Below are 40,410 nucleotides of genomic sequence, written 5' to 3' on the forward strand. Positions count from 1 at the left end.
AATAAAAGGGATTTCTTGATGCAATTCTATAATTGATAAAATCTGTCACTCTAAAAAACTCCTGTTGCGCATATGAAATATTACCTTCCAATAAATAAGATTGTGCTTTCATAATATAGAGCATACCGACCCAATAAGGTTTATCGGTTTCCTTCATAGCTTCAATCAATACCATATGTGCTTCTTCAAATTGTTTTTTAGTCATATAAATACGAGCCTTTAACAAGTACATTGGTATAAATAATCCTGGATCTTGAAAACGTAAACCATATTGTAAACCGATTTCTAACTCTTTACTTGCCCTATCTAAATCATTTATCTCATACAATATTTCAGCTAGTAATCCATAGGTAACTCCTGTAATATTTCGCTCCTTTATTTCACTTTCATTCAACACGTGAATCAGTTCTTCCATTTTTCCCACTGGTAAGAATTTTCCTCGCGCTCCCACAAAGGTACGTAAAATTCTAGGCTCAAATTGATTATATTTTAAAGATATATGATATAAAGATGACTTATTTTTTCTTACATTTACGCGTGTTTGTAAACCTACTTTTGCTTTTTCAAGATCTCCATCTTCCATATAACCTATATAAGCATTCATAATTTCGAAGATTTTTGATACAGCAATAAATTGAAAACCATCCATCCATTTCAATTTATTTTGTTTAAAAAGTAGTTCCTCTATAATTTTCTTCGCCTGATCCATTTCATGGGTTGAAAACAGTGTAGTAATATATAAGACAAGCAAATTAATATCTACTGGAAACTGAGCATTCCTTAATTTTTGTATCCACTGCCCAAATAATAGAGTATGTCCCTCGGCAAATATTTCAACTAAATATTTTTGTATCCATTCATGTGCAAGCTCATATAATTCGCCATTTAGGGCAAGCTCAATTGCTGCAACATAGTCTTCTCTTTGGCATAAATTAGTGGCTACCTCGTAATATATAGAGGCAATCATTTCATAGGATTGTTGCCTGTGAAATTCTACCTGTAGGGCATGCCTAAATAAAGTATGGTAACGATAAACAGGCGGATGTGCTTGTACTTGTTCAATAAACAAACAATTTTTCTCCAGCTCTGAGAATATAGTTAAACTATTTAATTCGTTTGTTACAGATGTACAAACACTCGGCTCTAGGTAGTTTAAAATGGAAGTTCGTAGTAGAAAATCCTGCAATTCTTGAGGTAATATTAAGAGAATTTCTTGCATGAAGTACTCATGAATATATGAACTAGCTTTGGCTAAAATTTCTTCACTACTTAGATTATCTATCATTCCACCTGTTGATAGCTTTATCAGTTGGATACCTGCTATCCAGCCCTCTGTTGTCTTTAGTAAAGGCTTCAGCACATCCTTCTGTTCATCATTTGTAACAGATGTGAAGAAAGATTGTAGCTCTTCTAAATCAAAAGATAATTGACCCACCCCCACTTCTAGTATCCAACCTTTAACACGCCATTTTGCTAGTGGAAGTTCTAAATTAGTTCGGGTTATTATATATATCCGTACATTGGCTGGTAAATATTCAATAAGTCGGTTTAAAATTTGATAAATTTGAGGGGTGTGGATTTCTTGAAAATTATCAAAAACAATATGAATATTTCCTTTATATGTATCCAAATCGTTTAACAGTGTATCTACAATTGTTTCAAAAGAGGTTATTTCATCTAGTATATTGTTTAACTTTTGCTCTTCATTCAATATGCTAAAAGATAATGTATGTATTAAGTACCTTAAAAACCGCACAGGATCATTGTCATTTTGATCGATTGTAAACCATGCTACCGATTCATCAATATGCTTCAACCATAGGCTTAAGAGTGTCGTTTTGCCATATCCTGCTGGTGCCTTTATTATGGTTAGTTTCTTCATTCTATTGTTAGATAAAATAGAAAATAATTTCTTCCTCTCTAATGCATCTGGCACTGTACGTGGAATTGTTACTTTTGATTTTACCCATACCATGTCCATCATCTTGTCTCCTTTCTCCATTCATTAGTTCTATATATTTTTAATTTTTCCTGCAATTTGATTTTTCTACTCATTCACATCATCCAAAAGAGCATACTTATTTTAGAAAGATAAAGCAAACCACTTCACTTTTTTTATTCCTAGCGTTAGAATACTAATATCTTATTTTCCTATAGGAAACTTTATTTCATTAATGATACTTTTTGAAACGAGGGAACAATATGGTTTACAAACGAGTCACAAAATCGTCTGCAGAGGCGGTTTTAGATGGAGATATAAAAGGTTGGCGAAGATTTTTGCCATTTTTAGGACCTGCTTTCATTGCAGCAGTCGCCTACATCGATCCTGGCAATTTTGCTACAAATATTACAGCAGGATCTCAATACGGCTACCTGCTACTTTGGGTTATAGCCTTTTCTAATTTAATGGCCGTGTTAATTCAATCCCTATCTGCCAAGCTTGGGATTGCAACAGGAAAAAATTTACCTGAAGTCGCTCGCGAGCATTTTTCTAAAAAAACATCTATCTTTTTATGGATACAGGCAGAATTGGTCATCATTGCCACTGACCTGGCGGAATTTATCGGAGCAGCATTAGGGCTTTATTTACTATTCAATATCCCAATGCTTCCCGCCGCATTAATTACAGCAGTGGGCTCGTTCGCTATTTTAGAGTTACAAAGAAGAGGATTTAGAGCCTTTGAAGCCGGTATTTCTGGTATGGTTTTAATTGTTGTATTGGCATTTGCCTTCCAAACATTTTTAGCACAGCCCACATGGGGCGATGTAGCGATTGGCATGTTCACGCCACACTTTGAAGGGGTAGAATCACTATTATTAGCAACAGGTATTTTAGGAGCAACCGTTATGCCTCATGCTATTTACTTACATTCTTCTTTAACACAAAGTCGTATTATTGGTCGTAATGAGGCTGAAAAAAAACGTATTTTCCGTTTTGAATTTATCGATATAATCATTGCTATGATTATTGCTGGTGCCATCAATATGAGCATGCTTATAATTGCCGCAGCAGTATTCCATACCCAAGGCTTGGTAGTAGAAGATTTAGATGTAGCCTATAATGGCTTAAAAGAGGCACTTGGCCCAATGGCGGCTATTTCCTTTGGCTTAGGTTTACTCATTGCAGGGCTAGCTAGCTCCTCTGTGGGAACTTTAGCAGGTGATGTAGTCATGCAAGGATTTATTCAAAGAAAAATACCACTATATTTACGTAGGGCGATTACTATGGTGCCTCCACTAGTCATTATTGCATCAGGGGTAAACGCAACCTATGCTCTCGTTCTAAGTCAGGTTGTGTTATCTTTTGGTATTGCATTTGCCCTTGTTCCACTTGTCATGTTTACAAGCAAACGGGACATCATGGGCAGTTTAGTCAATCATCGGATTACAACGGTTTTAGGTTGGTTTGTAGTCGTCATCGTTGTGGCATTGAATATCTACTTACTGTGGGAAACAATATTTTCCTAATAATAAAGCCAGGTACTCTTAAGCATGAGTACCTGGTATTTTTTAAACATCTACCTTCTCAATATTCCGTATAGCTAAATAAGCAATACCCAGACCCACGATGGCTAAAGTAATTGGAATAATAATAATATCGTTTAAAGTAAAGTTACCTGAATTGGACGAAGTTACAGACACAATTATAATAGATGAAATGATAGTTGTCGGTATAGAGTATTTTCTCATCCCAAAATACAATGGGATTAAAGCTATGCCTGAGGCAGCTATCGCGTTCATCAATACAGAGGGTATATGCTGGATAATTAAAGAACTTGATAGTACATCTGGAATTAGTTCATATTGATCGCTTATGACACAAAAAATGGTTGTAATAAGAGCATTGGAGATAATGATCATACTGAAAGTAAATAGCATGACAATGGCTAACTTTGCGACCATTAATTTCTTTCTACTTATGGGATACATAAAGGCTAATGTAATGGTTTTAAATTTATATTCTCCGATGATTAACTTAGCTATTAACGTAGAAGCAAAAATAATAAAAACTGCTCTTACAAATGAATCAATGACACTTAAAGCAACCTCGTAATTTTCTAGCCCTGGATCCCCTTCTACTTTAGAAATAAATAAAATCATAAACAGAAACCCGAGAATGACTAAATTAGCAATGATAGCTCCTCTAACATATGATCCTAAATGAAACTTTTTCATTTCTAAACGCATTAAATTAAGCATGAACAACGCCTCCATTAATTAGCTTTAAGAAATAATCCTCTAATGAACTTGTTTTTTTGCTAATTTCCTCAATCTCAACGTCATGTTCAATTAATGCTCTCGATAGATTTTGCTGAGATACGGTTGAGTCGTATATACGTATAGAGTTATCATCCATTAGCTTAAAATTGGTAATTTTTAATTCACTTTCAATTATAAATGCTGCCTTTTTTCCGTCACTTACGATTACTTCTGTATAATTGACCTGATCACGGTTTATAGTGTCCATCGCTACCTCTGTGATGAGTCTTCCATTCTTAATAACTCCTATTGTATCGACTAATTGTTCTATTTCAGCCAGAATATGACTTGAAATAATAATTGTTATGCCATACTCCTTACAAAGCATCTTGAAAAGCTCTCTTAACTCCTTTATCCCAACTGGGTCCAATCCATTAATTGGTTCATCTAATATAAGTAACTCTGGCTTTGTAATGATGGCTCTTGCGATGCCTAATCTCTGTTTCATCCCAAGAGAAAAATCTTTAACCTGCTTATTCTCTGTATTCGTTAACTTTACTAAATTAAGAACATGTGCAATTTCTTTCTTATCATAATAACCCATGTATTCACAATGTAATTCCAGGGTCTCACTAGCCGTTAATTTTTCATAGAAAATAGGATATTCAATAATTGTTCCCATTCTTTTTAGTAATTCATAGGATTTGTCTGTCAATTTCTCCCCTAAAATTTCTACATCCCCACTAGTAGGCTTCGTTAGATTAGTTAGCATCTTCATAACAGTGGTTTTACCTGCACCATTGGGTCCTAAAAATCCATAAATCTCCCCCTTCTTAACGTTCATATTGACAGCTGAAACAACTTCTTTTCCATCGTAAACTTTCGTAAGCTGATTTGTTTTTACAATGTATGTCATGTAATTCTCTCCCTCAATTGTGACTAGATTCATTATAAAAAATGAAACTCTCTATTTTATTACTGCATTCTTACAAATTTCTTAAGTAAAAAAGCCTGCAAAGCATTAAAGCTCTACAAGCACAATGGATTCAATACATCATTCGTTTTAGCGAAATGGTAAAAGTAGTTTTTTCATTAGGAATACTCGATAACCGGATGGAGCCATTCATTATTTCTACTAGTCGCTTTGTAATCGTTAGTCCCAAACCACTGCCTTGAAAAGATTTATTGCGAGAATCCTCAAGTGTATACATCCTTTCAAATACGCTATCGATATGATATTCATCAATACCCTTGCCACAATCCCACACATCAATATCAATATTGGCTTCTTCATTTCTTACGGTAATTCCAATTACATTGCCGTCTGCTCCATATGCAATAGCATTAGACAGTAGATTGTTTAGCACCCTATTTAATGCTTCTTCATTACCAAGTGCATACATGGGGCTTGCAGGAATATCAATATTAATAGCTAATCCCATTGAAGTAACCAGATCGTAAAAAGACAAAATATTTTTACGGCATATTTCACTGACATTGATTTTAGTGATTGGGTAATCTGTATCTCCAGCCTCTAATTTCGCCAAGTCAAAAAATGTATGGATAATTTTTAACACTTCTAATGTTTTAGCATGTACACCTGTAAGTAATCGTTGGCGTTCCTCGTCACTCATCGCATTTTGAAGTTGAAGCATTTCAATATAGCCAAGTACAACTGTTAAAGGTGTTTTAAGATCATGCGAAATATTGGCCAACATCTTTTTCATGGAATTTTCCATTTTACGATGAGTAGCCTGGATTTTTTGATGCTGATCTAGCAAAGCATTCATTGTAACAAGTAACTGTTGAATTTCTGAATTTGTAGTTGTAACTAGAATCTTTTCATACGTCTGTTCATTTACAATTACGTGTAGTTTACTATGAATGTATTGGATAGCGCGATCTTGTTCCTTCTTGACTTTCCATTGAAAAGTGAGAATCCCGATTAGCAATACAATTATTAATAATAGAAATATCATCATATTTTTAACCCTCAAACTTATAGCCAATTCCCCATAGAGTTTTAATATATTGAGGATTTGATGGATCATCTTCTATTTTTTCACGTAGTCTTCTGATATGTACATTTATAATATTTTCATCTCCATAATAGGCATCTTTCCATATCATCTGATAAATTTGCTCTTTGGTAAAAACCCTGTGACGATTTGTCACAAACAATTTTAAAATGGAAAATTCCTTTGATGTTAGCTTTATCTCTTGTCCACTCTTTGCTATTGAGAAATTAACGATATCTATCTTTAAATTATCGATTTCTAGGACCTCTTGCTTTTGTTCAGCTTGACTGGAGTATTTCGTAGCTCTTCTGATAACAGCCTTAACACGGGCTGAAAATTCTAGCATAGAAAAAGGTTTAGCAATATAATCATCTGCCCCTAATCCTAAGCCTAGTGCTTTATCAACATCACTGTCTTTGGCAGACATAATAATGATAGGAAGTGCTGCCTGCTCTCGAATAATCTTTAATACTTCCAATCCATTTAGTTTAGGAATCATAATATCTAAGATGACCAAATCAAAGGTATTTTGCAAACAATTTTGTAATGCCTCTTCACCATTGATCGCGGTTGTGACATTGAAACCTTCCATAGTTAAATAATTTTCAACCATTTCACGAATGGCTTCATCGTCTTCTACCAGTAAAATATGCTTTTGCATTATCATGCACCTCTCCTACTAAAACCCAATTTCCATATGTATATTACATTACCATATTTATGATGTTTAATTGGAGAGATTTTGTTCATGAGTGTTAAAAAAAAGCTGCCCTATAAACCATCACTTTTTGGTTTACAGAACAGCTCTATTAATTAATCTTCAACTTTTAAATCACAATCTTTAAGTGGAAGCATTTTTGTTTTGTGCTTTATTTTATAGCCCAACCATAATGCTAAAAATAGTGGAATCCCAATATACGAAACAAGGATACCGTACCAATCTATTTTTTCACCTGTAAAGGCTGTGTAATTTTGTCCAATGACTACGATCATACAAACAGTAAAAGCAAATAATGGTCCAAATGGATATAATTTAGCTTTATAAGGTAATAACTTTGGATCTAAGCCCTGTGCATCAAACGCTCGGCGGAAACGATAATGACTAAATGCAATACCTAGCCATGCAATAAAGCCAGACATTCCAGAAGCATTTAATAGCCAGATATAAACCACTCCATCACCAAAGAAGGATGCCAAAAATGCTAAACAGCCTACAGCTAATGTTGCCATAAGTGCATAAATCGGAATACCTCGACGACTTAGCTTTGAGAAAAATTTAGGTGCATGTCCATCCACTGCTAATTGCCATAGCATACGAGAAGATGCGTATAGTCCTGAATTTCCTGCTGACAGCATAGCCGTTAAAATAATGGCATTCATTAATGAAGCAGCAAAGGCAATACCTAGGCGGTCAAACACTAGTGTAAACGGTGAGACTGCGATATCTTCTGATAATAAACGTTCATCTGTGAATGGAATCAACATCCCAATTGCACCAATCGCTAAAATATAAAACAAAATAATACGCCAAAATACAGATTTAACAGCCTTCGGAATATTTTTACCAGGATCATCTGTTTCACCTGCTGTAATTCCAAGTAATTCTGTTCCTTGGAATGAAAATCCAGCTGCTAGGAAAATACCAAATGTGGCAAGGAAGCCACCATGGAATGGCCCATCACTAATAAAGAAATTAGTGAAACCTACAGGAGCCTGCCCACCTAAAATACCAAAAATCATTAGTAAGCTAATGATAATAAAAACAATGACCGTTGCTACTTTAATCATGGCAAACCAATATTCACTTTCACCATAACTTTTTACGGATAGTAAATTAAACGTCAGTACAACAGCAATAAATAATACTGTCCAAAGTGCTGATGAGCTATCTGGAAACCAATATTTCATAATTAATGATACAGCAGCAATTTCTGCAGCAATGGTGATTGCCCAGTTATACCAGTAGTTCCAGCCTAATGCAAAGCCCAAAGCGGGATCTACAAATTTGGTTGCATACGTACTAAATGAACCTGATGATGGCATATAAGCAGCCATTTCCCCTAAGCTTGTCATTAAAAAATACACCATAATACCGATTAAAGCATAGGCAAGCAATGCTCCTCCAGGTCCTGCCTGAGCAATAGCACCACCACTGGCTAAAAATAGCCCCGTACCAATTGTACCGCCTAAAGAAATCATTGTGATATGACGACTTTTTAATTCTTTTTTCAGCTTCGGTGCTTTATGTCCGAACTGATTTACTTTTATTTCACTCACGATATAGCTTCCTTCCTATTTATGAGGCAAAAAAATGCCATCACATATACACTGTGATGGCTACGTTAATCCTCAGTTTTTCTTACATGATAGCTCAACACGTTGTGCAAACGTGACAGTTCTGTTCCTTTCGGAGACAGCCCCAGCATGAGGTTTTCAAGTCCCCTCACACTTCGGCAATATTTCCTTTCAGCTAATTTCATCAATGCTTGTCATTTCAATTAGCATACTTATAAATATCGCGACCTCTACCTCAATACAAACATGAGGCATATAATTATTAAATTTATGATGTTTATTATACTAACATAAGACCATAGACATTTCAATACAACGGGAAATGTTCTGTATTTTATGAATCTTCTACTATTTTTAATAGTGTGATAAAGTGTTATAGTAGTTCAATTAGAATGGTTATTATTAGGGGGGATTTTATTTTGACTACAAATGATCATTCCACTAGTTTTCCAAGTAAAAAAATTAGCTGGAAAGGAACAACCTTACTTTTAGTCTTTGGCGTTATCTTTATAGCCTCTACATTACGAATGCCACTAACTGTTGTTGGCCCAATTATATCCTTTATCCGTGAAGATCTAGGGATATCTAATGTATTGGCAGGCTTTCTAACAACTATTCCATTGCTGGCTTTTGCTATTATATCTCCATTTGCGCCAGTTGTAGCACGCAAATTAGGGCTCGAGCTAACATTATTTTTATCCACTTTTCTCTTGGCCTTAGGGATTGTCCTACGCTCACTTGGTACAACAGAATTACTTCTATTGGGTACTGTGTTAATTGGCGTAGCCATTTCTTTTGGAAATGTATTAATTCCTGGATTATTAAAATTGAAATTTCCATATCATGTTGGTTTATTGATGGCCTTTTTCACCATGTCCATGAATTTTACTGCTGGCCTTGGTGCTGGTATTAGCTATCCTATAGCTAATTCATCGTTAGGCTGGCAAGGGGCGCTATCCATTGCACTCATACTTGTTCTAGTTACAATCTTAATTTGGATACCTCAACTAAAGTCAAATAAACCGGAACCAGTTACTACATCTAAAAAGACCAGTACACCTCTGTGGAAATCACCTGTTACTTGGGCTGTCACAGGGGCAATGGGTTTACAGTCTTTATTATTCTACACAACAGCAGCTTGGATACCTGAAATCTATATTGCTCAAGGTTTAGCACCTGATAAAGCTGGCTGGATGTTTTCAATCATGCAATTCTCACAAGTACCAATGGCCTTGGCAGTGCCTATTATTGCAGGCAAAATGACTTCTCAACGCCCACTTGTATTGATGTTTACTTCCTTCTATTTAGTAGGCTTTGTTGGGGTTGTCATGGAATGGACAAGTCTTGGAGTACTATGGATGGTTCTTCTAGGGTTAGCAGGTGGTTCTTCATTCGCTCTAGCAATGATGTTCTTCACTCTCCGCACTCGTACTGCATTTGAAGCAGCAGATTTATCAGGCTTTGCCCAATCTTTGGGTTATTTATTTGCCGCAATCGGTCCTATTCTTTTTGGCTTCTTGCATGATTTATTTGGTGGCTGGAATATTGCGGGATGGCTCTTTGTCGTTGTGGCAATGTTACTCTTCTTTTGCTCAATGAGAGCCTCTAAGGATGAATATGTGCATTAAAATTAAATAAAGCAGGTGGATCGACTTCCTCCATCTGCTCTATTTCTATATAGTGTTTCCACATTACTTAATTGTCGAGTTGCTGGAGTAATGTTAGCAATTCAGCAAGGTAATCTGATTCTTCATTATTACGAGCTGTTATAGCAGAAAAAATAGGAACAGCTTCTTGTAAGAGCTTATAACTATAATAGTAATAGCCTATAAAAGCTTGCTGCTCATAGCCCTTTGGCGTTTCTTCCTCCCACTCCTGCTCATCATTGTCCTCATGTTCTCTCCATAAATAGTTGACTTTTAATAGCTCCTGCATATTTTCAACAGTATTGGTTGGGTCTAGATAATCCTTCGTAATAGCATGTGCCACAGCTAAATATAACTGTAATTCTTGTAAGGAGACATCCTCTATTTTTTTACTTTTAAGCTTTTTTAAAAGAATAAGCAAAACCCATGGTGTCACCTGCCACAGTGTACCTTGATGTTCAATTAACTCAGTTAGCTGTGTGTATTGCTCCTGTTCAATCAGCTGAGGAATAGCTGTACCTCTACCATAAGGTGTTGTCAATTGTCTCCATGGGATATTGGGAATTTGCTGATCTAACATAGTAAGCCCTCTCTCATCGAAAGTATAACGAATGGATAATTAACTATTGAAAGTAAACAGTTCCTTTACTCTAATAGCATGGTTTTTGATAAAAATAATTTGGTGTATGATATATATTTACATAGGGTTTATGAAATATATGAGTCGTTGCAGGCGAAAGTGGCGGGATTAACCATGTCCAGTTGCCTGTAACTTCTCTACCTGCTGTTTTTTCTGCTTCCTCAAACAATTTAAACTGCTGAGCCGCTGTATGATGATCAACAATGCTCACACCATCTTCTTTAAATGAATGAAGAACAGCAATATTAAGTTCGACTAATGCACGATCACGCCAAAGTGATGCTTGTTTAGTTGTATCTAGATTAAAAATTTCTGCAATAGCAGGTAGCATGTTATAGCGCTCATGATCTGCTAAATTGCGTGCACCGATTTCTGTTCCCATATACCATCCGTTAAATGGGGCTGCTTGAAAGTCAATTCCTGCCATTTGAAAACGCATACTCGAAATAATGGGTACAGCATACCACTTCATTCCTAATTTCTCCACATCGATTGACTCTGGATGGCGGATTGGAACCTCTACTATATTTTCTTCAGGAATTACAAACACTTGGGGAGTCCGGCTATCTACCTGTATAACGAGTGGTAGCACATCAAAAGCTGTTCCTTTGCCTTTCCACCCTAGAGATTCACATACTTTTGTAAACTCAATGGACTGCGAATCTCCAATAACGCCTGCCTCTGTTTCATAGCCTGCATAGCGAATTAGTTGATGATTCCAAATCCGTACTCTATCTGAAGCAAATACTGTTATTGTTGGACGGATTTTCCCATGATTTGTCGCATAATCAATATGTTCTAGTAATTTTCGGAAAATAGCCTTTTCATCTAAAACATCGCGTGCATCTACCACGTGGAGTGACTGCCAAAACAGACGTCCGATACATTTATTGCTATTACGCCATGCCACTCGTGCACCAAAAACTAACTCTTCTGTTGTTGGGTGATATTCACCTGCATCCTTAACTGCCTGTAATCTATTCTTTAACCAAAGTTCCGATTCATTTTGTTCTGTCTGGTATAGACTTAAAAACTGCTGTATCTCCTGTATTTTCATATCGATTCCTCCACTTATCCTCATATTAGAGGAACAAAACAACAAGCACCATGAAAATAGTAATTGAAAAAACATACATATTTTATATATGAAATAGTTTGTTCAAATTTACTCTATAGACTCTCTTTCGTAAGAGAATGTAAGGGAGAGAGATCCTAATTATTATAAAAAGACTACATTAATCATGTAACCTTCATAGTGTTGCAGCAAAGCAATCAATAGAATTTTGTGAAAGATAAAAGTCTTTTCATTTTAGGCTACTTACATGCTGCTGACGCTTTACTTTCGCGCTGGGGCTAGTCTCTGTCTGACTAACCCCGGCAATAAGTAGTCTTCCTCATTTATCCACACAAATAAATTGTAGGTATTCACTTATGGATGGCTGTTGTAACTCATTCCCTTCTCCACATTGAAGATAAGAGCTTATCCTCTCTGAGAATATAGATAATGGGCTTTTTGATCGCTATGCTACTATGAAAAAAGGAAAGACACTTTACAGAATGGTTGATTGGAGAGGAGCCAGCGTCACTCCGAGGGGGATTTAGCGTCACAGATGTACCCTGGAGCGAACGTAAGTGAGTGAAGCGGCTCATCGGACGCCGCCTGGAAAGGAAGCTGGCAGAACGGAAATCTACCTCTACCTTGCTAAAAGGTCTTTTTCTGCTAGTGATCTTTTTTCAACAACATGAAAAAGGAGAATATACTTAAAGGAGAATAGAAAAAAGCATGTAACACACATCTGTGCTACATGCTTGATGACCCGTACGGGATTCGAACCCGTGTTACCGCCGTGAAAGGGCGGTGTCTTAACCACTTGACCAACGGGCCGTGGCTCCGAAGGCAGGACTCGAACCTGCGACAACCTGATTAACAGTCAGGTGCTACTACCAACTGAGCTACTTCGGAATAATGATGGGCCTAAATGGACTCGAACCATCGACCTCACGCTTATCAGGCGTGCGCTCTAACCAGCTGAGCTATAGGCCCATTTTGGAGCGGGTGATGAGAATCGAACTCACGACATCAGCTTGGAAGGCTGAGGTTTTACCATTAAACTACACCCGCAATAATGGTGGGTCAGGACGGAATCGAACCGCCGACACTTAGAGCTTCAATCTAATGCTCTACCAACTGAGCTACTGACCCGAAAATGGAGGAGGTAGAGGGATTCGAACCCCCGCGCGGTGTTACCCGCCTGTCGGTTTTCAAGACCGATCCCTTCAGCCAGACTTGGGTATACCTCCAAAAATATTAAAATGGTGGAGCCTAGCGGGATCGAACCGCTGACCTCCTGCGTGCAAGGCAGGCGCTCTCCCAGCTGAGCTAAGGCCCCATTTATCATGAAAGATGGTCGGAATGACAGGATTCGAACCTACGACCCCTTGGTCCCAAACCAAGTGCTCTACCAAGCTGAGCTACATTCCGTAAACATGAATTTATTGGCGCGCCCGACAGGAGTCGAACCCATAACCTTCTGATCCGTAGTCAGACGCTCTATCCAATTGAGCTACGGGCGCATATTAATTAAAAAATGATGAGCCATGAAGGACTCGAACCTTCGACCCTCTGATTAAAAGTCAGATGCTCTACCAACTGAGCTAATGGCTCATAAAAAAAGAAAAAATGGCTGGGGTACTAGGATTCGAACCTAGGCATGACGGAATCAAAATCCGTTGCCTTACCGCTTGGCTATACCCCAATGTTAAAATGGGGCGACTGATGGGAATCGAACCCACGAATGTCGGAACCACAATCCGATGCGTTAACCACTTCGCCACAATCGCCACTATATAAATTTATAATAGCTGTATATGAACGAGTACCTCAATACCTGGCAGGGGCAGTAGGAATCGAACCCACACCAAAGGTTTTGGAGACCTCTATTCTACCGTTGAACTATGCCCCTAAAATGGTGGAGGGGGACGGATTCGAACCGCCGAACCCTAAGGAGCGGATTTACAGTCCGCCGCGTTTAGCCACTTCGCTACCCCTCCAAGGGAATGGTGCCGGCGATAGGAGTCGAACCCACGACCTACTGATTACAAGTCAGTTGCTCTACCAACTGAGCTACACCGGCAATAATAATGGCGGTCCCGACCGGGATCGAACCGGCGATCTCCTGCGTGACAGGCAGGCATGTTAACCGCTACACCACGGGACCAAAATGGTGGAGGATGACGGGCTCGAACCGCCGACCCCCTGCTTGTAAGGCAGGTGCTCTCCCAGCTGAGCTAATCCTCCACAAAAAATAAGCGAAGCGACGTCCTACTCTCACAGGGGGAAGCCCCCAACTACCATCGGCGCTAAAGAGCTTAACTTCCGTGTTCGGTATGGGAACGGGTGTGACCTCTTTGCCATCATCACTTCACTTATTCAGCTGAAAGACTTATTCTTTCAAAACTAGTTTTGCTTTGTTTTAGCGTGTCACCCTGGCGACTTGTATAATACTACACCCTTATTTTTAAAAGGTCAACACTTTTTAATAAAAAACTTTATTTTTTTTATTATCAACGGAAAACTTCCTATATTAATAACTATAAAAACTAATCACAAGCTAGTTCAATGTTAGACCATGAACTAGAAAATAATTTTATCATAATTTCCTACAAAAAAATAATAGATCTTTAAAAAAACAAAAAAACTCGGTAGAGAAACCGAGTTTTTAAAATGGGAAAAAGAACGGGATGGCTATCATCATCACAATAAACATAATAATTTGTAACGGTATCCCTATTCTTACAAAATCCATAAATTTATAGCCCCCTGCCGTCATTACCAGTGCATTCGTGGGGGAAGCAATTGGCGTAGCAAACGCCATACTTGCTGCGACTGCGACTGCAATCATAAATGTTGTGGGACTAACCTCAATGGCAATGGCAGCACTCATGGCAATGGGGGCAAACAATACTGCCGTTGCCGTATTACTAATGAATTGACCAAAAATGGCTGTCAAAATGTAAATCCCTATGAGTACACCATATGGTCCGAAACCACCTAAAGCATTAATAATACCATCAGATAAAATGGTCATGCCTCCTGTTTTTTCTAACGCTGTCGCCATTGGTAACATAGCAGCCACTAACACAATACTTTCAAAATTCATATTGCTATAGGCATCTTCCATGTTTCTCAAGCAACCTGTTAAAATCATCAGTACGGCACCAATCATCACAGAGATTACAGCAGGAAAAATTTCAAATGCCATCAAAATAATCATGAATAACATAATAATCCCCGCAATTCCAGCTTTGCCTGTAGCCGCTGCCACACTTGCGTGTTCTTTCGGCTGGCCTACAACCACGACATCCTGTGTTTCTCTTGCTAACAAAAGAATTTCATCCCATGCTCCCTGTACTAATATTGCGTCTCCAAATTTTAATTTGTGAGATACCATATCCTGAAGTTTATAACCACCCTTGCGATTAATACCAATGATATTTAGATTGTATTTTTCTCTGAAACCGAGGGAGCTAACCGTTTCATTGATAAAGCTCGAATTAGGGGTAAGCAATACCTCAGCAATACCCAGATGCTTCGATACTAATTCATCGGCTTCCCCTTCAACTAATCCTTGCATCTCAAGATGATAATCCTCAACAAAACGATGAATATCCTCTATTTCTCCTTGAACATATAACTCATCCTTGGCATGAATGACACTAGTTGGTCCTGCCATTTCTTGATAAGTCATCGGTAATAAATTAATACCCTCCTGAGATTTACGGTGAATTTTCATCATACAGAGCATATACTTAGCTGGTAGTTTTAATTCCGCTAACGATGTTTCAATAATAGGCGACTCCTCAGGAACAGAGATTTTAAATAGACGATTATTTAAATCATATTGTTTAATAATTTTTTTGGGCGAAAGTTTATAGCCTTCATTGCTTTGTGTGCGGTTTTGATCATTTGGTAATAAAATATTTCTTACAAGTACTAAATAAGTAATGCCAGCAATCATCCCCACGATGCCAATAGGAGTCACTTCAAAAAAGCCAAGTTTATTATAGCCTCGATCAACTAATAACTGACTGACAATTAAATTGGTTGGTGACGCAATCAGTGTCATCAAACCTGAAAGACTTGCCACATAGGAGAGCGGTAGTAGAAATTTAGAAGGACTTACTTTCATACTAATCGCTATACTTACAACGATTGGCATCATTAAGGCGACAGTACCTGTATTACTCATAAATGCACCGACCGATCCTACAATAATAAGAAGTAGCACAAATAACTTGAGCTCACTATTGCCTGACCATTTTAGTAAGAGTTGCCCCGCCATGCCTGCTAGGCCAGTTCGTAAAATCCCTGCACCCACGACAAATAACCCTGCAATCATTAAAACTACAGAGTTTGAAAAACCAGCTAATGCCTCCGCGGGCGTTAAAATGTCCATAATGACAAATGCTAAAAGTGACACAATTGCTACAAGATCTGCTCGTATTTTATCGGTCACAAATGCGAAAATTGTTGCTCCTAAAATAAGAAATGTTAATGTAAGCTGCACATTCATGAATTCCTTTCTAACATTAATCATTATTAATTATTGACAGCAAAAAAATTGTATACCATTGCTATTTTTATTATAGCTTACGCTGAGCCCTATATGATAAAATTCACCATCTTTTCAAAATTAAAATAAGTGTGGTAGTCATCCACACTTATAATTGTAGCTCCACTATTTTATTTTTGATAAAGATGATGTTCTTTAATATAGTTGTAACAAGCAGTAGGCAAGAGGTATCTTGGTTCTCCCCCCATTGCAAATTCTTCTCGAATATAGGTAGAGCTAATTTCCATCGCTAGCCCTTTATCGATAAGGTGAAATCTTCCATCATCATTATTTCTTAAAATGGGGGAACGACTAATGGTTGATAGCATATCGATGCCATGTCGTGCCATTACAATAAATTTATTCTCCGCTACTAATGCGTCACCCTTTTTCCATAGCCCTGCACCAATATCCACTAATAAATCAGCACCCATAATAAAATGTATCTCATCCTCTGGGTTCTTCTCTCTAAAGTATTTCATGGTGTCATATGTGTAAATATTCCAGCCTTCTTGATCCATCTCATAGGAATCTGCAATAAAACGATCGTCCTTAGCTATGGCTAACTGAAGCATATTCCAACGATGTGTATCAGCTGTTTTGATGGTTTTATCTTTGCGTTTATTTGAACAAGGCAAAAAAATAACCTTATCTAACTTACACCGATGTGCGACAGTGCTTGCTGTCCAAAGATGGACATTGGTAATAGGATCAAATGATGAACCATAAATGCCTATTCTCGCCATCGTCTCTACCTCCTACAATTTTCTTTTAAATCGTTGTGAGACCTTTTCTTTTATCGCCTGTATGCATGCCATTTTATTGTCCCAACATGCTTGACTTAAATCGACTGGATATTCTTCAGGATTCATTGTTCGCTTATATTCGCACCACAATAAATGTAAGTTTTCCTTTACATATTTTTGTGTTTCTTGAATAGTTGGCTCCTTATAAACAATATTTCCGTTTTCTACGATACTTTCATGTAACTCTTTTGCCGTAAAATTTGTAACAAATTTACTAATATACGTATGAATAGGGTGGAACATTTTCAATCTTTCTTCTTGCTGTATGTTTTCATTATCTAACGCAATATAATCTCCTTCAGCATGACCATTCTCTGCATTAATAATACGGTAAACGCGTTTACGTCCAGGTGTAGTCACTTTCTCAGGATTTGCTGAAATTTTAATGGTATCAACCAGTTCTCCACTTTCGTTTTCTATCGCAACTAATTTATATACTCCACCAAGAGCTGCTTGATCATAGGCTGTAATCAGCTTAGTTCCGATTCCCCAAGCATCAATTTGCGCTCCTTGCGACTTTAAATGCATGATTGTATATTCATCCAAGTCATTCGAAGCCATTATTTTAGCTGCTGTAAATCCTGCTTCATCTAGCATTTTCCTTGCTTGTTTTGAGAGATAGGCTAAATCTCCACTGTCTAAACGGATACCAATAAAATTAATGTGATTCCCTAGCTCCTTCGCTACGCGGATAGCATTAGGAACACCAGAACGTAGTGTGTCATAAGTATCTACTAGAAAAACACAGTCTTTATGTGCTGCTGCGTATTTTTTAAACGCAGTATATTCATCTCGATAGGTTTGAATCATCGCATGGGCATGTGTTCCTGACACAGGAATACCGAATAATTTTCCTGCTCTTACATTGCTTGTTGCAGAGAATCCACCTATATAAGCAGCACGAGTTCCCCAAATAGCAGCATCAAATTCATGTGCACGGCGGGTTCCAAATTCCATTACAACATCCTCACCCGTCACTTGCTTGATACGTGAAGCTTTTGTCGCAATCAGGGTTTGGTAATTAACGATATTTAACAACGGCGTTTCAATTAATTGGGCTTCGGCTAATGGTGCCTCAATTCGCAGGATAGGCTCGTTAGCAAAGACAAGTTCTCCCTCTCTCATCCCTTTAATTGTCCCTGTAAATTTAAGTTCTTTTAGGTATTCAAGAAATTCCTCAGGATACTTCCCCTCTTCTCGTAAATATTGAATATCACTTTGAGAGAAACCAAAGTTATTAATAAACTCAATCACTTTTTTCAATCCAGCGAAAACTCCATAGCCATTGCCAAATGGAAGCTTTCTAAAATATAGTTCGAAAACAGCTTTACGTTGATGAACACCATCTTGCCAATACGTTTGAACCATATTAATTTGGTATAGGTCTGTGTGTAACATGAAACTATCATCTACATATTTCATATTTCCTCCTCCATTCATGTCAAATAATAGTGGCACCTAGAGTATGCTCGAAATGATTTAATGCCCACTCATGTCCAGCTTGATTAAAGGATGCGACAGCATTTTTATGAATGACGATATCGAACCCTTTATTATAAGCATCTACTGCTGTATGAAGAACACAGATATCTGTACAAACGCCGATTAAATGTAGCTCAGTAATTCCTCTTTCACGCAATTTCAATTCTAAATCTGTTCCTGCAAAAGCAGAATAACGCGTTTTATCAATGTAATAGACGTGATCTTGGTCTTTATTTTCTTCATATAATGAGTTTAATGCACCATATAACTCTCTACCTTCTGTATTACGAATATTATGAGGTGGGAATAGCTTAGTTTCTGGATGATAAACATCTCCCTTTTCATGAACATCTACCGCAAATACAGTAAAATCACCACTCTTAATAAACTCCTTTGTTAAATCAACATTTGCATGTTCGAGCAGCTGCCCAGGTTCTCCACAAGTAAGAGCCCCATCCGTCGCAACAAAATCCACTGTATAATCAATATTAATTAATGCACGCTTTTTCATCATTTCATCACTCCTATTTTTTAATTAGTAATTTTTAAATTACAAATTACATTCTTTAAAATAATCAGGAAAGAAAGCTCTTTCCTAATGATAAATGGACTCCACGATTTCAAAATCATTGAATGTATAAAGTTGTGAAGGCCTAAATGAATTTCGTTTCGTTTTCTTTGGTTTACCTTCTTCATCCAATGCTTTTTCGATAAAGGGTAATTTCGGTGCTTTTGTAAAGAATACAGAATCATTAGAGATTCGTGGATCTTCTCCAACTGTTAGAAGTACTCGTTGCAACTCTGACAATGTAAACTCTTGTGGTAAAAAGTTTTTAGCAACAGTTGTCTGTATCATATCCCTTTTAATAAAATGCAACGCATCGGAAATGATTTTTCGGTGATCGAAAGCTAATGGAAGCGTAAATACACTTTCTATATCAAACAGTTCTACATCGTCTGCATCATCATTCGCTTGACGTTGCTCAATATATGTCTCAGGAACAATGGCATAAAATGCATTCGAAATCATCCAACCACGTGGATCTCGATCGATCTCATCATAAACACCAAAATGTTGAACATGTAAACCTTCTACATTTGTCTCTTCTTTTAATTCTCTCTTTGCTGCCATGAAGGCCGTTTCTTTTTGATTGGCATCTACAAAGCCTCCTGGAAGTGCCCATTTCCCTCCTTCAATATTGGGATTACCTTCAGCATCCTTAATAGCACGCTTAATCAACATAATCTTTAGCGTCATGTTTGGCGGTGCCTTATCCTCTGTTTTCTCTGAGGTAATTGTAAAAATGGCAATATCTGCGGTATATCCATCAGGTGTTTGATATTTTGAAGAATCATAATGTGCAAGCACTTCTTCTTCAGTACGGAATTTTGTCATTGTATAACCCCTTCTATAATTCCAAGGTTCTAGTAATTTGTAATTCACTAATTACTATTTATTAAAATTATAATCTTTCTTCAAAGCTTTTGCAACTGATTTATAAAAAAAGCATAAATAAAGCAACTCTGCCTTATTTATGCCCATTCTTATTATTGATCTTTCAGCAGAATTCCGTTTTGTACAACAACTTGCCCATTTTTGATTACTGTATGTGTATGGTTCATACCGTAGAAGTATTGCAGCTGCTTGTAGTTCTCTACATCAAGGATCAGTACATCCGCTTTTTTATGTGCTTCAAGGGAACCAACTTGCTCTCCTCGATTCAGTGCATATGCCGCATTAATTGTTGTTGCCGTTAACACTTCCTCCAATGTCATACCCATATGCATACAAGCTAAATTCATAATAAAAGGTAGACTCATTGTCGGGGATGATCCAGGATTAAAGTCTGTTGATATCGCTACAGGTACTCCCTCGTCAATCATAAGCCGCCCTCTTGCGTAAGGTGCACGTAAAAAGAATGCGGTACCTGGCAGCAATACAGCAATCGTACCCGCTTCAGCCATTTTTCGAATCCCCTCATCAGAAGCAACTAACAAATGCTCTGCCGAAATGGCCCCTACTTCGGCAGCAAGCTCGGCGCCTTGATACGGCTCGATTTCATCCGCATGTATTTTCGGTGTTAAGCCAAGTGCTTTTCCAGCCTCTAAAATGCGTCGGGATTGTTCGGGTGTAAAGACGCCTTTTTCACAAAATACGTCATTAAATTCAGCCAACTCTAGTTCCGCTACTTTTGGCAGCATCTCTTGGACCACAACATCCACAAATTCATCCTCACGCCCCTTATAATCATGAGGAACTGCATGGGCTCCCATAAACGTGCTGATGACATCAATATGATGTGCAGCTTGTAATTCTTTTGCGACTTCTAGCTGTTTCTTTTCCGTTTCCCAGTCCAAGCCATAGCCTGATTTTGCTTCAACTGTTGTTATGCCATGCTTTAAAAATACATCTAAATGCTGCATCGTCTTTTCATATAATTCATCAAAGCTTGTTTCTCGTGTACGCTTTGTTGTAGCATGAATGCCGCCGCCTGCATTCATAATTTCCATATAGGTAGAACCATTTAGTCTCATATTAAACTCATGCTCACGTGTTCCACCATGCACTAAATGTGTATGACAATCCACTAAGCCAGGCATAACAATCTTACCAGTAGCATCAATCGTTTCTGCTTTCTTAATTATTTCTGGGAAGTCGGCTTTTAGTTGCTCATAAGCTCCTACTGCTACAATACGCTCTTCCTCAATTAGAACACTGCCATTTTCTATTACTGCAATTTCCTGCATTTGTTCTTTTGTACGTGGTCCTTGTGCATTACTTTTCAAGGTAATTACTTCATTTGCATTTTTTATTAGAATGGTCACTTCGCATCACCCTTTAACATTGGTATATGGACACCTTTGTTTTTTGCTGTATTGATAGCAATATCGTAGCCTGCATCAGCATGACGAGCAACACCCATTCCAGGGTCTGAAACTAATACACGTGCAATTTTTTCAGCAGCAAGCTCTGATCCATCTGCTACTAAGACTTGACCTGCATGCTGTGAATAACCCATTCCTACACCACCACCATGGTGTACGCTTACCCAGCTTGCACCACTAGCAGTATTAACAAGAGCATTTAAAATCGGCCAATCCGATACCGCATCCGAACCATCTAGCATCCCTTCTGTTTCACGATTTGGTGATGCTACAGAACCTGAATCTAAGTGATCACGACCAAAGACAATCGGTGCTGATAATTCACCATTTGCAACCATTTCATTTACCTTTAATGCAAAACGATGACGATCACCATAGCCTAACCAGCAAATGCGTGCAGGTAACCCTTGCCATTTCACCATTTTTTGTGCCATATCAATCCAATTGACAAGACCCTCATCTTCAGCGAACATCTCTTTCGCCAGTGCATCTGTTTTATAAATGTCCTCAGGATTTCCTGAAAGCGCTGCCCAACGGAATGGGCCCTTTCCTTCACAGAATAACGGACGAATATACGCTGGTACAAAGCCTGGGAAATCAAAGGCATTTGTCACACCCATTTCTTTGGCATAGGCGCGAATGTTATTCCCATAATCAAATACTTCTGCGCCTGCCTCTTGGAACTCTAGCATTGTACGAACATGCTCTGCCATTGTTTCTTTTGCTTTACGCTCATATGTTTTTACATCCTCTTTGCGAAGTTTTAGCGCTTCTTCAAAGGTCATGCCATTTGGTACATAGCCATTAATCGGATCATGTGCAGATGTTTGGTCTGTCACAAAATCTGGAATAATTCCACGATTCAACAGCTCACGATTAACATCAGCACAGTTACCAACAAGACCAATGGATGCTGGCTCATTTTGGTCACGTAATTTATTAACTAATGCAATCGCTTCATCTACAGTTTCTACAATATAATCACAGTAGCCTTCTTTGATTTTACGTTCAATGCGAGCACGATCCACTTCAACAACTAAGATTACAGCACCTGCCATTTTCCCTGCTAATGGCTGTGCCCCACTCATTCCGCCCATACCACCTGTAAGGATGAATTTACCACGTAAATCAGCAGTGCCAAATACCTTTTTGCCTGCTTCTACAAAGGACAGATAAGTGCCTTGTAAAATACCTTGAGCACCAATATAAATCCAGCTCCCAGCAGTCATTTGACCATACATCATTAAATCTCTTTCTTCTAATTCATAAAAGTGATCCCAATTTGCCCATGCTGGTACAAGGTTTGAATTGGCAATCAACACTCGAGGGGAATGCTCATGTGTACGGAATACGGCTACTGGCTTTCCAGATTGGATTAAAAGAGTCTCATCATTCTCTAATTCTTTCAAAGATGCAATGATTTGTTCATAGCTTTCCCAGTTACGAGCAGCCTTGCCAATACCCCCATAAACAATCAGTTCATCTGGATTCTCCGCCACCTCTGGGTCAAGATTGTTCATTAACATACGCATTGCTGCTTCCTGTGTCCATCCCTTACATGTTAGTTCATTTCCACGTGGTGCACGAATATCTGTCTTAAATACCATTAAAAACACGCTCCTTTTCCTATTAAAAGTAATGTGAGTGTTGCTGTCTGCGACTATCAATAACTGAATATTCAGACTGCTATATATAAATATTTTCAAAGCAGAGGCTACTCGGTGGATAACCGAGCCATGCCTTTGCTTTTTCATATCAAAATTCAATCCATTTTACACATACTCATTTACTAAATCATTACTTGACAGTAAATATTTCGCCAATGCTTCAATTTCATCGCCAATTGGTTGATCGGCTAGTAATGGTGGACAAAATTCACGCACTTTCTTTAAGAATTTACTTGTAGTAGGAGACAATTGCTCTTCTGCCTTGTCTAAATGAATAGCCTGTGATGCACAAATTAATTCGATTGCTAGAACGCGAGCAGCGTTGTGAACAATTTGACGTACTTGACGTGCCGAAGTTGTTCCCATACTTACATGATCCTCTTGGTTACCTGATGTAGGAATAGAATCCACACTAGAAGGATGTGCTAAAACTTTATTTTCTGAGACAATAGAGGCTGCTGTATATTGAGCAATCATAAGTCCACATTCAATCCCAGGGTTTGTTGCTAGGAATGGTGGTAGCCCTTCATTAAGTTGAGGGTTTACCATACGTTCTGTACGGCGTTCTGAAATATTGGCCCATTCACATACACCTATTTTCAAAAAGTCCATTGCTAAGGCTATTGGCTGTCCATGGAAATGCCCACCCGATAATACCTCCCCGCTTTCTAAAACGATTGGATTATCAGTTGTTGCATTCATTTCAGTTTGAACACGATCCTGTGCATAGAAAAATGACTGCCAAGAAGCTCCATGTACTTGCGGTATACAACGTAATGAATAAGCATCCTGCATGCGAATTTCACCCTGCTTTGTCACACGTTTACTACCATCGAGCCACTTACGAATACGCCCTCCCACAAGTTCTAACTCTGGATGTGGTCTTACTGCTAAAAGTGCTGGATCAAATGCTGAGGTAATCCCCTTTAAAGCTTCCAGTGTTAAGCTAGCAGCCATATCCGCTGCAAGACCAATTCGTTCAGCTTCATTGACCGTTAATACACCTATACCCGTCATAGCTTGTGTACCGTTAACTAATGCTAGCCCCTCTTTAGCTTGAAGTCTAACAGGGGTTAATCCAGCTTGTTTTAGCGCCTCACTACCACTCATGATTTCTCCGTTAAACTCAGCCTTTCCTTCTCCCACTAACACTAATGCCAAATGTGATAAAGGCGCTAAATCACCACTTGCTCCAACCGAACCTTGTGACGGAACAATTGGGTGAACACCTTTATTAATAAAATTCAATAGTAGTTGGACAGTTTCCTCACGAATGCCAGAAAATCCTCTGGCTAAAGCATTGGCACGTAACACCATCATTGCACGTACAACATCTGTTGGGAATGGTTCACCAACACCTGTTGCATCTGATCGTAATAAATTTAACTGCAGTAGCTCAATGTCTTCTTCTTCAATTTTTATATTGCTGAGTTTACCAAACCCTGTATTCACACCATAAATTGTTTGTCCTTCAGCTAAACGCTTTTCGATACGCTCTCTACTTAAACGAATACGTTCTAAACTCTCTGTAGCAAGTGCAACTGTTGCTTGCCCCTTCACGATTTCCTCAATTTGTTGTCTTGTTAATGTATTGCCATCAAGCTCGATGATTGACTTCACATGACATCCCCCTATTCCCTATATGGCTATGTAAATAAATTCTCTTCATTCATATTTTCGTAATATAAAAACATCAGTATCAAACTTATTAAGCGTTTTCATAACAAACGTTGGCTTCTGCTGATGATCAATTACTCTATTTACATTGTACTAACTACCTTTTTCAGAATATAGAGAATTTTAATAGAGAAAACAAGACTTTTTTCAGATTACTATGTTATTTTTATTAATATAATCGTACTTTTATATGAAACTAGAATATTTTAAGAAAGGCTGATGGTATGAGGCTGTTATTAATTGATCGCGATCCAACCGATCTAGCAGGAATAAAATGGTTTTTACATACATATTTCCCAGGGGATGTTTTTATTGAAATGTGTACAAGTATTTCAGAGGTGTCTCAAAGCATTCGACAATTTGAACCAGACGCCATACTGTTAAATATCGATTTATTTCCCAATAATCGCTTAGCTGCTCTTCATCGCGATTTACAAAAGCTTTCCGGCGCCATTTTAGCAATGACAACAGAACCATTATTTAAAAATGCACTGAAGGCTATTGATTTACAGGTAGCACATCTTTTTGTGAAGCCTATTGATTTAGAGCTATTAAAGAAAAAACTCACAGCCATTTCTCTTCGCACACCACAGGTTACAGAAGATGCGCAGGAGGCTACAAATGATTCCTTTTATAATCAATTATTTTTAGATAGTAAATCTAGTTCAATTGAGACAACGATACATTTCACAATGATTGAACCCGAGCATACAGAAACCTTCAATAAGCTTTACAATTGGCTTCAACAAACACCGATTCACTTCCATATGAAAACATATCCTCTATCTAATAGCATCGTATGTCTTTTTCAAACAAATGATATAAGGATTGTAGAAAAAGATGTACGTACACTTATGAAGGAATGGCGTGTGATTAGTAATAGTTCTTTAAATATTGGGATATATGATGGAACACCTACAACCATTAAAAATATGTATACATTAACAAAGCGTGCACTACATCAAAGTTTTTACGAAGGCTTTGGCCATATTTTTTATGCGAGCAAACAATATGAGACTCAGCCCTTTGACCCCTTACTAACACCAGAAGAACAACAATTACTAATAAGTAGTTTGGAAGATGGAAACCTAGAGGCCGTTAAAACATTTTTATATCGGCTTTCTAATGAAGGCATATATTATGAGCAAGATGATTTACGCATTCATCTGACGAGTGTCTTAGCACAAATTAGACGCTTTATGCTGAAATATAAATTACATGAAAAAGCGGTTATCGAACAAAACTACCGTCAGCTATTTCACTTAATCATTGAGCATCCTATATTTTATACAATACTCAATGGGATTATTTCTTTCACGCAGACATTAATTGAGTTAGCAAGGGAAGCTAGAATAGAGAAACGAGCTGACTATGTTGAACTAGCTATAGAAGTAATTGATCAACAATTTAAAGATAGCGCACTGTCTCTTCCCTTTGTCGCTCATAAGCTTGGAATAAGCCCCAATTATTTAAGTACGATTTTCTCAAAAAAACAAGGCTTGCCATTTAAGCGCTATTTACAGCAAGTAAGAATTCATCACGCCACAAAAATGCTGCTAGAAACAGATTTTGCTATTAGTGAAATCGCTCATTTAAACGGTTTTGATGACCCAAATTATTTCATAAAATTATTTAAGCAACAAATTGGTATTACGCCTAACCGATATAGAAAAAATTAAAAGATTGATTAAAATAATTTTCAATTAGTTCATTTTATTTTCAATAAAGATTTTTATCATACTGTCATTATCTTGATCTTAATGTGACAATTATCTATAAAATTGAGATTAAATAAAATAAATTAAAGCTAAAAACTATGTATAATTCGCATGTCTAGCGCATATATTTATAGTTTGTACTTAAATATAAAAATTCTTTAACGATAATTATTATAATGTACTAGCAATTCTATTTTATATTTGTTATAGTTATAGACGAAGAGTTTGACTCACATTTTTTTCAGGAGGTAAACTAATATGACAAACGCAAATGATCGTAGCCGTCGATTTACAACAGCAGGTGGTGCTCCAGTAGTAAGTAACCATGACTCTATGTCAGCAGGTCCACGTGGCCCTCTTTTACTTCAAGATGTATGGTTAGTTGAAAAATTAGCAAATTTCAATCGTGAAGTAATTCCAGAACGTCGTATGCACGCAAAAGGCTCTGGTGCATTTGGTACTTTTACTGTAACGCATGATATTTCACAATATACAAAAGCGAAAATCTTCTCAGAGATCGGCAAGAAAACTGAAATGTTCGCACGTTTCTCTACAGTAGCTGGTGAGCGTGGTGCAGCAGATGCAGAGCGAGATATTCGTGGCTTTGCCCTTAAATTCTATACAGAAGATGGAAACTGGGATTTAGTAGGGAACAATACACCTGTATTCTTCTTCCGCGACCCATTACACTTTACAGATTTAAACCACGTGGTAAAACGTGACCCACGTACAAATATGAAAAATGCCAACTCTAACTGGGATTTCTGGACTTCATTACCTGAAGCACTTCATCAAGTGACAATTGTTATGTCTGACCGTGGTATTCCAGCTGGTTACCGCAATATGCACGGATTTGGTTCTCATACGTATAGCTTTATCAATGCTAATAATGAGCGTGTGTGGGTTAAATTCCACTTCCGTACAGAGCAAGGCATTAAGAACCTAACTGGTGCTGAGGCTAATGAGATTATTGGTCAAGACCGTGAATCTTCACAACGTGATTTATATGAAGCCATTGAAAAAGGCGATTTCCCTAAATGGAAAATGTACATTCAGGTAATGACAGAGGAGCAAGCGCGTGAGCTACCATACAACCCATTTGATTTAACAAAGGTATGGTATAAAAAAGACTTCCCATTAATTCCTGTAGGTGAGTTCGAGTTAAACAAAAACCCGGACAACTACTTTGCAGAAGTTGAACAAGCTGCATTTGCACCATCTAACATTGTTCCTGGCATCAGCTTCTCACCAGATAAAATGCTACAAGGTCGTATCTTTGCATATGCGGATGCACAACGCTATCGTCTTGGTGTAAACCACTATATGCTTCCTGTCAACGCACCAAAATGTCCATTCCGTACTTTCCACCGCGATGGAGCAATGCGCTTTGATGGCAATCTTGGTTCGACATTAAGCTATGAACCAAATAGCTATGGCGAGTGGGAGCATAATTTAGATCATAAAGAGCCTGAATTACGCATTGATGGTCATGTAGGTATTCATGATTTCCGTGAAGACGATAATAATTACTTTGAGCAACCAGGTAAACTATTCCGTCTATTGACTGCGGAAGAGCAACAACGCTTATTTGAAAATACAGCGAATGATATGGCTTCTGTTGAAGAATTTATCAAACGCCGTCACATCCTTCACTGCTATCTAGCCGACCCAGCATATGGTGAAGGTGTAGCAAAAGCGATGGGTCTTTCATTAGAAGGTATGGACCTTACAAACCCATATGTAAAACAACCAACAAACGTTTAATATCCACTTAATTATTGATATCCAAATCCAACTTATACTCCATGTGAATCCACTATTCACATGGAGTTTTTTGATAAAGAAAAGGCCTATGTCTATATTTTGACATAAGCCTTTTCTTTCATTATTGGTAAATTTGGCTGCCTGCTTTTTTAAACTCCTCAGCCTTTTCCTTCATACCTTGATGGATCGCTTCAGTCGTATTTAAATCCTTATCTTTAGCATAATTACGAATATCCTGTGAAATTCTCATACTACAGAATTTAGGCCCACACATAGAACAAAAGTGTGCTGTTTTTGCTCCCTCCGCTGGGAGTGTCTCATCATGATATTCCACTGCACGCTCGGGATCTAGTGACAAATTGAATTGATCACGCCAACGGAACTCAAAGCGCGCTTTAGACAGTGCATCGTCTCGTTGTTGTGCACCTGGATGGCCTTTTGCTAAATCAGCAGCATGTGCAGCAATTTTATAAGTGATAACGCCCACACGAACGTCCTCACGATTCGGTAAACCAAGATGCTCTTTCGGTGTCACATAACAAAGCATCGCTGTACCAAACCATCCGATCATCGCTGCTCCAATGGCTGAGGTAATGTGGTCATAACCTGGAGCAATATCTGTTGTGAGTGGTCCCAATGTATAGAAGGGCGCTTCCTTACAAACCTCTAATTGTTTGTCCATATTTTCTTTAATCAGATGCATTGGTACATGACCCGGCCCTTCAACCATCACCTGAACATCATGCTTCCAAGCAATTTGCGTTAGCTCACCTAATGTTTCAAGCTCTGCAAATTGTGCCTCATCATTGGCATCTGCAATTGAGCCTGGGCGTAAACCATCACCTAAGGAAAAAGCAACATCATAGGCTTTCATAATTTCACAGATTTCCTCAAAGTGTGTATACAGGAAATTCTCTTGATGATGATATAAACACCACTGTGCCATGATAGAGCCCCCACGAGATACAATGCCTGTTACACGATTTGCTGTAAGTGGTACATAGCGTAAAAGGACGCCTGCATGAATGGTGAAGTAATCCACACCCTGCTCAGCTTGTTCAATGAGGGTATCACGATAAACCTCCCACGTTAAATCCTCTGCTACACCATTTACCTTTTCTAAAGCCTGATAAATTGGCACTGTTCCCACTGGCACTGCAGCATTTCGAATAATCCATTCTCTTGTTGTATGAATATGTTTACCAGTCGATAAATCCATAATATTATCTGCACCCCATCGTGTTGCCCAGGTCATTTTCTCAACTTCTTCCGCAATGGAAGAAGTTACAGCAGAATTCCCAATATTAGCATTGATCTTCACGTGGAAATTACGTCCAATAATCATCGGCTCTGCCTCAGGGTGATTAATATTAGAAGGCATTATAGCACGCCCCGCTGCAATTTCTGAACGGACAAATTCAGGTTCCACATTTTCGCGAATCGCTACAAACTCCATTTCAGGCGTTATAATCCCATTTCGTGCATAATGAAGCTGTGTCACATTTTTACCCTTTTTAGCACGTAAAGGCTTTCTTGCTAATCCAGGAAAGATATTTTCATGATTACGTGGGTCATCTGCACGACGAAAGCCATTATCCTCTGGTTTAACGGCGCGTCCCTCATATACTTCTACATCCCCTCGCTCTTGAATCCATGTATTTCGTAAGGCAGGTAAACCTTTCGTAATATCTACTTGGTAGGCTGGATCTGTATAGGGTCCACTCGTATCATATACTCGAATAGGAGGATTTTCTTCATTTCCAAAACTGCCTGTTGTCGGACTTAATGCAATTTCTCGCATAGGTACTAGAATATCTGGGCGTGATCCTTCCACATATACTTTTTTGCTTCCCTCAAAGCTGGACATAATGGTCATATTCTTTTCACTAATTGCTGACATGAGCTACTTCTCTCCCTTAAATTTATTTTGATATAAGGACCGATTCTAGCTCACCCCAACAATCTAAAAAATAAAGGCCGAATCCAAAATAATTATTTGGATCCGGCCACGAATGTAAAGGTCTATTGATTGCATACTCTGCAATAGCTTCTTAACTTTCCCACGCTGGTATGAGCCAGATCAGGTCCAAAGGGTCAAGAAACTTCGTAGCGTTTCCCTCTCAGCCTGACTCATCAGACTCCCCTAGTTAATACTATTTAGTTTGATGCTAGTGTAGCAGATAATACTAAGAGATGGAAGTTATTTTTTATCTTTCTAGGTAAATAATACTTCCGCAAAATATATCACAATGGTTACAGTTATACAGCTTACAATTGTTGAAAATAAAACTGCTTGCGCTGCTGTTGCAGATTCTACATCATATTCTAATGCTAGACTAGAACTATTACGAGATGTTGGAAAGGCACTAGCTATAAACAGTGATTGTGCGACGACTCCATCTAATCCCAATACATAAATAATGGCTAATGCAACTGATGGTCCAATAATTAATCGCGTAAAACAGCTGATAAAGACAGTTTTATTAAACATTGATTTCATCTCTAGTTGTGATAATTGCGCACCTAATGTAATTAATGCCACAGCAATAAATCCATCTGCCACATGTTCTACAGGTATTTTGATAAATTGTGGTATACCGATATCAAAATAGTTCATAGCGACACCTATAATCAGCGCATGAATAATGGGCATTTTAAAGAAATCCTTAATGATTGTCATACCCGATTTTGTAGAAGAAATTAAATTGTATAAACCATATGTATACGTAGTCATATTTTGAAAGATTACGAGCATGACCTGAATGGCTACTCCAATAGGTTGCGTGGCAAAAATCATTTGAGCCACCGGAATACCATAATTACCTGAGTTAATAAGCACCACACTATTTTTAAAGACAGCTGCCTCTGTTCTAGCTAAACCGAGCCCTTTCGCCATAAAATGACTGAGTATCATTTGACTACCGATAAAGAGTACAATAAATAATCCGACCTCTCCCAGTACAGATAACTCTACATGCGTTTCATATAAATTTACAAAAACAGCTGCTGGCATAAAGCAATATGTAATAAGCTGAGATAATGCTTTTAAATTAAAGCGAAATTTCTTTTGTAGTATAGCGCCTATTACAAGTAACACTAAAATAGGTACAACAATTTGAAAGAAAATCATTCCGAGATACATCATATCAATGTCCCCCTTCCAGTGTTAATAGTAGTGTCGAATTCCTTCTAGGTCAATTTCTCTGACTTTCACAATAAAAGAAGACTGCCTCTATAACGAAGGCAGCCTTTCCCTTTAAGCAAGCTTAAATCGATTTACAACCTCTTGTAGCTCGTTTGAAATATCGTTCATATTTTGAATAGACTCTGCTACTTTTTGTAATTCTGCTTGTTGATCCATTGCGGAAGCACTTACTTGTTCCGCAGAGGCTGCTGTTTGCTCTGAAATAGCCGAAATGCTTTGGATAGCCATGATTGCCTGATTTTTATGCTCTAACATACTAGATAATTTATTCATTAATTCACTAATAGAATTGGCAATTGAACCTGACAAGTCACTGCTATCTTTAAATGCTAGTTGCGTGCTTTGTACTGACTCATTTTGTGATTGCATTAAATCTGCATTAGATGCAATAACAGCAACCGTTTGCTGAGAATTTTCAAGAATGCTTTCTACCGTACTCTTAATAATTTCTGTTTCATTCTTAGATTGTTCTGCTAGCTTTCTAACTTCCTCTGCTACTACAGCAAATCCTTTACCATGTTCACCAGCACGTGCTGCCTCAATACTTGCATTTAAAGCTAGCAGATTAGTCTGCTCGGTAATGCTTTGGATCGAAGCAATGATCTGATTAATATTGGCAATATTAGAAGCTAATGATTCTATTTGCTGCTGGATACGCCCATTCATCTCATTTGTCTCCATATTACGCACTCTTAAACTTTCAACCTCATGCAATCCTTTTTCCGTTGTTACACCTGTTTTATGAGATAGCTCATCCATTTCATTGGAAAGGGACGTAATGGCATCAATCTGATCAGATAAATCCATCATCCGATAATTTGTTTCTTCTGTATCCTCTGATTGCTTCGAAGCTCCCTGTGCAATTTCGTTGATAGCTACCGAAACCTCCTGACTAGAAGCAACTACCTCATTAAATGCCTCATTTACCTGATTAGAAGATTGGTTCAATAACCTCGTAGAATTTAGAACGGTTTGAATTGCACTATTGGTTTTATCCAACATATTATTATAGGCCACAGCCACTGCTCCAATTTCATCAGGCTTAATATATTTCTCCTCTACCTTTTGTGTTAAATCCCCTTCGGCTGCCGTTTCAATCGATGTACGTAAAAATTTAAGTGGCTTTAACTGTTTAAAGATGAATAACACACTTGCAACTGTCATCAAAATGACCATAATAATAGAAGCAATAATCGTAAATACAAATACATGATTATATGTCTCTAGGATCTTTGATTCAGCTAACACGACTTGAACAGTCCAAGTTTCGTCAATGCCCTCTAAAATCATTGGAGCAAAAACATTATATGCCTTTTCCTTCAGCTGATTAGAATCAGCGTACATACTTGTTAGTTCACCATTTTCCATTGTCTTACTAATACTTGTCCAAGTAGGATCCTCTTGCATATTGCGCCCAACAAGCTCTTCACCAAAACTGTTAGCTGTTAGCACACCTTTATTCGTAATAATTGCTGCGTAACCGCCTGCTGGGGCGTTCGATTTTGTTAAATCATTTAAAAAGTCTATTGATACATCCGCTGTCAATACACCGAAAAATGCTCCAGAAGCATTGATTAATGGCACCGAAATCGTTGTCATTAATACAGATTGCCCATTTACATTATAATCATAGGGCTCCGTCAAAACTGCACGTCTGTCTTCTTTTGGTACCCAATACCACTCAGAAACACTCTTATCATCAATACCTTCGATTTGAGCAGTCGTGATATCATTTCCGTTCTTACTTAAATAAGGTATAAAACGCTTGTTAGTATCTATTAAAGCAGCCTCAGTTGGTTCAAGAATAATAGAATTCTGCTCAAAGATTGCTCCTACCCCAAGAATGTCATTATTGTTAGCTAAATTATTTTCCATTATGTCTATAACACCTTTGGTAGACAACGTATTATTCTTCTCCATGCTTTCTATGATACGCTTTGTTGTTTGTAATGTCGTATTGGCTTTCTTAAAGCGTTCACTCATAATAGCTGCAGAGGATTCAGCTGTTTGCAATGTTCCATGCTCTGCGTCTTCAACACTTTGCTTTTTTATAATAATCCCCGTTATGACAGTATAGGATAAAAATAAAATGAGAAATAATCCTATTATAAGGGAAGAAAGTTTTAAGGCAATTCCTCTTGATTTTTTCATTACTAACACCCCCACTTTTATACTAATAATAATGGATGGATGATTGTATCACAATAAATTATTTAGCAAATAAAGTAGAAAACTTACAAAATTATAGAGAAAAATACCGATACATTGCCAATCATCATTTTTCAATACAAAGGACTAATGACTTATTTGAATTGAGATTAATAGTAAAACATTCTCTTCGAATTCTAAATTATAGAAGAATATGATATATTAACTATTAAATAGAATGATTGGAGTGACTCACATGAAAAATAAAGCGCTATCAACATTAATGGCCACGGCTATTACAGCGACACTAGTATTACCAATGTCTACTGCGAATGCCGCATCATCTCAAATTCAATCAAATTTATATGAGACACAGGTAGCAGCAGCAAAAAAGGTGATTGGTGAATCCGTAACGATCAAAAACATAACAAAAGATACTGTGATAACATCTAATGGTACATTTAGAGTTCAATCGGCATTAAAGCCCCTATTTGATACTTCAAATAAAACTGCATTAACAAATGCCCGGGCTACCATTGTAGTGAAAAATGGTCAAATTACGGACGTTACCTCATTAATATTAAACAAAGCAGGTACAAGCAAAAAATCTGTCTATTTTGATGGAGGTGATGCACAAATCTCTGGAGATCTTACTGTAAATGCAGACTATCTAAAGATTCAAGATGTTAGTGTGGATGGTCAGCTTTTCATTACAAACAGAGTAAAAAAAGCCCTTACACTTGATGATGTAGTAGTAGATGAAACAATTACATTAAAACCAATTGTAACGAAAAATGTAAGTTGGCTATACGTTACTTTAATCGATATGAAATCATCAAACATCAATTTGGAACGTACTAAAGTCAATATATCTTCTGACCAAACTCTTTCCAAAGTAGATGTAGTAGGTAAAGTTACATCTTTTGAAGCTATGTCTAATATAGAAAAGCTTACAATTGATGTTGCGAAAGATTTCAATCTTTATGGTGAGGGTAAAATAGAGCAAATCGTTGTAAAGGGCGGTACTAAAGTAGCTTTAGATTCAGGACATCTGGTAAACAATGTACAAGTAGACAATAAAAATGTCTCCGTGACACTACCTGTTATTGATAAAAAGGAACTTAATACACTTATCGCATCCCCACCATATGTACAAGTATCTGTAAACGGCTATGATATTTTAAATACGGACAAATGGACGACACAAGCAGACCGCACAGTGTTTGATTCTGCTGTAGCAAGTGCGAAGGCTGTAGCAAATAATTCAAATGCCTCACAAGAACAGGTGAAAAATGCCATCAATCAGTACAAAAATGCACTAGCAGTCTACCAAGCTGCTCAAAAGAGTGGTACAAAATATGGTTATGGCGATAAAGCTTCACTACAGTCTTTAATTAATTCTGTTCAATATGTTACGGTTTCTTGGGACGGATCAAATGTACCTTATAATTCGCCTTGGACTACTCAGACGGAAAGAAACGCAATCGAAGCTGCTGTTTCGTCTGCACAGTTAATTGTCAATAATTATTATGCGACTCAAACCGATATTGCCAACGCGATCAATAATTTAAACAATGCTATACGAACTTATAAAAATGCTTATAAGTATGGCACAAATGGTGGTTATAATGTCGAAAAATCTTATTTAGAGTCCCTTATCACTTCAGCCTATAATGACCTTGTTTCAATATCGTACAATGGAGATGGCAGTGATGTACCTTATTACTCAAAATGGACTTCCCAAAATGATTGGATCTATCTAAATAACTATATTGAACAAGCTAAATCTATTGTAAACAATTATTACGCAACTCAGCTTGAAGTCGTAAGTGCTTATAATAATTTAAACAGCGCATTGAGCTATTACAACTCTGCTAAACGTGATGGTTTATTACACTAAAAGAATTAAAAATTTTGACTAATTAAAGGCATCTATTTAAGACATGATATTTATCTGTTTCCAGCTTCTATACCAATCCTCAATCTCCTCACTTGGTTCCACTGCCAAATGCTCTTGAAGCGTCTTTTTTAACAGCCAGTATTGCTCCTCAACCGCGGCTGTATTATTCAGTAGATCGTAAAGCTTCATTAAAGTAAAATAGTTATCCTCTGCATCAGCGAATAATGCTTGCACTTTTTCCTGCACTTTTACGGCAGCAATGTAACTTTCATTTTTTATGTAAAACTCGCTTAGTTGCTGAGCATGGTGCAACCATAGTCTTCTCAAACGTTCTCTTTCACTTTCCGCCCATAAATAATCACAATCTCCTAAATAATCACCTGTATACATCTGGAATACTTGTTCATGTTCATCGACTGTTGTCTGTTGTATTGGAGGTAACAATTTTAAACGAGATAGCCATTGTTCTACATCCACCACAATATTTTCAACTACTAGTTTGTAGCCAGAACTTAGCAAAGGACTTGAAATTTTCACGCCCTCCACCCCATAGTTTTTTAATGTTTTCCTTATTGTATAAATGGCGGTATACAGTTGTTTTGATGCTTTATCAATATCAGACTCTGGCCAAAATAACTCTAGAATCGTATCACGGAAAATCATTTCATTTTTATGCTCTAGCATGTAAGCAAATAGTTCTTTAGCTTTGGAAGTTCGCCATTTAATTGGTTGTGTCCGACCATCTGGTAAAACAACATGAAGGCCACCAAAAAGCTTTATTACTGTTAGTCTAGGTTTAATTTCTTTTACTTTGTTATTGATTTGGTCTAGCCGTTCTAAAGTTTTTTCTAAACGTGAAATTTGTACAGGTTTTAATAGATAGTCGATAGCATGTAGATTAAATGCATCAATAGCATACTGATCAAAACCTGTAGTAAACACAATCTCAACATTAGGTACTATTTCTTGAATTTTTTCACCCAATGCTAAACCGTCCATATCAGGCATGACAATATCTAAAAATACAACATTTGGTTGTAGGATCTCTATATCTTTAAGTAATTCGAAAGAATTTGTGTATTCTCCAACTATTTCAATCCCCGAGACATTACTTTTTTCAAGCAAGGTTTTTAGTCTCGTTAATGGTAAATATTCATCATCCACTAGCACGATTCTCATCTATTCCCCTCCTTAAAAACTATTCCTTGTATTATTATCGTTCATTTTTTGAAAGAATTGATAGGGAACTGTTACTATTGAAGGAGAATAGAGCCTATTTGTCGAAATTTATTGTTTATGATAAAAAAGAAAATTTTCTCTAAAAAAATTACCGTAATTCTCGTTGCCGGATTGTTTTTTTGCTTTCTTACACTTCTACGTTTTATTTGGATGGATTTCACCAATACTGCAAAAGGAGTAGCTGCTACACAAGGGGCTATTGATTTAAGAGGAATTGATACTAACCATGATTTTAAAATTAAGCTACAAAAGGAATGGGAACTATACCCTAACCTACTCCTTGCTTCAGAAGGTGTTAAACCATATACACAAGATAAAATACCTCTACAATATAAAAAAACAGGCAATGTATTAACCTCACATCACCTGTTTTCTCACTATAATTCTATTATCTTTATCAATATGATTCCTAAAATTATGCCATTCTACTATAAATTTTATAACCACTATACCTATTCACCCAAAAAGGGCATAAAAAAATCCTAGGCTATGATAGAATTAATATACTACCAAATATTAGTTGGGTTACAGTTCTATATACATTAACTATTAAAATAGGAGGCTTCTCCAAGATGAAAAACAAAAAAAAATTAGTATTACTGTCTTTAGTGGCCGTTCCCTCCCTTCTTTACAGCACGCCAGCATCGGCTACTGAGATATCAAAGCCAGCCTACATACTTGCTAACTACAATGCTAATGTGGCGAATGTTGTACAACTAATTAACAATATTAACAATACAACAGCTACCTTCCAAACAAATTTAGAGGCCGCTTTAAAGGCTTATAATGCTTTAACGGGAACAGAAAAACAGTATGTCACGAACTATTCCACATTGTCATCACATCAGCAGACAAGAATTGCTTATCGAAAGCTTGCAGCACAAATTGAAGAGAAATTAAATTCTGTGGATTCTACATCCGCTAATTATTATCAAAATGTTAATGAAACAAGAGATTGGTATAATACCTTGAATGCAGCACAAAAAACCTTTGTAAGCGCATCTGCGCAAAAAATATTAACTTCCTATATTGCACCAAATACATCTGTTGAAAAGGTAGTCAATAAAATTCAATTGATTAATTCATCTCGTCTCTCATTCCATAAAGATGTAGCCGATGCCCGCGCAGAGCTTAATATACTGCGTAAGTTTTCTAATGCTTCTTTACCTGTAGGTATTGAACAGTTGTTACTTGATGCTGAACAGCTTGTTGTGAAGGATAAAGCGGCAGCTAAAGAAGTGGAAAACGCAATTGCAGCTTTATCACCAAAAACGTCTACAGCTCAGGATGTGCAGGCAGTCAAAACATCTTTTGAAGCATTAACACCTGTCCAACAGCAGCTTGTGCCAAACGTTTGGACTTTAGTGGATTTTGTACAAGGAAAACACACACTTCCTACAAAAGATAACATACCTAAAAAACCTGATTTATCAGATACAGCAGCTATTCCTGGGAAAACAACTGCAATGACAAAAAATAAAAATACTTATAGAGCCAAAATAAATGTAGCCACATCAGAAATTGACACGGAACGTTATATTCTAACAACAAAAGACAAAATGACCATCATCATTCCACCACTTTATACACTTGTCAATGAAGATGAAGGGGTAATGGATATTCAAGTTACAAAAAAGGCAAACCGAATTACACTTCAAGCTACATTGAATAAAAAACCAGTAACCTTTGATGCCAATATGGAAATCATAATTGAAGGTTTATCAGCAAATTCATCCATCGTTCGCTCAAACGATGTGGGTAAGCGAGTACCTGCCGATTTCATCATCAGTGGAAATCGTCATATTATCCAAACAACTACATCTGACACATTCCAAATCCTAAACAATTAAAATATAAAGCACTAAAGAAATACCAATGAGAAACGATGTTGGTTTCTTTAGTGCTATCTTTTCTCCGTTCAATTTAGAATTAGTTTGAAAGTCAATACTAGAACACCACCGAGTGAAGAACCCCAAAGAATAGTAGATAATATATATCCACTCATGGTCTCTTGCATTATTGGCAGTATATCGCCAACAGTCGCTAATAGTAAGGCTGTTGTTAATGCCTTATTCACACCAATTATATCTTCTGCTAGCATCTCCCAAAACGGTGCACCTCTACTAGATATAAACCTCGCAATAGTATATATGGAGCCTGCTAGCCCATTAGATAATTCAAGTATTATCATACAGCTTATTTGGCATAGATTAAGACAATCCCTACTAAGAAGTAAATACCTGCTATGATATTAGCTGCTTGTTACGCCATGTTGTTGTTTTTTCATGCATGGTTTCCTTCTGTATAGAACTGGGTTGTTATTGCACAAAACACTAACAAAAAGCATCCCTATCCCAGCTCCACTCATTAACAGTCCCATGACCGACCTCGTTTCTTAGGGTGCACTCCCAACACTGCAAGGAACAGTGTGATGGCAGCCCACCAGAAATTTGCAACAAACACCAATCCTATTAACCCTAAAATGACACAGGCTCCCCCTACTAACAGAACATTTTTTGCACCAATGTGTGTTGTAAAGCTCCAGAAAGACCTACTGTTAGTACATAACCTAAAAACAGCATTGTTCCTAAGTAACCAGATTGAATGGTTGTGAGACTCAATCCCTCCTGCATAAACGGCAATATAACGCCATAATGCCATGCGACCAAATCCCGTAGTTGTAACAATTAATAGCATTCCTGTTATGACAAACACCCAATAATTTTTCATCTTTAAACCCCTTTCATTAATCGAATCTTAGTCCTATGAAAGGTCCATTCTCCACCAATGGAAGGATACTTATACGGTAAAACGAATTTTATTTTAAAGTTGCAGTTAGATTTTTGGATAAACCTTAATGGCTCTTTTTCATTTTGTCCATTGTCCTAGGCCAAGGACTAATTTATGCTAGCCTATATCGATAATGATTATCATTTACGGAGGAAGAGACATGAAAAAATTAAAGCGACATATGCTCATTTATAGCCTATTATTACTGGTTAGTATCATACTAGCTGCTTGTGGTTCTACCAATGAAGAAACGAAGAAGGAAGAGACAACAACATCAGCATCAACAACTCGTGTTTATAAGGATTATTTAGGTCATGAGGTTGAAATTCCTGTAGATCCTGAGAGAGTGGTTTATCATGGAGAAGGATACGGTGATTTACTTGCATTGAATATCAAAACAGTTGGTGCTGGCTTCTCTTGGATTACAAATTACGCTTGGGAAGATCGCGTAAAAGATTTTTATGGCTGCAATGTTTCCCCTATACTGAGTATCCTATGACGTACATCTAATACCTTGATAGAAGCGTGATTCCAGAGTAAAAGGTGGTCTTCTATGTTCATGAGATTGTCCTCCTTTTTGGGTGGAGAGGTTTTATCTCCTTATATTTTAGAGATTACAAATGAAATATATTAAAAGATGTTGAGTATAAATTGAATAGAAAGCATTCTATTTATAATCTCTAATCAGTAATTTACTATAAAATAAAAACCGTCCTT

The 40,410-nt window shown here is 37.4% G+C and carries 30 protein-coding genes, 17 tRNA genes, 1 rRNA gene and 2 riboswitches (1 of these 50 cut by a window edge); of the genes, 8 read left to right on the top strand and 40 right to left on the bottom strand.

The features are described from left to right. On the bottom strand, window positions 1-1,981 hold the 5' portion of the coding sequence (locus V1L66_RS21635; RefSeq protein ID WP_333006833.1) for a LuxR C-terminal-related transcriptional regulator. It extends 563 nt beyond the left edge of the window; 1,981 of the gene's 2,544 nt are visible here — the first part of the coding sequence; it begins with the start codon at window positions 1,979-1,981; its stop codon lies beyond the left edge, outside the window. Between the two features lie 221 nt (window positions 1,982-2,202). Between V1L66_RS21635 and V1L66_RS21640 the strand changes: the two genes are divergently transcribed. Then, window positions 2,203-3,468 carry an Nramp family divalent metal transporter gene (locus tag V1L66_RS21640; RefSeq protein ID WP_016994504.1) on the top strand — a complete coding sequence of 422 codons (1,266 nt, stop codon included), beginning with the start codon at window positions 2,203-2,205 and terminating at the stop codon, window positions 3,466-3,468. 42 nt (window positions 3,469-3,510) lie between these two features. On the opposite strand, the gene V1L66_RS21645 is transcribed toward V1L66_RS21640, so the two are convergent. The 5 genes from V1L66_RS21645 to V1L66_RS21665 form a co-directional block, all read right to left on the bottom strand. Further along, window positions 3,511-4,200 (bottom strand): ABC transporter permease, encoded by a 690-nt coding sequence (locus V1L66_RS21645; protein ID WP_333006834.1) that lies wholly within the window; start codon window positions 4,198-4,200, stop codon window positions 3,511-3,513. After that, a complete protein-coding gene (locus V1L66_RS21650; RefSeq protein WP_036074989.1) occupies window positions 4,193-5,116 on the bottom strand; it encodes an ABC transporter ATP-binding protein in 924 nt (307 codons plus the stop codon). Before V1L66_RS21650 ends, V1L66_RS21645 begins: the two co-directional genes overlap by 8 nt. Window positions 5,117-5,246: 130 nt before the next feature. Next, entirely contained in the window at window positions 5,247-6,182 is a 936-nt protein-coding gene (locus tag V1L66_RS21655) for a sensor histidine kinase KdpD (RefSeq protein ID WP_036074991.1), read from the bottom strand. Between the two features lie 4 nt (window positions 6,183-6,186). Beyond that, complete coding sequence (locus V1L66_RS21660) at window positions 6,187-6,879, bottom strand: response regulator transcription factor (RefSeq protein WP_312125650.1); 693 nt, start codon at window positions 6,877-6,879, stop codon at window positions 6,187-6,189. Between the two features lie 152 nt (window positions 6,880-7,031). Continuing rightward, a complete protein-coding gene (locus tag V1L66_RS21665; protein WP_333006836.1) occupies window positions 7,032-8,495 on the bottom strand; it encodes an amino acid permease in 1,464 nt (487 codons plus the stop codon). 82 nt (window positions 8,496-8,577) lie between these two features. Then, window positions 8,578-8,754: riboswitch (Lysine riboswitch) on the bottom strand. Between the two features lie 178 nt (window positions 8,755-8,932). On the opposite strand from V1L66_RS21665, the gene V1L66_RS21670 reads away from it, so the two are divergent. After that, window positions 8,933-10,141 (top strand): MFS transporter, encoded by a 1,209-nt coding sequence (locus tag V1L66_RS21670; RefSeq protein WP_333006837.1) that lies wholly within the window; start codon window positions 8,933-8,935, stop codon window positions 10,139-10,141. 67 nt (window positions 10,142-10,208) lie between these two features. On the opposite strand, the gene V1L66_RS21675 is transcribed toward V1L66_RS21670, so the two are convergent. The 28 genes from V1L66_RS21675 to hutH form a co-directional block, all read right to left on the bottom strand. Continuing rightward, window positions 10,209-10,739: a hypothetical protein gene (locus V1L66_RS21675; protein ID WP_333006838.1), complete on the bottom strand. Its 531-nt coding sequence runs from the start codon at window positions 10,737-10,739 to the stop codon at window positions 10,209-10,211. 70 nt (window positions 10,740-10,809) lie between these two features. After that, on the bottom strand, window positions 10,810-11,856 hold the full coding sequence (locus V1L66_RS21680) for a nitric oxide synthase oxygenase (RefSeq protein WP_333006840.1): 1,047 nt from the start codon (window positions 11,854-11,856) through the stop codon (window positions 10,810-10,812). 756 nt (window positions 11,857-12,612) lie between these two features. Continuing rightward, window positions 12,613-12,684, bottom strand: a tRNA-Glu gene (locus tag V1L66_RS21685). A 1-nt stretch (window position 12,685) separates the two neighbouring features. Next, a tRNA-Asn gene (locus tag V1L66_RS21690) sits at window positions 12,686-12,762 on the bottom strand. A 7-nt stretch (window positions 12,763-12,769) separates the two neighbouring features. After that, a tRNA-Ile gene (locus V1L66_RS21695) sits at window positions 12,770-12,843 on the bottom strand. A 4-nt stretch (window positions 12,844-12,847) separates the two neighbouring features. Beyond that, a tRNA-Gly gene (locus tag V1L66_RS21700) sits at window positions 12,848-12,921 on the bottom strand. Window positions 12,922-12,926: 5 nt separating this feature from the next. Further along, window positions 12,927-13,002 (bottom strand) — tRNA-Phe (locus V1L66_RS21705). A gap of 5 nt (window positions 13,003-13,007) precedes the next feature. Beyond that, window positions 13,008-13,100: transfer RNA gene (locus tag V1L66_RS21710), tRNA-Ser, on the bottom strand. A 13-nt stretch (window positions 13,101-13,113) separates the two neighbouring features. After that, window positions 13,114-13,189, bottom strand: a tRNA-Ala gene (locus V1L66_RS21715). Between the two features lie 15 nt (window positions 13,190-13,204). Beyond that, window positions 13,205-13,281: transfer RNA gene (locus V1L66_RS21720), tRNA-Pro, on the bottom strand. 15 nt (window positions 13,282-13,296) lie between these two features. Continuing rightward, window positions 13,297-13,373, bottom strand: a tRNA-Arg gene (locus tag V1L66_RS21725). An 18-nt stretch (window positions 13,374-13,391) separates the two neighbouring features. Then, window positions 13,392-13,464: transfer RNA gene (locus V1L66_RS21730), tRNA-Lys, on the bottom strand. A 16-nt stretch (window positions 13,465-13,480) separates the two neighbouring features. Beyond that, a tRNA-Gln gene (locus V1L66_RS21735) sits at window positions 13,481-13,555 on the bottom strand. A 9-nt stretch (window positions 13,556-13,564) separates the two neighbouring features. Continuing rightward, window positions 13,565-13,640: transfer RNA gene (locus V1L66_RS21740), tRNA-His, on the bottom strand. Window positions 13,641-13,688: 48 nt separating this feature from the next. Further along, window positions 13,689-13,762 (bottom strand) — tRNA-Trp (locus V1L66_RS21745). A 4-nt stretch (window positions 13,763-13,766) separates the two neighbouring features. Further along, a tRNA-Tyr gene (locus V1L66_RS21750) sits at window positions 13,767-13,850 on the bottom strand. 7 nt (window positions 13,851-13,857) lie between these two features. After that, window positions 13,858-13,933, bottom strand: a tRNA-Thr gene (locus V1L66_RS21755). 8 nt (window positions 13,934-13,941) lie between these two features. Next, window positions 13,942-14,017: transfer RNA gene (locus tag V1L66_RS21760), tRNA-Asp, on the bottom strand. Window positions 14,018-14,021: 4 nt separating this feature from the next. After that, window positions 14,022-14,097 (bottom strand) — tRNA-Val (locus V1L66_RS21765). Window positions 14,098-14,108: 11 nt separating this feature from the next. Next, window positions 14,109-14,224 (bottom strand): 5S ribosomal RNA (gene rrf / locus V1L66_RS21770). Between the two features lie 294 nt (window positions 14,225-14,518). Beyond that, entirely contained in the window at window positions 14,519-16,372 is a 1,854-nt protein-coding gene (locus V1L66_RS21775; protein WP_333006757.1) for an SLC13 family permease, read from the bottom strand. A 170-nt stretch (window positions 16,373-16,542) separates the two neighbouring features. Beyond that, entirely contained in the window at window positions 16,543-17,157 is a 615-nt protein-coding gene (gene nadD / locus V1L66_RS21780) for a nicotinate-nucleotide adenylyltransferase (RefSeq protein ID WP_036075981.1), read from the bottom strand. A gap of 12 nt (window positions 17,158-17,169) precedes the next feature. Beyond that, on the bottom strand, window positions 17,170-18,639 hold the full coding sequence (locus tag V1L66_RS21785; RefSeq protein WP_333006760.1) for a nicotinate phosphoribosyltransferase: 1,470 nt from the start codon (window positions 18,637-18,639) through the stop codon (window positions 17,170-17,172). Between the two features lie 19 nt (window positions 18,640-18,658). Then, on the bottom strand, window positions 18,659-19,213 hold the full coding sequence (locus V1L66_RS21790; RefSeq protein WP_333006762.1) for an isochorismatase family cysteine hydrolase: 555 nt from the start codon (window positions 19,211-19,213) through the stop codon (window positions 18,659-18,661). 81 nt (window positions 19,214-19,294) lie between these two features. Continuing rightward, on the bottom strand, window positions 19,295-20,095 hold the full coding sequence (locus V1L66_RS21795) for an NUDIX domain-containing protein (RefSeq protein WP_036075977.1): 801 nt from the start codon (window positions 20,093-20,095) through the stop codon (window positions 19,295-19,297). 152 nt (window positions 20,096-20,247) lie between these two features. Then, window positions 20,248-21,525 (bottom strand): imidazolonepropionase, encoded by a 1,278-nt coding sequence (hutI, locus tag V1L66_RS21800; RefSeq protein WP_036075975.1) that lies wholly within the window; start codon window positions 21,523-21,525, stop codon window positions 20,248-20,250. Then, the gene (gene hutU / locus V1L66_RS21805) at window positions 21,522-23,192 is read right to left on the bottom strand and encodes a urocanate hydratase (RefSeq protein ID WP_036075973.1); all 1,671 of its coding nucleotides are present in this window, start codon (window positions 23,190-23,192) and stop codon (window positions 21,522-21,524) included. The genes hutI and hutU overlap by 4 nt, the downstream gene beginning before the upstream one ends. A gap of 165 nt (window positions 23,193-23,357) precedes the next feature. Next, on the bottom strand, window positions 23,358-24,863 hold the full coding sequence (gene hutH / locus V1L66_RS21810; protein ID WP_176408527.1) for a histidine ammonia-lyase: 1,506 nt from the start codon (window positions 24,861-24,863) through the stop codon (window positions 23,358-23,360). A gap of 290 nt (window positions 24,864-25,153) precedes the next feature. Here hutH and V1L66_RS21815 point away from each other — a divergent pair, with 290 nt between their 5' ends. Continuing rightward, the gene (locus V1L66_RS21815; RefSeq protein WP_333006764.1) at window positions 25,154-26,608 is read left to right on the top strand and encodes a helix-turn-helix domain-containing protein; all 1,455 of its coding nucleotides are present in this window, start codon (window positions 25,154-25,156) and stop codon (window positions 26,606-26,608) included. Window positions 26,609-26,905: 297 nt separating this feature from the next. Then, a complete protein-coding gene (locus V1L66_RS21820) occupies window positions 26,906-28,411 on the top strand; it encodes a catalase (protein WP_333006766.1) in 1,506 nt (501 codons plus the stop codon). Window positions 28,412-28,532: 121 nt separating this feature from the next. On the opposite strand, the gene thiC is transcribed toward V1L66_RS21820, so the two are convergent. The 3 genes from thiC to V1L66_RS21835 all read right to left on the bottom strand — a co-directional run bounded on the left by thiC (window position 28,533) and on the right by V1L66_RS21835 (window position 33,767). After that, window positions 28,533-30,311, bottom strand: a complete 1,779-nt coding sequence (gene thiC / locus V1L66_RS21825; protein ID WP_036075969.1) for a phosphomethylpyrimidine synthase ThiC — start codon at window positions 30,309-30,311, stop codon at window positions 28,533-28,535. A 140-nt stretch (window positions 30,312-30,451) separates the two neighbouring features. Beyond that, window positions 30,452-30,566: riboswitch (TPP riboswitch) on the bottom strand. Window positions 30,567-30,626: 60 nt separating this feature from the next. Then, window positions 30,627-31,556 (bottom strand): AEC family transporter, encoded by a 930-nt coding sequence (locus V1L66_RS21830; RefSeq protein WP_036075967.1) that lies wholly within the window; start codon window positions 31,554-31,556, stop codon window positions 30,627-30,629. Between the two features lie 111 nt (window positions 31,557-31,667). Then, complete coding sequence (locus V1L66_RS21835) at window positions 31,668-33,767, bottom strand: methyl-accepting chemotaxis protein (protein WP_333006770.1); 2,100 nt, start codon at window positions 33,765-33,767, stop codon at window positions 31,668-31,670. Between the two features lie 253 nt (window positions 33,768-34,020). Here V1L66_RS21835 and V1L66_RS21840 point away from each other — a divergent pair, with 253 nt between their 5' ends. Beyond that, entirely contained in the window at window positions 34,021-35,664 is a 1,644-nt protein-coding gene (locus V1L66_RS21840) for a hypothetical protein (protein ID WP_036075963.1), read from the top strand. Window positions 35,665-35,700: 36 nt separating this feature from the next. Here V1L66_RS21840 and V1L66_RS21845 read toward each other — a convergent pair whose 3' ends face one another. Beyond that, window positions 35,701-36,843, bottom strand: coding sequence for a response regulator (locus tag V1L66_RS21845; protein WP_333006981.1), 1,143 nt, complete (start codon window positions 36,841-36,843; stop codon window positions 35,701-35,703). 117 nt (window positions 36,844-36,960) lie between these two features. Between V1L66_RS21845 and V1L66_RS21850 the strand changes: the two genes are divergently transcribed. Both V1L66_RS21850 and V1L66_RS21855 read left to right on the top strand, forming a co-directional pair. Beyond that, window positions 36,961-37,389 carry a hypothetical protein gene (locus tag V1L66_RS21850; RefSeq protein WP_333006980.1) on the top strand — a complete coding sequence of 143 codons (429 nt, stop codon included), beginning with the start codon at window positions 36,961-36,963 and terminating at the stop codon, window positions 37,387-37,389. Window positions 37,390-37,475: 86 nt separating this feature from the next. After that, complete coding sequence (locus V1L66_RS21855) at window positions 37,476-38,753, top strand: hypothetical protein (protein ID WP_333006979.1); 1,278 nt, start codon at window positions 37,476-37,478, stop codon at window positions 38,751-38,753. A 68-nt stretch (window positions 38,754-38,821) separates the two neighbouring features. Here V1L66_RS21855 and V1L66_RS21860 read toward each other — a convergent pair whose 3' ends face one another. After that, window positions 38,822-39,004, bottom strand: a complete 183-nt coding sequence (locus V1L66_RS21860; protein ID WP_258859420.1) for a hypothetical protein — start codon at window positions 39,002-39,004, stop codon at window positions 38,822-38,824. Window positions 39,005-39,404: 400 nt separating this feature from the next. Beyond that, a complete protein-coding gene (locus tag V1L66_RS21865; RefSeq protein WP_409072235.1) occupies window positions 39,405-39,590 on the bottom strand; it encodes a hypothetical protein in 186 nt (61 codons plus the stop codon). A gap of 263 nt (window positions 39,591-39,853) precedes the next feature. On the opposite strand from V1L66_RS21865, the gene V1L66_RS21870 reads away from it, so the two are divergent. Then, a complete protein-coding gene (locus tag V1L66_RS21870) occupies window positions 39,854-40,192 on the top strand; it encodes a hypothetical protein (RefSeq protein WP_333006978.1) in 339 nt (112 codons plus the stop codon). Window positions 40,193-40,410 lie beyond the last annotated feature (218 nt).

Origin of the sequence: Lysinibacillus sp. IITD104, from assembly GCF_036698265.2 — a bacterium.
GTDB lineage: Bacteria > Bacillota > Bacilli > Bacillales_A > Planococcaceae > Lysinibacillus > Lysinibacillus boronitolerans.

Excerpts from the sequence above, each read along its gene's own strand:
- V1L66_RS21650 (WP_036074989.1), bottom strand. The coding sequence starts at position 5,116 with ATGACATACATTGTAAAAACAAATCAGCTTACGAAAGTTTACGATGGA.
- V1L66_RS21820 (WP_333006766.1), top strand. The coding sequence starts at position 26,906 with ATGACAAACGCAAATGATCGTAGCCGTCGATTTACAACAGCAGGTGGT.
- V1L66_RS21840 (WP_036075963.1), top strand. The coding sequence starts at position 34,021 with ATGAAAAATAAAGCGCTATCAACATTAATGGCCACGGCTATTACAGCG.
- V1L66_RS21870 (WP_333006978.1), top strand. The coding sequence starts at position 39,854 with ATGAAAAAATTAAAGCGACATATGCTCATTTATAGCCTATTATTACTG.
- V1L66_RS21850 (WP_333006980.1), top strand. The coding sequence starts at position 36,961 with ATGATAAAAAAGAAAATTTTCTCTAAAAAAATTACCGTAATTCTCGTT.
- V1L66_RS21775 (WP_333006757.1), bottom strand. The coding sequence starts at position 16,372 with ATGAATGTGCAGCTTACATTAACATTTCTTATTTTAGGAGCAACAATT.
- V1L66_RS21845 (WP_333006981.1), bottom strand. The coding sequence starts at position 36,843 with ATGAGAATCGTGCTAGTGGATGATGAATATTTACCATTAACGAGACTA.
- V1L66_RS21655 (WP_036074991.1), bottom strand. The coding sequence starts at position 6,182 with ATGATGATATTTCTATTATTAATAATTGTATTGCTAATCGGGATTCTC.
- V1L66_RS21795 (WP_036075977.1), bottom strand. The coding sequence starts at position 20,095 with ATGACAAAATTCCGTACTGAAGAAGAAGTGCTTGCACATTATGATTCT.
- nadD (WP_036075981.1), bottom strand. The coding sequence starts at position 17,157 with ATGGCGAGAATAGGCATTTATGGTTCATCATTTGATCCTATTACCAAT.
- thiC (WP_036075969.1), bottom strand. The coding sequence starts at position 30,311 with ATGTCAGCAATTAGTGAAAAGAATATGACCATTATGTCCAGCTTTGAG.
- V1L66_RS21645 (WP_333006834.1), bottom strand. The coding sequence starts at position 4,200 with ATGCTTAATTTAATGCGTTTAGAAATGAAAAAGTTTCATTTAGGATCA.
- V1L66_RS21855 (WP_333006979.1), top strand. The coding sequence starts at position 37,476 with ATGAAAAACAAAAAAAAATTAGTATTACTGTCTTTAGTGGCCGTTCCC.
- V1L66_RS21860 (WP_258859420.1), bottom strand. The coding sequence starts at position 39,004 with ATGCTAGCAGAAGATATAATTGGTGTGAATAAGGCATTAACAACAGCC.
- V1L66_RS21680 (WP_333006840.1), bottom strand. The coding sequence starts at position 11,856 with ATGAAAATACAGGAGATACAGCAGTTTTTAAGTCTATACCAGACAGAA.
- V1L66_RS21815 (WP_333006764.1), top strand. The coding sequence starts at position 25,154 with ATGAGGCTGTTATTAATTGATCGCGATCCAACCGATCTAGCAGGAATA.
- V1L66_RS21640 (WP_016994504.1), top strand. The coding sequence starts at position 2,203 with ATGGTTTACAAACGAGTCACAAAATCGTCTGCAGAGGCGGTTTTAGAT.
- V1L66_RS21660 (WP_312125650.1), bottom strand. The coding sequence starts at position 6,879 with ATGCAAAAGCATATTTTACTGGTAGAAGACGATGAAGCCATTCGTGAA.
- V1L66_RS21785 (WP_333006760.1), bottom strand. The coding sequence starts at position 18,639 with ATGAAATATGTAGATGATAGTTTCATGTTACACACAGACCTATACCAA.
- V1L66_RS21790 (WP_333006762.1), bottom strand. The coding sequence starts at position 19,213 with ATGATGAAAAAGCGTGCATTAATTAATATTGATTATACAGTGGATTTT.
- V1L66_RS21675 (WP_333006838.1), bottom strand. The coding sequence starts at position 10,739 with ATGTTAGATCAGCAAATTCCCAATATCCCATGGAGACAATTGACAACA.
- V1L66_RS21835 (WP_333006770.1), bottom strand. The coding sequence starts at position 33,767 with ATGAAAAAATCAAGAGGAATTGCCTTAAAACTTTCTTCCCTTATAATA.
- hutU (WP_036075973.1), bottom strand. The coding sequence starts at position 23,192 with ATGGTATTTAAGACAGATATTCGTGCACCACGTGGAAATGAACTAACA.
- V1L66_RS21830 (WP_036075967.1), bottom strand. The coding sequence starts at position 31,556 with ATGATGTATCTCGGAATGATTTTCTTTCAAATTGTTGTACCTATTTTA.